This window comes from Micromonospora sp. NPDC051141 (assembly GCF_044455765.1).
Classification (GTDB): Bacteria; Actinomycetota; Actinomycetes; order Mycobacteriales; family Micromonosporaceae; genus Micromonospora.
Window position 1 is genome coordinate 230,687 of sequence record NZ_JBITFD010000010.1, and the last position, 55,710, is coordinate 286,396.

Sequence of the window (55,710 nt, forward strand, 5' to 3'; positions counted from 1 at the left end):
TCCGCCAGATCCGGGTACGCCTGGTGCGCGTCGACGAGCCGGTACGCCCCGGCCACCACCTGCCGGCGCAGCACCGCGTCACCGAGCCGGGCCCGCGCCGCCTCGAACGGCGCCTGGTCGATCGGCCGGGTGCTGAGCCGGAAGTAGTACGCCCCGTCCTCGGCCGGCGCGGCGGTGACGGCCGGCGCGGCGCCCCCGGCGATCTGCCCGAGCGCGTCGCAGAGCAGCCAGTCCAGGCTGCCGGCGTACGCGGGTTCCAGGAACGTCACCCCGGGCAGCTCCAGGCCCACCGACGCGGTGATGGTGGACTGGTGCGCGCCGCCCTCGGGCGCCAGCGTGATGCCGGACGGGGTGCCGGCCACCACGAACCGGGAACCGGAGTAGGTGCCGTACAGGAACGCGTCGAGCCCGCGCAGCACGAACGGGTCGTAGACCGTGCCGACCGGCAGTAGTGGCTGGCCGGACAGGTCCCACGACAGGCCGAGCTGGCCCAGCAGCAGGAACAGGTTCATCTCGGAGATACCCAGCTCGATGTGCTGCCCGGCGGGGCTCTCCGTCCAGCGCAGCATCCGGTCCTCGGTCCACGAACGCTGCTCGGTCGGGGCGAACACACTTGTCTTGTTGATGAACCCGGCCAGGTTGGTCGAGGTGGCCACGTCCGGGGCGGTGGTCACCAGGTAGGGCGCCACCTGCGGGTCACGGGCCAGGTCGACGAGCACCCGGCCGAACACCTCCTGGGTGGATACGGGCTTGTTCGCGCGTACCCGGGTCGACTCCGGCACGGTGACGCCCAGCGCCCGCTCGCGCGGCGCGCGGGACAGCGCCTCCCGGCGCTCGCCGGCCCAGATGCCGGCCGGGGACGCCGGGTCGAGGCGGTCCCACTCGGTCTCCGCGGTCAGGCCGTGCGCCGTCCGCAGCGCGGCCACCTGTTCGGTGCTCAGCAGCGCCGAGTGGTTGCGCGGGTTGCCGGCGATCGGCAGCCCCCAGCCCTTCACCGTGTACGCGAACACCACGCTCGGCCGGTCGGTGACCGCGTCGCACTGGGCGTACGCGTCGAGCAGCGCCTGCGCGTCGTGCCCGCCCAGGTCGGTGACGAGCGGGCCCAGCTCGTCGTCCGGGATGTCGGCGACGAACGCGGACACCTCGTCCGGCGCGCCGTCCAGGAACTGCTTGCGCAGGAGCGGCCCGGCCAACCCGAACAGCGACTGGTACTGCTCGTTCGGCATCCGGTCGATCCAGTCGCGCAGCGCCGCGCCACCCGGCCGGGCGTACGCCTCGGCGAGCTTGCGGCCGTACTTGACCTCGACGACGTGCCAGCCGGCGGCCTCGAACTGGCCGCGCCACTGGTTGATCCGGATGCCGGGGACGACCCGGTCCAGCGACTGGCGGTTGAAGTCGACCAGCCACATCACGTTGCCCAGGCCGGTGGTGGCCGGGTCGGCGACCGCCTCCCAGATGTTGCCCTCGTCCAGCTCCGCGTCGCCGATCAGCGCGATGAACCGTGAGTGCGGGCGCGCGCCGAAGTGCGCGTCCACGTAGCGGCGGGTGACGGCCGCGAACAGCGGCGCGGCGGCGCCCAGACCGACCGAGCCGGTGGAGAAGTCCACCCCGTCCGGGTCCTTGGTCCGCGACGGGTACGACTGGAGCCCGCCCCGGGCGCGCAGCTTCGGCAGGTAGGACCGGTCCAGGTTGCCGAGCAGGTACTGGATGGCGTGGAACACCGGGGAGGCGTGCGGCTTCACCGCGACCCGGTCCTCGGCGTCCAGGTGCTGGAACCAGAGCGCGGTCATCGCGGTCACCAGCGACGCGCTCGACGCCTGGTGGCCGCCGACCTTCACCCCGTCGCCGGTGTCCCGGTCGTGGTTGGCCGCGTCGACGATGCGGGTGGCGAGCCAGAGCACCCGGCGCTGGATCTCGTCGAGGACGTCGGTGTTCACGCTGTCTCCATCCGGGCGTCGCCGTTGACGCCCTCGGTGTGGGGTGAGGCGTTAAGAAGGGCCCCTTCCTATGCGCCAGGCGTTAAGAAGGGGCCCTTCCTTGCACGTCAGGCGGCGCCGAGGCGCTCCAGGATCAACTCGCGGACGGTCTTGGCGTCCGCCTGGCCGCGGGTGGTCTTCATGACGGCGCCGACCAGGGCGCCGGCCGCCGCGACCTTGCCGCTGCGGATCTTGTCGGCGATGGCCGGGTTGGCGGCGATCGCCTCGTCCACGGCGGCGGTGAGCGCGCCGGTGTCCGAGACGACCTCCAGGTTGCGGGCGGTCATGATCTCGGTCGGCGAGCCCTCGCCGGCCACCACGCCCTCCAGCACCGTACGGGCCAGCTTGTCGTTGAGCTTGCCGGCATCGACCAGGCCCTGAAGCTCGGCCACCTGCGCCGGGGTCGCCCCGATGTCGGCCAGCTCCACGCCGGTCTCGTTGGCGCGCCGGGACAGCTCACCGAGCCACCACTTGCGGGCCGCCGCCGGCGTGGCGCCGGCCGCCACGGTGGCCTCGATCAGCTCCACCGCGCCGGCGTTGACCACCGACTGCATGTCCAGGTCGGAAAGGCCCCAGTCCTGCTGGATCCGCTTGCGGCGCAGCCGCGGCAGCTCCGGCAGGGCGGCCTTCAGCTCGGCCACCCAGGCGGTGTCCGGCGCGAGCGGCACCAGGTCCGGCTCCGGGAAGTACCGGTAGTCGGTGGCGGTCTCCTTGGACCGGCCCGACGTGGTGTCGCCGGTGTCCTCGTGGAAGTGGCGCGTCTCCTGGACGATCCGGCCGCCCGCGTCCAGCACCGACGCCTGGCGCAGCATCTCCGAGCGGACCGCCCGCTCGACCGAGCGCAGCGAGTTGACGTTCTTGGTCTCGGTCCGCGTGCCCCACTCCGCGCCGGGCAGGTTCAGCGACGTGTTGACGTCGCAGCGCAGCGAGCCCTCCTCCATCCGGACGTCGGAGACGCCCAGCGAGCGGATCACGTCGCGCAGCTCGGCGACGTACGCGCGGGCGATCTCCGGGGCGAGCGCGCCGGTGCCGGGGATCGGCTTGGTGACGATCTCGACGAGCGGGATGCCGGCCCGGTTGTAGTCGACGAGCGACTCGGTGGCGCCGTGGATGCGGCCGGTGGCACCACCGACGTGCAGCGTCTTGCCGGTGTCCTCCTCCAGGTGCACCCGCTCGATGCCGATGCGCACCAGCTCGCCGTCGACCTCGACGTCCAGGTGGCCGTCGAAGCAGAGCGGCTCGTCGTACTGGCTGATCTGGAAGTTCTTCGGCATGTCCGGGTAGAAGTAGTTCTTCCGGGCGAACCGGCACCACTCGGCGATCGAGCAGTTCAGCGCCAGGCCGATCCGGATGGTCGCCTCGATGGCCGCCTTGTTGGCCACCGGCAGCGAGCCGGGCAGGCCCAGGCAGACCGGGCAGACCCGGGTGTTCGGCTCGCCACCGAAGTCGGTCGGGCAGCCGCACCACATCTTGGTGTTCGTGCCCAGCTCGACGTGGGTCTCCAGGCCGATCACCGGTTCGTAGCGCGCGACGACCTCGTCGTACGCGGGCAGTGTCGTCGTCATCTGAGCTCCTGCCTCACAGTGCCGGTGGGGTGAACGTGCCGACGCTGGACTCCAGCGCGGCGGCGACCCGGTACATCCGGTCGTCGGCCATGGTCGGGGCCATGATCTGCAGACCCACCGGGAGCCCGTCGGACAACCCGCACGGCACCGAGATGGCCGGGCCGCCGTAGAGGTTCGTCGGGATGGTGAACAGGTCCGCCAGGTACATCTGGTACGGGTCGGAGGTGCGCGCGCCGATCGGGAACGCCACGAACGGCGTGGTCGGCGAGATCAGCGCGTCCACCTGCTCGAACGCGCTGGTGAAGTCGCGCGTGATCAGCGTGCGGACCTTCTGCGCCTGGCCGTAGTAGGCGTCGTAGTAGCCCGACGAGAGAGCGTACGTGCCGATCATGATGCGCCGCTTCACCTCGGGACCGAAGCCGGCCTCGCGGGTCAGCGACATGACCTCCTCCAGCGACCGGTTGCCGTCGTCGCCGACCCGCAGGCCGAACCGGACGCCGTCGAAGCGGGCCAGGTTGGAGGAGCACTCGCTCGGCGCGATCAGGTAGTAGGCCGGCAGCGCGTACTTGAAGTGCGGGCAGGGGATCTCGACGATCTCGGCGCCCAGCTTGGCCAGCGCCTCGACCGACTCGCGGAACGCCGCCATCACGCCCGGCTCGGCGCCCTCGCCGGTGAACTCGGTGACCACGCCCAGCTTGACGCCGGTCAGGTCACCGCTCGCGCCGAGCTTCGCCGCGCCCACCACGTCCGGCACCGGGGCCGGGATCGAGGTGGAGTCGCGCGGGTCGTGGCCGCCGATCACCTGGTGCAGCAGCGCGGCGTCGAGCACGGTACGCGCGCACGGGCCGGGCGTGTCCAGCGACGAGGAGAACGCCACCAGGCCGTACCGGGAGGTGCCGCCGTACGTGGGCTTCGCGCCGACCGTGCCGGTGACCGCGCCGGGCTGGCGGATCGAGCCGCCGGTGTCCGAGCCGATCGCCAGCGGCGCCTCGTACGCGGCCAGCGCCGCCGCGCTGCCGCCGCCGGAGCCGCCCGGGATGCGCTCGGTGTCCCACGGGTTCCGGGTCGGCCCGTACGCGGAGTACTCCGTGGACGAGCCCATGGCGAACTCGTCCATGTTCGTCTTGCCGAGCATCACCGTGCCGGCGGCGCGCAGCCGCTCGACGATCGTCGAGTCGTACGGCGGACGCCAGCCCTCCAGGATCTTCGACCCGACGGTGGTCGGCACGCCCTTGGTGGTCAGCACGTCCTTGACCGCGACCGGGACGCCGGCCAGCGGGCCCAGCTCCTCGCCGGCGGCGCGGCGCTCGTCCACGGCCCGCGCGGCGGCCAACGCGCCGTCGCTGTCAACGTGCAGGAACGCGTGGACCCGGTCGTCGACGGCACCGATCCGGTCCAGGTGGGCGCGGGTGACCTCGACCGCCGAGGCGTCACCGTTGGCGACGAGGCCGGCGAGGTCGACGGCGTTAAGCCTGGTCAGGTCGGTCACGATGCCACATCCTCGTCCAGGATCCGCGGAACGCGGAACCGCTGCTCCTCGGCGTCGGGCGCACCCGACAGCACCTCCTGCGGGGTCAGGCTCGGCGTCACCACGTCCTCGCGGAGCACGTTGGTCAGCGGCACCGAGTGGGAGGTCGGCGGGATGTCCGCCGCGGCGACCTCGCCGACCTGCGCCACCGACTGGAGGATCACGTCCAGCTGGCCGGCGAACATGTCCAGCTCCTCCTCGGTGACGGCGAGCCGCGACAGTCGCGCGAGGTGCGCGACCTCCTCGCGGGAGATGGCGGCCATCGGGTGCCCCCTTCGTGGCTGTCCTTCAGACGTCTGCGTGTGCCGGCCGCGCGCCTGGCGGAGCACGATGACGCGCGGTGACCGGAGCGAGTCTATTGTCCCGCCGTCACGACGACGCCCTCGACTCCCCCTCCTCCGCCGCCGGCCCGCCCCGCCCGTCGCCGTCCACCGCGGTCGGGCGGACCGGGCGGTAACGCGACAGCCAGGCGATCAGCTCCTCGGCCGGCATCGGCCGGGCGTGGAACCAGCCCTGTGCCACGTCGCAGCCGGCGGCGTGCAGCAGCCGCCAGGTGCGCTCGTCCTCCACGCCCTCGGCGACCACCCGCAGGCCGAGCGCGCCGGCCAGCTCGATCATCGAGCGGACGATCGCCGCGTCGTCCGGGTCGTCGGCCATGCCCAGCACGAACGACCGGTCCACCTTCACCTCGGACAGAGGCAGCCGGCGCAGGTGCTGGAGGGAGGAGTATCCGGTGCCGAAGTCGTCGAGCGCGATTCCGACGCCGATCCGGTGCAGGTGGGTGATGCTGGCCAGCACCCGACGGGGGTCGGCCATCAGCGCGCCCTCGGTGATCTCCACCTGGAGTCGCTCGGGCGGGACGCCGTACCGGGTCAGCCGGTCGGCGATCTGGTCGGCGATCTCGCCGGTGTGCAGGTCCCGGACGCTGACGTTGAGCGCGGCCCGCAACGTGAGCCCGGCCGCGGACCACTTGGCGAGCTGCTCCACCACGTCGTCCACCACCCGGCGGGTGAGCAGCCGCATGACCGCGCTCTGCTCGGCGACCTGGATCAGCTCCCCCGGGTCGACCATGCCCCGGCGCGGGTGCCGCCAGCGCAGCAGCGCCTCGACGCCGACCACCTCGCCGGTGGCGATGGCGATCTGCGGTTGGTAGTACATGGTGATCTCGCCGGCCTCCGCGGCCGACGCGGCCGTGGTCTCCGCGAGCCGCGCGGCCGGGGCGACCTCCGCGGCGGATCCGCCGGCCGGGGCCGGCGCGATCGACACAGCCGGCGCCGCCTTCGCCGCCGGGGGTGAGGCCGCCGCGGTCGACGCCGAGGGGGCCGACGCCGCCGACGCCGGGTCACCGCCGGAACGAACCGGGTCGGAGACCCGGTCGGCCCGGCGGCGGGTCGGGTCGGCGCCGGTCAGGATCCGCTCGATCAGGTCGTCGTCGGAGCGCGCCTCGACACGCTCCCGACGCCACCGGAGCCGCCTGCGGACCGGGTCGACGCGGGGCCGTTCCGCGCCCCGGCCGTCCGCGTGGACCGGCCGGCCCTCCTGCCCCGGCCGGCCCTCACGAGCCGGCCGCGCGTCGTGGACCGGGTGCCCGCCGTCCGGCCGACCCGGGTGCGCCGGCCGGGCGGTGGGCAGACCCGGCGTCAGCGCCGCGCCGTCCCCGCCGCGCACGCCCACCGGCTCACCGGAGGACGACGGCGAGGACTCCAGCACCCGGCGCAGGTCCGCCAGGAGGCTCAACCGCTCGGCCGAGTTGTGGTCGGACTCCGGCGCGTAGATCGCGACCGTGTCGGTGCGGTGCTTGGCGTCGTACATGGCCACGTCGGCGTGCCGCATCAGGGTGGCGAAGTCCTCGCCGTGCTCGGGGAAGAGCGCGACGCCGATGGAGCCGCCCACGTCCAGCGGCAGCCCGTCCAACGGCACCGGCTCGGCCAGCGCGGCGACCACCCGGTCGGCCCGCTCCCGGGCCTCCTCGACGCCGGTCAGCCCCGGCACGACGATGGCGAACTCGTCGCCGCCGAGCCGCGCCACCATCTCGTGCTCGCCGACCACGTCGATCAGCCGGGCGCTCACCTCGACCAGCAGCCGGTCGCCCACCGCGTGGCCGAGCGCGTCGTTGACGTGCTTGAACCGGTCCAGGTCGAGCAGCAGCAGGGCCACGTGCGCGTCCGGCTCGCCCCGGGCGGCCCGCTCGGCGTGCAGGTGCACCTGCTCGACCACCTCACTGAGCAACGCCTTGCGGTTGGGCAGCCCGGTCAACGGGTCGACGTCGGCGAGCTGCTCCCGCTCGGCGGAGAGCCGGGCCATCCGGTAGACCGCGAAGAGTGGCACCAGCACCAGGGGGATCAGCGCCGCGCTGGCCCGGGCGGCGGCCACCAGCACCGGCGCGAGCAGCAGCAGCGAGCCGGTGGAGAGCAGCTCGTAGGCCAGCCCGAGCCGGACGTTGGGCCACCACCGGTCCCCGAAGCGCAGTCGGATGGCGTAGTTGACCAGCCCGTAGTTGACCGCGAACCAGGCCACCGTGGCGCCGCCCACCGCTGCCACGTCCGTCCAGTGCAGCCGGCCGCCGCCGAACAGCTCGCCCGGACCGAACCGGGTGACCGCGTACGCGGCGGCCAGCGCGCACGCGTACTGGGCCGCGTTGAAGCCGGTGCGCCAGGCGGCGTACCCGAGACGCCATCCGGAGACGGCCACCGCCACGGCCTGCACCGCCACCGCCGGGCCGAGACCCCAGCCGAGCAGGATGGCGAAGGTGAAGCAGGTGGACGGGAAGACCGCCGAGGTCTGCCGCCGGCCGGGCGGGACGAACGGGCGGGCGTCGCAGGCGACGGCGAGCGCCGCCATCGTCCAGAACGCGACCGGCAGCTCGGTCAGCCGGCCGGGCAGCGCGGCAAGCGGCCCGACCGAGACGAGCAGGGCGACGACACCCACCGCACCGACGAAGCCGAAGAACGGCCCGGTCCGCCCCGGCGGGACGGAGTTGCGCGGGTCGTCGGTCGCCATCGCACCTCCCGGGCACGGTCCTGGCGCGCGCCGTCACGCGCCGTACGCCAATGAAACGCCCTACGGACCGCTTTCCCCGACACGCAGTCACGAATCGGTGCTAGTCGTAATTAAGTTGGTATACGCCGCCGGGCGGTCACCCGGGCGCCGGTCACTCCTGGACCCGGGCCACCGCCCGGGCCGCCTCCGGACCGGACTCCAACAGCACCCGGAACCCGTCCTCGTCGAGGATCGGCAGCTTCAGCGTGGCCGCCTTGTCGGCCTTGGTGCCGGGGTTGTCGCCGACCACCACGAAGCCGGTCTTCTTGGAGACCGAGCCGGTCACCTTTCCGCCCCGGCTCTGGATCGCCTCGGCGGCCTCGTCACGGCTGAACCCGGCAAGCGTGCCGGTGACCACCACGGTGACCCCGTCGAGCGGGCGCGGCCCCTCGTCGGCGGACTCCTCGGCCATGCGGACGCCGGCCGCGGCCCACTTGCGCACCACGTCGCGGTGCCAGTCGACGGCGAACCACTCCTTGAGGCTCGCGGCGATGGTCGGCCCGACGCCGTCCACCGAGGACAGCTCCTCCTCGGACGCCTCCTCGATCGCGGTGACGGAGCGGAAGTGCCGGGCGAGCGCCTGCGCCGCGGTCGGGCCGACATGCCGGATGGAGAACGCCACCAGCACCCGCCACAGGTCCCGTTCCTTGGCCTCGGCCAGGTTCTCCAGCAGCTTGGTGGCGTTGCTGCCGAGGGTGCCGTCCTTGTTCACGAAGAACGGCGAGCGGGCGAGCTGCTCGGCGTCGAGCTGGAACAGGTCGCCCTCGTTGGTGATGATCTGCGCGTCCAGCAGCGCCGCCGCGCCCTTCTCGCCGAGCACCTCGATGTCGAGCACCTTGCGGCTGGCCAGGTAGAAGACCCGCTCGCGGATCTGCCCCGGACAGGTCCGCCCGTTGGGGCAGCGGATGTCGACGTCGCTCTCCTTGGCCGGCGCGAGCGGCGTGCCGCAGGCCGGGCAGGTGGTCGGCATGACGAACGGGCGGGCGTCGGCCGGCCGCAGGTCGACCACCGGGCCGAGGATCTCGGGAATGACGTCGCCGGCCTTGCGTAGCACCACCGTGTCACCGATGAGCACGCCCTTGCGCTCGACCTCGCGGGCGTTGTGCAGGGTGGCCAGCGCGACCGTGGAGCCGGCCACCAGGACCGGCTGGAGCACGGCGAACGGGGTGACCCGGCCGGTGCGCCCGACGTTGACGTCGATGTCGAGCAGCGTGGTGTTGACCTCCTCCGGCGGGTACTTGAAGGCGATCGCCCAGCGCGGCGCGCGACTGGTCGAGCCGAGGCGACCCTGGATGGAGACCGGGTCGACCTTGACCACCACGCCGTCGATCTCGTGCTCGACGTCGTGCCGGTGCTTGCCGTACCAGGCGATGTATTCCGCGACGCCGGCCAGGTCGGCCACCACCTTCCAGCGGTCGCTGGTGGGCAGCCCCCACGCCCTGAGCGCGGCGTACGACTCGGACTGCGCGGACGGCCGGTAGCCCTTGCGGGCGCCGATGCCGTGCACGACCAGCCGCAGCGGCCGACCGGCGGTGACCCGCGGGTCCTTCTGCCGGAGGCTGCCGGCGGCGGCGTTGCGTGGGTTGGCGAACGGCGCCTTGCCCTGCTCGACCAGGCTCGCGTTGAGGTCGGCGAACCCGGCCACCGGGAAGTAGATCTCGCCGCGCACCTCGATCAGCTCGGGCACGTCGGGGAAGTCGTCGGACGGGGTCAGCCGGGCCGGCACGCCCTTGATGCTGCGGACGTTGGCGGTGACGTCCTCACCGGTGCGGCCGTCGCCGCGGGTGGCCGCCCGGACCAACCGGCCCTTCTCGTAGGTCAGGTTGATGGCCAGACCGTCGACCTTCAGCTCGCAGAGGTAGGGCACCGGACCGCCGGCGTCGCGCTCGACCCGCTCGGCCCAGGCGGCCAACTCCTCGTCGGCGAACGCGTTGTCGAGCGAGAGCATCCGCTCGGCGTGCGTGACCGGGGTGAAGTCGGTGGAGAACGTGCCGCCGACCCGCTGGGTGGGCGAGTCGGGGGTGCGCAGCGCCGGGAACTCCGCCTCCAGCGCCTCCAGCTCGCGCAGTTGCCTGTCGAACTCGGCGTCGGTGATCGTCGGCGCGTCCAGCACGTAGTAGCGGTACTGGTGCTCGGTGAGCTCCTGGCTCAGCGTGGCGTGCCGCTCCCGGGCCTCGGGGGTCGGCTCGACGCCGGCCGCCGCCTCCTGGGCGGCGTCGACCGTCGGGGGAACCGCTTCTTCGGACACGCCGCCACCATCGGACACGCTGTCGACCTCCCGTGCTCGTGCTACCCCCGAACCGTAACGGTCGGCTGTGACAACCGTCCGCCCACCCGCGCTGAGCAGGGCGACCCGCCGCCCCGGCGACGCGTGCCGCGCCGCGGAGCGGACGGGCCGCAACCGTGCGACGATCGCTGGGCCGAAGCGGACGGAAGGCGGCACGGATGCGCGACGCGCTGATCTGGGCACTGGTGATCGTGGCCTGTGTGGCGGCGGGCTGGCTGTGGAGCGAGTGGCGCCGCCGCGCCGCCGACGGGCGGAACAGCCGGCCCGGTGGTGGGCGGGACAAGCGGCCCGGGCGCGGGCGGGGCAGCCGGCCCGGGCGCGGGCGGGACAACCGACCCGGTGGTGGGCGGGTGGCCGCTCCGCCGAAGCCGCGTGGCGCCGACCGGCCGACCGGGGACCGGCCGCGGCCCGGGGAGATCTGGTGGGCCGACGTGCCGTACGCCGACGGCACCGGTTCGAAGGTGCGCCCCTGCCTGGTGCTGCGCGTCGACGGCCGGGCGGCCGAGGTGCTGAAGATCACCAGCCAGGACAAGTCGGACCGGGACGACCACGTACGGATCCCGACCCGCACCTGGGATCCGGGCGCGGACCACGACAGCTTCCTCGACGTCAGCGAGCCGATCCGGGTGCCGCTCGACGCGTTCGCCGACCGCGCCGGCGACTGCGACCCCGAGGTGTGGCGCGGCGTACGCCGGCTGCCCCACCTCACCCCGTAGCGCGGGACGCCGCTCGGTCCAGCGGGTCGGCCAGGGCGGTGAGCTGGTCCGCGTACTCGATGCGGGCGGACCAGTCGGCCGGCCAGGCGGCCATCCCGTACGCGGCCCCGAGGAACGCCCCGGCCAACGCGGCGATGGAGTCCGAGTCGCCGGCGGTGGTGGCGCCCCGGGCCAGCGCGGCGACCGGTTCGTCCGGGTGCCGCAGCACGCAGAGCAGCGCGGTCGCGAGCGCCTCCTCCGCGATCCACCCCTCGCCGGTGAGCCGGCACGGGTCGCCGCCGTCGTCGGGGCGGGCCAGCGCGGCCTCCAGCCGGCCGAGCACCCGCAGGCAGTCGTCCCAGCCGCGGGCGATGAACTCCGCCGGGTCGGTGACGCCCGGACGCTGCCACAGGTCACCGAGCCACTCGCCCCGGTAGACCGTGCGCTGCTCGCGGGCCCGCTCGGTGAGCAGGCCGGGCAGCGCCGGCAGCGCCGCGCCGTCGCGCAGCAGCCGGACCGCGTACGCGGTCAGCTCGCTGGCCGCCAGCCCGGTCGGGTGCCCGTGGGTGAGGCCGGCCTGGAGCTGGGCCAACCCGGCCAGCGTGTCGAGGTCGACGTCGAACAACCCGACCGGGGTGACCCGCATGTTCGCGCCACAGCCCTTCGAACCGGCGACCGTGGCCTGTTGCCAGCGGGTGCCCCGACCCAGCTCGGCGCAGGCCCGCAGGCAGGTCATGCCCGGCGCGCGGTTGTTCTCCGGGCTGGCCGCCCAGTCGAGGAAGCGCTGCCGCAGCAGCGGCTCCACCGCCTCCGCCGTGTACGCGGGCGCGTCGTGCAACGCCCACGCCACGGCCAGCGCCATCTGGGTGTCGTCGGTGACCAGTGCCGGGTCACCTGCCAGCTCGCGGGGACCGGCCGGGCCGTAGCGCCGGACGATCTCGGTGACGGTGAGGAACTCGGTCGGCTTGCCGAGGGCGTCGCCGTAGGCCAGGCCGAAGAGCGAGCCGGCGGCGCGTCGGTCGGTGGAGGCGGTCACGGTGGTGATCATGCACCGGCCGCGCAAGCCCCGCGCGGTCAGTCCCAGCAGAGGCAGAACGGGTGGCCGGCCGGGTCGGCGTAGACCCGGAAGCCCTCCCCCTCGCCGGGCAGCCGCCGGGCGCCGAGGGCCAGCGCCGCCTTCTCGGCCGCCTCGATGTCGTCCACCGTCACGTCCAGGTGGAACTGCTGCGGACGCTCCGGGTCGGGCCAGTCGGGTGCCCGCAGGTCGAGCGCCTTCTGGAAGGCGAGCCGCGGCAGGTGCCCGGGCGGGCCGCCGAGGATCACCCAGTCGTCGCCGTCGGAATTGTCCTCGATCAGCGGGAGGCCGAGCAGCTCCGCGTAGAAGCCGGCCAGCGCACGCGGGTCGGGACAGTCGATCACGGTGGAGCGCAGTCGTCCGATCATGCCGACCATCCTGCCCCCGGCATACGACAGGAAAACGTCACTCCTCGGCGAGCCGCCGGCCGGCGTCGCGACAGGCGGCCAGCACGGCCCGGGCGTACGCCGGGGTGGCGCCGGCCAGCCCGCACGCGGGCGTGACCACCACCTGTTCGGCCAGCCGCCGGCGGGGGAAGCCGAGCTGGTCCCAGAGCCGGCGGACCCGGTCGGCGACCTCGGCGGAGGTGAGCGCCCGGCCGGACGACGGCGGCAGCGCCGGCGCGGCGCCGGCCAACAGCCCGAACCCGGCGTCGATCGCCTCACCGAGCGGGTCCAGGTCGGTGACCAAGGCCAGGTCGAGGGCGACGCCGACCGCGCCGGCGGAGCGGATCAGCTCCAGCGGCACGTCCGGCGCGCAGCAGTGCACCAGCGTGGGGACGCCGGCCGCGTCGAGCACGCCGCGCAGCAGCGCGCGGGCCACCTCGGCCTCCATCGGCCGGTGGCTGCCGAGGCCGCTCTCGGTGGGCACCCGCCCGGCCAGCACCGCCGGCAGGGACGGCTCGTCGAGCTGGAGCAGCACCGTGGCGCGGGGCAGTCGTCGGCTCACCGCCGCCAGGTGGCCGCGCAGCCCCTCGCCCAGCGAGCCGGCGAGGTCCCGCACCGCGCCGGGGTCGCGCAGCACCCGGCCGCCGAGCGGCAGCTCCAGCGTGGCGGCCAGGGTGAACGGGCCGGCGGCCTGGACCTTGACCGGGCCGGCGTACTCCTCGGCCTCCTCGGCGAGCTGGTCGAGGTCGCGTTCCATCAGGTCACGGGCGCGGCGCAGGTCCCGGCCGGGGCGCAGGGCGATCCGCCAGCGGGCTGCGTACAGCTCGACCGGAAGCTCGACGAGCAGCCCGGCGGTGCGGCCCACGAGATCCGCGCCCGGGCCGCGGGCGGGCAGCTCCGGCAGATGCGGCAGCGCGGGCAGCTCGCCGAGCACGATCCGCTGCGCCTCGGCGATGTCGGTGCCGGGCAGCGAACCGATTCCGGTCGCCGCCCCGGCGGGCCAGGGCCACTGCTGATCAGTCACCGCCGAAGCCTATCGACTGGGCCGCCCCCGGCGGACATCGCGGGCCGGGGCCGGCCACGGCAGCGGCCGGACGGCCGGAGCGCACCGCCGGAGGCGCACGGCCGGACGGCCGAAGGCGCAGGGCCGAAGGCGCACGCCCGAAGGCGCACAGCCGAAGGCGCACAGCCGAAGTCGCACAGCCGAAGGCGCACGGCGGGACGGCCGAAGGCGCACAGCCGGGGCGCACGGCGGGACGGCCGAAGGCGCACAGCCGGGGCGAGTCGGGGCGCCGGGTGGGCGCGGATGGCCGCAGATGCGTCCGGCGGTCCTGAGCGACGAAGTGACTACAAACTTGATGGCACAGATGGGTCACCGCGTCGGACAGCGACCGAAGCGCGTCCTCGAAGAGTCGGGCCGAGGGCGGGTCGAGGGCGACTCATCTGTGCCATCAAGTTTGCAGGGGTGGCGGCGGGTTCCGCGCCGGCTTCGTCGGTGCCGGGTGATCCGCCGGATCAACTGGTGATCCGCCTGATCAACGGCATCGCGTCGCCGGAGGTTCCGGACCGCGGAACACCTGCTCCGACCTGACGTGCCGCGCGGGACACCGGGTTGAATAGGTCGGGCCGGTCAGGCGCCGCGCCGGACACGTCCGGTCCGAGACGGCCCAGCCCGGAAACGATCCGCCCGCGACGGCAGCCCAACGGGTGGACAGCCCCGCCAGCAGGGCAACCCGTCACAAGGACAAGCCCGCCAGCAGGGCAACCCGTCGCAGGGACAAGCCCGTCACGAGGACAGCCCGTCACGAGGACAGCCGGCCGCGACGGGCAGCCGGGCGGCGATCTGTCAGGCGGCGATGGTGGCGGAGCCGAGGACCACGTCACCGGCCGGGTCCGGCCGGTAGGCCACGATCGCCTGGCCGGCGGCGACCCCGCGCAGCGGTCGGCGCAGCGCGGCGTGCAGGCCGTCGGCGTCGACCGAGACGGCGGCCGGGACCACGTCGCCGTGCGCCCGGAGCTGTACCTCGCACTCGACCGGCCCGTCCGGGCGCGGGCCGCCGGTCCAGACCGGGCGGACCGCGCGCACCGCGGAGACCTCCAGCGCCTCGGCCGGGCCGACCGTCACGGTGTTGGTCTTCGGGGTGATGGAGAGCACGTAGCGGGGCCGGCCGTCCGGCGCGGGGCGGTCCAGGTGCAGCCCACGTCGCTGCCCGACGGTGTACTGGTAGGCGCCGCTGTGGTTGCCGACGACCGCGCCGGTGAGCGCGTCCACCACCTGGCCGGGGGCCTCGCCGAGCCGCTCGGCCAGAAAGCCGCGGGTGTCGCCGTCGGCGATGAAGCAGATGTCGTGCGAGTCCGGCTTGTCGGCCACGGCGAGGCCGCGCCGGGCGGCCTCCGCGCGCACCTCGGCCTTGGTCGAGTCACCGAGCGGGAAGACCGACCGGTCGAGCTGCGCCCGGGTCAGCACCGCGAGGACGTACGACTGGTCCTTGGCCGCGTCGACGCTGCGCCGCAGCAGGCCGTCCGGGCCGAGCCGGGCGTGGTGGCCGGTCACCACGGCGTCGAAGCCCAGGGCCACGGCCCGGTCCAGCACCGCGGCGAACTTGATCTTCTCGTTGCAGCGCAGGCACGGGTTCGGGGTACGGCCCGCAGCGTACTCGGCGACGAAGTCGTCGACCACGTCGTCGTGGAACCGGTCCGCCATGTCCCACACGTAGAACGGAATGCCCAGCACGTCGGCGGCCCGCCGGGCGTCCCGGGAGTCCTCCAGGGTGCAGCACCCCCGGGCGCCGGTGCGGTAGGTCTGCGGGTTGCGGGCCAGCGCCAGGTGCACGCCGGTCACGTCGTGCCCCGCCTCCACCGCCCGCGCCGCCGCCACGGCGGAGTCCACCCCGCCCGACATCGCCGCCAGAACCCTCACCGGCCCACTCCCCTCGTCCGTACCGAGGGTATCCGGGTCAGCGGGGGGTACGGAGGGCGGCCGCGCGCCGGGCCCGCTCGACGGCGGCCGGCAACGCGGCGATGAGCGTGTCCACGTCCGCGCCGCTGCTGGTGTGACCGAGCGTGAAACGCAACGAGGAGCGGGCCCGGTCGTCGTCGGCGCCCATGGCCAGCAGCACGTGCGAGGGCTGGGCCACACCGGCCGAGCAGGCCGACCCGGTCGAGCAGGCGATGCCCTGGGCGTCGAGGAGCAGCAGCAGCGCGTCCCCCTCGCAGCCGGGGAAGGAGAAGTGCGCGTTGCCGGGGAGGCGGTCCACCGGGTCGCCGTTGAAGACCACCTCGGGCACCGCCCGACGGACCCGCTCGACCAGCTCGTCGCGGAGCGCGGCGACCCGGGCCGCGTACTCCTGCTGGCCCTTCACCGCGGCCTCGACGGCGACCGCGAATGCGACGATGCCGGCCGTGTCCAGCGTCCCGGAGCGGACGTCGCGCTCCTGGCCACCACCGTGCAGCAGCGGGACGGCCGCGACGTCGCGGGCCAGCAGCAGCGCGCCGACACCGGTCGGGCCGCCGAGCTTGTGCCCGGTCACGGTGAGCGCGGACACCCCGGTCGCGGCGAAGTCGACGGGCACCTGACCGACCGCCTGGATCGCGTCGGTGTGGAACGGCACCCCGTACTCGGCGGCGACCGCGGCCAGCCCGGCCACCGGCTGGACGGTGCCGACCTCGTTGATGGCCCACATCGCGGTGACCACCGCCACCCGGTCGCCGTGCTCGGCCAGCTCGGCGCGGAGCCGCTCCGGGTCGAGCCGGCCGGTCGCGTCGACCGGCAGCCAGCCGGCCTCCGCGCCCTCGTGCCCGACGAGCCAGTCCACCGCGTCCAGCACGGCGTGGTGCTCGACCGCGCTGGAGACGACCCGCACCCGCTCGGGCCGGGCGTCACGGCGGGCCCAGAAGATGCCCTTCACGGCGAGGTTGTCACTCTCCGTGCCTCCGCCGGTGAAGATCACCTCGGAGGGGCGTGCGCCGAGCGCGGCGGCCACCCGCTCGCGGGACTCCTCCACCCGTCGCCGGGCACGGCGGCCGGCCGCGTGCAGCGACGACGCGTTGCCCACCTCGCGGGCGGTGGCGACGTACGCCTCGAGTGCCTCGTCGAGCATCGGGGTCGTCGCCGCGTGATCCAGGTATGCCATCACCGTTCAGCCTAACGGCCGGTGGGCGGGCCACCGCTGGCCGGACCGCCCGTCCCGTGCGGAGGCGGGACGGGCGGTCCGGACGCTCATGCGGGGCCGCTCTTCGTTCGCGACTGCGGGGCTCGCAAGACCGGCTCACTCCTCGCGCTCACGCGGGAACCGCGGTGACGACGATGTTGTCGCGGTAGTGCCGGGTCTTCGGGTCGAACGGGCCGCCGCAGGTGATCAACGTGAGTCGCGGGCTGCCGTCGCGGGCGAAGTACCGCTCCAGCGGGATCTTCGTCTTGGTGTACTCCTCCCGGGCCACCACCCGGTAGCGACGGTCCTTCCCATCCGCGCCGGTGGCGGTGACGGTGTCCCCCCGGTCCAGCTCCCGGAGCCGGAAGAACGCGCCCTTGCCCTGCTCGGCGCTGTCCACGTGCCCGGCGATGACCACCGAGCCGGCGTCGGCCTCCAGCCCTGGCCCGTAGCGGTACCAGCCGACCTGGTCCACGCTGGGCGGCACCTCGAACTCGTTGGTGCGCTCGTTGATGCCGACCGGGTTGACCGAGGCGGTGACCTTGATCGGCGGGATGCTCAGTCGTACCGGTGGCACGGCCTTGCCGTCCGCCGGCAGCGTGCCGGCGTTCACCGGCACCGACGCGTCCCCGGTCGGGGTCGCCGCCGGCGTCGCGCCGGGGGTGGCGCTGGCGAGGGCCGCCGCCTCGTCGGCGCCGACGTCCTCGGCGGGCTGCGACCCGCACGCCACAAGCGTCGCCACGGTGAGCGCGGCGACGCCGGCGGCCATCGCCGCCAGCGCCCCGCGGTTGCGCACCGTCACCGGCGACCGGCCCGGGCGGTGGCCACCCGCGCGCCGCCGCCGACCAGGAGCAGCACGCCGGCGCCGGCCAGGACGTACCACCAGGTGTCCACGCCGGTGCCGGCCTGGCCGCCGGTGCCGCTGGGCACGCCGCCCGGCGCGGAGTGCAGGCCGCTGATGGTCTGCGCGACCAGGTCGAGGTTCTTGGCCTCGGCGGAGCCGATCGCGTAGACGATGGTGGCGGTGCCCTCCTTCAGGTTCAGGTCGGCCGGGCCGATGGCGACGGTGTCGGTGCCGGCGAGCACCACGTCGGCCTTGACGGTGCCGGCGGCCACGTCGGCCTTGGCCTCCTTCGGGTTGGTCAGCCCCTCGAAGACCGGCTTGCCGCCGGCCCGCACGTCCACCGCCGGCGCGGCGGCGGTGTGCCGGACGATCAGCCGGGCCTTGCCGGCGCCCACCTTGGACACGTCGTTGACGAACGGGGTGATCTGCGGCTTGCCGTCGGCGCTCAGGTGAGCGGCGAGGCTGATGTTCGCCCCGCCCGGCACCTCGGCGTCGTCGACCTTCAGGATGGCCTTGTCGACCGCCTCACCGGGCTTGGTCAGGGCGATGTCGTACTCGCCCTCGGGCAGGGTGAGCGGGCCGGCCACGTCGCCGGGCTTGAAGTTGTCGAGCGTCTTCTTGCCGTTGACGTAGACGTCGACCGGGGTGTCCGGGATGCCGTGGACCACGGAAACCTTCGACGAGGCGGCGTAGGCCGGGCTCATGGTGGCGGCGCCGACGCCGGCGAAGGTGAGGGCGGCCACCGCGCCGCCCGCGGCGACCCGACGGAACATGGCGTGCTGCATGTGAGTGCCTCCTGGTGATTGGTGCTGATTCGTCAGGCCTGGCTTGCAGAACGGGTTACGCCGGCCCCGCCGCCCCCGGATGCGCGCCGGATCCGTTTTCTTTTTCCGGCCGCGGGCGCATCCGTCGGGGCCCTCGCCGACGAAGGAGGAGGTGATGAGCATCGTGTCGGACACACCGGGAGAGTGGGGCGGGGGCGGTGGGAGTTACAGTTCGGCATGCCCCACGGATGGCGAGCCGCCCGGTGACGGCGGCTAGGCAGGGCCCCGAGCCGCCGGTCGAGGACGATCTCGCGACGCGGTTCCGCGACGGCGACGAGGCTGCCCTGCGCGAGGCGTACGACAGATACGGCCGAGCGGTGCTGCACCTGGCCACCACGACGCTGGTCAACCGCAGTGACGCCGAGGACGTGACGCAGGCGACGTTCGTCGCCGCCTGGCTCGGCCGGGAGACGTTCGACCCGGCGAAGGGATCGCTGATCGGCTGGCTGCTCGGCATCGGGCGACGCAAGGTGGTCGACCGGATCCGCGCCGCGGCCCGGGAGACCCGGGTGGTCGAGACGGTGAAGCAACTGCCCGAGCCGGTGGACACCGGCCCCGACCCGGACACGGTGGTCGACCGGCTGGTGGTCGCCGACGAGCTGGCCCGGCTCCCCGACGAGCAACGGCGGATGCTGGAGCTGGCGTTCTACGACGACCTGACACACCAGCAGATCTCGACCGTGACAGGAGTGCCGCTCGGCACGGTCAAGAGCCACATCCGGCGCGGCATGCAGAGCCTGAAACGCAGATGGGAGGTGGACGGTGCAGCACCTGGACCACGACCGGCTGGTCTTTCTGGCGCTCGGTGAGAGCGAGGCGGCCGACGGAGAATCCACCCATCTCGTCGCCTGCGGGCACTGCCGGGGCGAGCTGGAGACGCTCCGGCACGTCGCCGGGCTCGGCGCCGGCACCCAGGGCCTGACCGAGCTGCCCGACCCGCCGGAGCACGTCTGGCAGGGCATCGTCACCGAGATCCGGGCCGCCGAGGAACTGCCCACGTTGAACGGTCGCCGGCCGCCGCGTACCGGCGATCCGGCCGACCTCGGCGACCGGTCGACGACCGTCGCCCGCCCACGCCGTGGCCGCCGCTGGCAGAGGTGGGCGAGCACCGCGGTCACCGCCACTGCCGCCGCGGTGATCGGCGTGGCGGGCACCGTCGCGGTGCTCGGCACCGGCGGTGACGATCCGGCGCCGCAGCCGACGGTGTTGGCCAGCGCGCCGCTGGCCGCGTTCGGCGCGACGCCGAAGGACGCCTCGGGCGACGCCCGGGTGCTCGGGGACAACCAATTGCATCTGCACGTGGCGAATCTCCCGAGCGTTCCGGGGTACTACGAGGTCTGGCTGATCGATCCGAAGACGATGGAGATGTTCTCGGTGGGCACGTTGAGCAACGGATCGGGAGACGCGTTGCTGCCGATCCCCCGCAACGTCGACCTGAGCACCTTCACCGTCGTCGACATCAGCGCCGAGCAGTACGACAACAACACCCGCCACTCCGGCGACAGCCTGTTGAGGGGCACCCTGACGGGCTGATCGGCGGGCCGGCTCAGCTCCCCGGCCCGCCGATCAGCTCCCTACGGCGCGACGCACGCTCCGCCCGAGCGGACGGATGACGCGCAGATACACGGAAAGAGTGGCCATTCCGCGAAGGATGGCCACTCTTTCCGTGTATCTGCGCCCTGCGAGCCCGGGGGTGCCACGAGGCGCCCCCGGGGAACGCCGGGTCACTTGCGCTTGCGGATCTCCTCGGCGGCCTGCGGGACGATCTTGAACAGGTCGCCGACCACGCCGTAGTCGGCCAGCTCGAAGATCGGCGCCTCGCCGTCCTTGTTCACCGCGACGATGGTCTTCGACGTCTGCATGCCGGCCCGGTGCTGGATCGCGCCGGAGATGCCGAGCGCGACGTAGAGCTGCGGGGAGACCGTCTTGCCGGTCTGGCCGACCTGGAACTGGTGCGGGTAGAAGCCGGAGTCGACCGCCGCGCGGGACGCGCCGACCGCGCCGCCGAGCAGGTCGGCCAGCTCCTCCACCAGCTTGAAGTTGTCGGCGTTGCCGACGCCGCGACCGCCGGAGACGACGATCGACGCCTCGGTCAGCTCGGGGCGGGAGCCCTTCTGCTCGGCGACCCGCTCGACGACCTTCGCCAGCTTGTCCGCGTCGGTGACCGACACGGTGAGCTGCTCGACGGCCGGGGTGGCCGCGGCCGGGGTCGGGTTGAGCGAGTTCGGCCGGACGGTGACCAGCGGCAGGCCCTTGGTGACCTTGGACTTGACGATGGTGGAGCCGGCGAACGCGACCTGGGTGGCGGTGCCGTCGGCATCCAGGGCGACCACGTCGGTCAGGATGCCGTTGTCCAGCTTGACCGCCAGGCGGGCGGCGATCTCCTTGCCCTCCTGCGACGAGGCGAGCAGCACGGCGGCCGGCTGCACCCGCTTGACCAGCTCGGCGACCACGGTGGCCTTCGGGGCCACCAGGAAGCCGTCGATCTCCTCGCCCTCGGCGGCGTAGATCTTCTCCGCGCCGTACTCGCCCAGCTTGGCGCTCAGCGCCTCGGCGGCGCCGGCGCCGCCGAGCACGACCGCGCTCGGGGTGCCCAGCTCGCGGGCGAGGGTGAGCATCTCCAGGGTGACCTTCTTGACGCCGAATTCCTTCGTGGCTTCGACGACGACGAGAACCTCAGACATGTCCAGACCTCTCACACGAACTTCTCGGTGGCGAGGAACTCGACCAGCTTGACGCCGCCCTCGCCCTCGTCGGTGATCTTCTCGCCGCCGGAGCGCGGCGGGCGCTTGGTGTGCTCCAGCACGGCGCTGGTGGCGCCGTCGAGGCCCACCTCGGCCGGGGCCACGCCCAGGTCGCCCAGGGAGAGCGTCTGCACCGGCTTCTTCTTCGCGGCCATGATGCCCTTGAAGGACGGGTAGCGCGGCTCGTTGATGGTGTCCCAGACAGAGACCACGGCCGGCGTCGAGGCGGTGACCACCTCGTACCCCTCCTCGGTCTGCCGCTCGGCGGTCAGCGTCGAGCCGTCGACGGTGAGCTTGCGCGCGCCGGTCAGGGCGGCCACGCCCAGCCGCTCGGCGATCATGTGCGGCATGACCTGGACCCGACCGTCGGTGGACTCGGCGCCGCAGATGACCAGGTCGGCGTTGAGCTGCCCGAGGGCGGCGGCGAGCACCTTCGAGGTGGCCACCGCGCAGGAGCCGTGCAGCGCGTCGTCGACGACGTGGACGGCCTTGTCCGGCCCCATGGAGAGCGCCTTGCGGATCGACTCGGTCGCCCGGTCCGGACCCATGGTCAGGATGGTGACCTCACCGCCGTGCGCTTCCTTGATCTTCAACGCCTCTTCGATGGCGTACTCGTCCATCTCGTTGATGACGTTGTTCGCCGAGCCGCGGTCGACGGTGTTGTCGTCAGGACGCAGGTTGCGGTCCGCGCCCGAATCGGGCACCTGCTTGACGAGTACGACGATGTTCATCGCGCTTCGACGACCCTCCTGTTTGGTGTAGCGATCACTCGCCCGGTCACGGGCGCAGCCTGCCGCGTGACTTAACGCTCGGTCAACCGCAGGCCGCTGTGCACTTGCCCACGGGGCAATGTTACCCGCAAGTAGCATCGACTCCCCGGGAGCCCGGAGTGACGCAACTCACCGTAACCCGTGGTGGTCACGCCGCCTCGGTCAGCGCCACCCGGATCTTGTCGATGGCCGCCGCCTCGGCCGGCGCCACGCCCCGGTGCGCCGCCGCCACCCGGTCCGCCGCCGCCAGCACCACCGACCGGTACGCCTCGACGTCGCCCGGTGACTTGGCGCGCAGGATCTCCACCGCCCGGCCCAGCGCGGGCAGCACCACCGACTCGATCTCCAGCGCGGAGTCGCGGGGCAACTGCGGCAGCGGGCCGGTGGTGAGCGCCTCCTTGACCACGCCGCCGACGTCGGCCAGCGCACCGGAGGCGGCGATGCTCTCGCGCACCATGCCCAGCACCCCGGGCACCGCGTTGGAGACCAGGAACACCGCCCCGAACGCGCCGGTCTTCAGGGTGAGCTGCTCGTCCTCCGTCAACCGGTCCATGATCACGGAGTGTAGACGTACGGCGTGGTGGTGGTGACCGCAACGAGCCCCAGCCGCTCCAGGATGGGCCGACTGTCCGGCGAGCAGTCCACCTGCACCAACGTCCGGCCGCGCTGTTGCGCCAGCCGCGCCCGGTACGCCACCAGCGCCCGGTACACGCCCTTCCGACGCCACTGCGGCAGCGTCGAGCCGCCCCAGAGACTGGCGAACCCGGTGCCGGCCTGGTAGCGGATCCAGCCGGCGCTGATCACCGTCTCCCCCGCCTCCGCCACCACGATCGTGATCGACTGCGGGTCCGCCTCGATCTCCCGGGCCAGCCCGGTCACCAGGTGCCCCCGGTCGTCGTGCCAGACCTCCTCCTCCATGGCGGCGATCCGCTCCAGGTCGGCGCGGCCGGTGACCTCGCGCAGGCGTACCCCCTCGGGGAGGACCGGGACGGCGGCGGCCAGCGGCGCCACCGGGCCGACCACGACGGTCTCCTCGTCCTCCGGGACGAAGCCGGCGGCGCGCAACCGGTCGCCCAGGTCGGCCGGCTCGTCGTGGCCGGCGAGCTTCCACTCGACCGCCTCGCCGCGGGCCCGGAACAGCTCGACCTGCCGGGCGATCAACGCGTCCAGTCCGGCGCCGGCCAGGCCGTCGAGCGTCCGGTAGGTGAGGAAGCCACGCTGGTCCAGCCCGAGCACGCGGAACAGCGGGCCGTCCCGCTCGATGGTCACCCCGGCGGGCACCGGGTCCGGCAGCTCCGGACGGACCTGCGTGTCGTAGGCGTCGCGCAGGGCGCGGGCGTCAAGATCGGTCATCCCCTCAGGCTAGGCCGGTGGCAAAGCGGATAATCGGTGCCGTGTGGGAGTCGATCAAGCGCTGGTTCGACCCGCGGGAACTGCGTTCGGTCGGCAGCACGCCGGACTACCGCTTCTCGCTGGCCAACGAACGGACGTTCCTGGCCTGGCTGCGGACCGGGCTGGCGCTGGTCGCGGGCGGGCTGGCCGCCGCGCAGTTCCTCCCGCCGCTCCCGCTGGCCCACCTGCGCGAGGTGCTCGCCGTCGGGCTGCTGCTGCTCGGCGCCACCGTGTCGATCCGGGCGGTGGACCACTGGGCCCGCACCGAACGCGCCATCCGGCTGGGCGAGGAACTGCCGGCGTCCCGCTTCCCCGCCGTGCTGGCGCTGATCGTCGCGGTCGGCGCGCTGCTGCTGGTCGCCGCCGTCCTCCTCCGGGGCACCGCGTGAACGAACGCACCGAGCGAAGCGAGGGCCGTGAGGGCACGCCCAGCCGGCATCGCGTGAACGAACGCACCGAGCGAAGCGAGGGCCGTGAGGGCACGCCCAGCCAGCACCGCGTGAACGAACGCACCGAGCGAAGCGAGGGCCGTGAGGGCACGCCCAGCCGGCACCGCCCGGTGAAGGCCGACGCCGGTCTCCCGGTCGAACGCACCCGGCTGGCCTGGCGGCGGACGCTGCTCACGCTGACCGTCGTGCTGCTGCTCCAGCTCCGGCCGGCGTTCACCGGCCGGGTCCGGGACGCGGTGCCGGCCGGGGCGGCGGTCGCGGTCTGGCTGGCCGTGCTGGTGGTCGACTGGCGGCGCGCCACCGGCGCCGGCCCGCGCCGGCTCGGCCGCCTGTCCGTGCCGCTGACCGCGCTCGGCGCCGCCGCGTTGGCCCTGCTCGGCGTGGCGCACGTGCTCGGCCGGGTGCACTGACCCCGCCGGGTGGGCCATCATGGGGCATGGCCCGCCTCTACGTACTGCTCTTCCTGATCCAGGTCGTGCTCGCCGTCTGCGCGCTGATCAGCTGCCTCTCCGCCGAGGAGGGTCAGGTCAGGGCGCTGCCCCGGATGATCTGGGTGCTGGTCATCCTGTTCTTCCCGGTGGTCGGCTCGATCGCCTGGTTCGTGGCCGGTCGCGAGCGCCCGACCGGCCCGGCCGGCGGCACCGGGTTCGGGGGGCCCGCCGCGCCGGCCCGTCGACCGGTCGCGCCGGACGACGACCCCGACTTCCTCGCGTCGCTCGACAAGCGCTCCCGCGACGAGGACCAGGACCGCCTCCGCCGCTGGGAGGAGGACCTGCGTCGCCGGGAGGCGGAGCTGCGGGACCGCCCCGACGACCGGGACCGCCCGGAGGTCTGACCCGCCGCGCGCCGCCGCCGGTCACCCGGCGGCGGCGGTCAGGGTCGTGGTCAGGCCAGGTTCGACGAGCGGGGGTACGCGTCCGCCGGGTCGGTCAGCACGTTGACCAGGTACGGCACGCCGGCGTCGAACGCGCGACCCAGCGCCGGGCCGAGGTCGGCGGCCTTCTCCACCGTCTCGCCCGCGCCGCCGAGCGCCTCGACCACCTTGTCGTAGCGCAGGCCGGGCTGGAGGTCGGCAGCCACGTCGTAGCCGTACATGGCGCGCATCGGGTGCTTCTCCAGCCCCCAGATGCCGTTGTTGCCGACCACGATCACCACCGGCAGCTTCTGCCGGGCCAGCGACTCCACGTCCATCAGCGAGAAGCCGGCCGCGCCGTCGCCCATCAGCACGCAGATCTGGCGGTCCGGGTGGCTGACCCGGGCGCCCATCGCGTAGCCCAGGCCGGTGCCGAGGCAGCCGTACGGGCCGGGGTCGAGCCAGGTGCCGGGCTGCGCGGGTTCCAGGTACTTCCCGGCGTACGAGACGAAGTCGCCGCCGTCGCCGATGGTGATGGCGTCCGGGGCGAGCACCCTGCGCAGCTCGCCGTAGACCCGGGCCGGCCGGATCGGGTCGGTCTCGGCGCCCATCTCCTCGGCGTCGCGCGCCTTCGCCGCGTCCTCGGCGGTGCGCAGCTCGGCGATCCAGTCGGCGTGCTCAGCCCGGTCGCCGCGGTGCTCGGCGAACCCGCCGAGGATCAGTCGCAGGTCACCGGCGGGCGCGGCGGCCGGCTGCACGTGCCCGGCGCGCTGGCTGGGCGCGTCCACCACGTGCACCACCTTCGCGTCGCCGAAGTCGCCGAAGGAGAGCCGGAAGTCCAGCGGCGTGCCGATGACCACGACCACGTCGGCGCCCTTCAGCGCGACCCGGCGGGCCTTGGCGAACGCCAGCGGGTGGGTCGGCGGCAGCGCGCCCCGACCCATGCCGTTGGTGAAGACCGGCACCTGCAACGCCTCGGCGGCGGCGCGCAGCGTGTCGACCGCGTCGCCGGCGTACACGTCGGAGCCGGCGATGATCACTGGCCGGGACGCGCCGGCGATCAGGCCGGCCGCCTTCGCCACCTCGTCCGGGTCGGGCTCGATCGGTGCGGGCGGGGTGACCGCCGGCAGGTCGGCGTCGCCGACCGAGAAGACCGCCTCCAGCGGGAAGTCCAGGAAGACCGGGCCCCGGTGCGGGGTGAGCGCGGTGGTCAGCGCCGCCGACACCGCGCGCGGGATGTCGTCGGCGCTGAACACCGTCTCGGCGTGCTTGGTCACCGGCGCGACCAGCGGGAGGTGGTCCATCTCCTGGAGGCTGCCGGAGCCCCAGCGGAACTGCGGGGCCCGCCCACCCAGCACCAGCACCGGCGAGGCGTTGAAGAACGCGCTGGTCAGGCCGGAGACGCCGTTGGTGACGCCGGGGCCGGCGGTGAGCACGGCCAGGCCGGGGCGACGCTGGAGCTTGGCCACCGCCTCGGCGGCGAACACGGCGGACTGCTCGTGCCGCACGTCGTAGAGCGGAAAGCCGGACTTGTGCGCGGCGTCGTAGAGCGGGAAGACGTGGCCGCCGGAGAGCGTGAACATCTCCCGTACGCCGTGCGCCCGCAGCGCCGCCAGCGCCAGCTCGCCGCCGTGCCCCTCGACGTGTTCCGTCATGCCACTCCCCTTCGTCGCGCGACCCGGAGTCACACGCTACTGGCCGGTAGACCGGATGTGAACAACCCTCGCGTCAGCGGCCGGTGAAGCCCGGCTTGCGCTTCTCCACGAACGCGGCCATGCCCTCGCGCCGGTCGTCGGTGGCGAACAGCGCCGCGAAGAGCTGGCTCTCCCAGGCCAGACCGGAGGTGAGGTCCATGTCCAGACCGCCGTCGACCGCCACCTTCGCCGCCCGCAGCGCCTGCACCGGCCCGGTCAGGAACGGCTTCACGTACGCCACCGCGGCGTCGTACACCTCGGCGGCCGGCACCACCCGGTCGGCCAGGCCGATGCGCAGCGCCTCGTCGGCGTCGACCATCCGGCCCGTCATGATCAGATCCTTGGCGCGGGCCGGGCCGACCAACCGGGCCAGCCGCTGGGTGCCACCGGCGCCCGGGATGACGCCGAGCTTGATCTCCGGCTGGCCGAGCTTGGCGTCGGTGGCCACGATCCGCCAGTCGCAGGCCAGCGCCAGCTCGCACCCGCCGCCGAGCGCGTACCCGGTGATCGCGGCGACCACCGGCTTCGGGATGCGCGCGATCGCGCCCAACGCGCTGGACAGGTCGGCCGCCCGCTCCGCCATGTCCACGTAGGACATGTCGGCCATCTCCTTGATGTCCGCGCCGGCCGCGAAGACCTTCTCGCCGCCGTACACGATGACGGCGCGGACCTCGGCGGCGGCGGTGGCCGCCGTGGCGGCGGCGCGCAACTCCTCCTGCACCTGGGTGTTGAGCGCGTTCATCGGTGGCCGCTCCAGCCGGATGGTCCCGATGCCGTCCTTCACTTCCAGCCTGACGAACTCGCCCACGCCGCCCTCACTTCCTCGTCGAAGTAGCGTGCCAACCTTACGACCCACGTCGTTGGGGTAGACAGTGCGGTAGCCGCCGGACACCGGGAGTGAGGTCATGACCACCTACTACGACGACCGGTCGGTCCGGGTCACGTCCACCGCGCTGCGGGTGGACGAGCACAGCTACCCGCTGGCCGAGCTGACCATGGTGTGGCACCGCCGGGGCGACCGCTCCTGGCGGGTGCTGGCCGGGCGCGGCGCGATCGGCGCGGCGCTCGCCGGGCCGCTGGTGGCCGCGCTGCTGGGCATCGCGCTGGCGGTCTGGCTGCACCGCTCGCTCACCGTCACCATCGCCATCGTCGGGGCCTCCGTGCTGGTCGGCCTCGCGGTCGGGCCGCTCGCCGACGTGCTCTTCGAACACCTGGACCGCTCGTACGTGCGGGGCAGCCGCGAGCTGGAGATGTGGGCCACCTGGCGGGGCCGGCCGGTGCGGCTGCTGCACACCCGCGACGCGCTGCGCTTCGGCCAGATCTACCGGGCGGTGCAGCGGGCCATGGAGCGCGCGCCCGCGGGCCCCGGCACCGGCCCCGGCACCGCTCAGAACGTGATCGGGTCGTCCGGCACCAGGCCCAGCCCGCGCAGCAGGCCGTAGGTGTCCTGCTCGCCCCAGAACTCGACGATCCGGCCGCCGGCCAACCGGTACATCTTGCAGGCGCTCTGCACCGCGGTCGCCCCGGTCGCGTCCCGCCGGTAGGTCTGCGCCATCGACACCACCACCCGGTCACCGGCCGCGAAGATCTCCACGATCTCCTGGTCGAGCACGGTCAGGCCGGGCGAGGAGACGGCGGCCTCGGGCCAGCGCCGGCCGCGTACCGCCGTGCCGGAGCCGTAGACCGCCACGTCCTCGTCGACCACCTCGGCCAGCTCGGCCAGGTCCTTGGTGACGAACGTCCGCAGGTAACGCCGGACCACCTCCACGTTGCGCGCCCGCTCGTCCCGATCCGTCATGCCCGGCACGCTAGCCTCACCGGGCCACCCTCCCTCTTGATCCACTCCACTTCGCCGAGGTGGCGTGAACGGACCCGCTCCGATACCGCCACTTCGCCGAGATGGAGTCGATCTAGCGGAACACGCAGCAGCACGGGTGGCGCACGGATGGTTAGGCTTATTTATGACCCTCTATTACCGGGACGACGCGGTACAGGTCACCTCGCAGACCATCCACGCCGGCGGGCAGGTCGTCGCGCTCGCCGACATCACGTACGTCTGGCACGCCCGCGGCACCACCACGATGGCGGTCCGGGGCCGGGTCCTGGGCCGGGGCGTGCTGGTCCTGCTGCTGTCGCTGCCGCCGCTGGTGGCGCTGGTCTGCGTGCTGTCGCTGGCCTGGGCCGCGCAGGACCGGGGCGACTGGAAGCTCGCCCTGATCATCCTGGCCGCGTTCGTGGTGGTGGGGCTCGTGCTCACCCCGTTCCTGGAGGTGCCGCTGGGCTGGCTGGACCGCTCCTACGAGCGGGGCAACCGGGTGCACGAGCTGTGGGTGCAGGTCCACGGTCGGGAGACGATGCTGGTCCGCACGCCCGACGCGCTACGGTTCGGGCAGATCTACCGGGCCGTGCAGCGCGCCGTCGAGCAGCAGGGAGACCGACGATGACCCACCGTCGCGGCGAGGCCGTCGCGCTCGCCGGGCTGCTCGCCGCCGCGGGCGTCACCCACTTCGCCCGCCCCGGCTTCTACGACCCGATCGTGCCGCGCGTCCTGCCCGGGCCGGCCCGCTTCTGGACGTACGCCTCGGGGGTCGCGGAGCTGGCCGTGGCGGCGGCGGTGGCGCATCCGGCCACCCGACGACGGGGTGGGCTGGCCGCGGCGGCGCTGTTCGTCGCGGTGCTGCCGGCCAACGCGCAGATGGCCTGGGACTGGCGCCGGCGCCGGCCGGTGAGGCGGGCGGTCGCCTACGGCCGGGTGCCGATGCAGGCGCCGCTGATCTGGTGGGCGCTACGGGTGGCCCGGCCGAATCGCTGATCCCTGCCCCGGCTCAGGTCAGCGGCAGCGTGGTGGCGATCGGCCAGGCGAGCACCACCGCACCGACCGTCGCCGGCAGCCACCACGGCGCGTCGCGCCGGCGCAGCACCCCGGCCCACGCCGCCTGCCAGGCGACCAGCGCCGCGAAGAGCGGCACCACCAGCAGCACGAACCCGGGCGCGAGGCCGGTCACCGCCGCTGCGGCCAGGACCACCACCGCGAGCCCGCCGACCGCCGCGTAGGCCATGCCCCGGCCCTCGGTGACCAACTCGGCGCCGAGCAGAAAGGCCAGGCAGCAGAGCGTCACCAGGGGCAGCAGCCACCAACGGGCGCCGACCGGTGCCGTCGACGTGAACCCCAGGTGCAGCGGCAACGCGACGGCGAGCACCGCGTACCCGAGAAGCACCGCCGCCACTCCGGCGGCGCGCGTCGGCCGGCGGGCGTGGCCGGCCGGCGGCCGACGGGGCCGGAACCTCCGGTGCGCCGCAACCAGCAACACCCCGGTGAACAGCAGGAACACGGCCACGTGCCCGCCGACCGCGAGCGGCAGCCGGTCGGTCGGCAACGGCGCGGCGAGGACCGCGCCGAGCCCGGCAGCCGGCACCGCCACCGCGAGCCACCGACCCGGCCGGGAGCGTGGTCCGCCGGCCGACGCGGCGGGCGGCGGGCCGCGCAGCAGCAGCGAGGCCAGCGGTACGAAGCCGAGCCCAAGGCCGAGCAGAAGCAGCCCACCACCGGCCAGGCGGGTCAGCGGGGCCGGCGGCGGGCCGCCGGGGCGACCCGGGATCGCGGCCAGCGTCGCGGCGTGGGTACGCGGCGCGAAGAGCACCGAGATGTGCTCGGTGCCGGGTGCCACCACCCGCTCCCGCGCTCCCGGTGGCCCGCCGGCCGCCGCCGCTTCGGCCGCCCGGCGGAAGTCGGGAAACTCCAGCCCGCCCACCACCACGGTGAGGCGGCCCGCCCAGCCGGGCGGCACCTCGCCCGCGTCGGGCAGCGAGATCGCCACGGTCCGGGTGATCTCCGGGTGGTCGACCGCGTATCGGGTGACCGCCCCGGCGCCCATCGAGTGGCCGACCAGGACGATCCGGTCCGGGTCGACGTCCGGCCGACTTCGCAGCCAGGCCAGCGCGACGTCCAGGTCGTGCCGCAGGGCCGCCCGGGCCCGCGCGTCGTCCCGGCCCGCACCGGGCAGCCCGGCGGGGTTGGCGCCGTGCCCGGCGAAGTCGAGCAGCACCGCGACCGCGCCGTGCCGGGCCACCGAGTCGGCCAGTGGTCGCATCAGCCGGGCGGAGCCGGCGAACCCGTGCGCGATCACCACCCCCGGTCGACGGTCGCCGCCCGTCCCGGACTGGCGAACCTCGGTGAGCGGCACCCCGGCGACGGTGGCCCGCCGTGTGTTCAGGCCGGCGTCCGCACGGACCAGCAACAGCGTGCCGAGCACGGCGGCGAGCAGGGCGAACGCGCCGAGCACGAGGAGTCGCCGGGGGGCCGAGCCGGGGGCGGGCATGCCGGCACCCTACGCGGCACGCCCGCGCCGCGGGAGAGCCAGCGTTACGCACCGGATGCCTCGTCGCCTGCGTGCCACCTGACACGTGCACCGCCCGTCGGCCGCCGAGCGTCGCTGGCCGGCGCGACGCACACTGGTCATCATGGCGATCCCACTTCCCCGGCCCGGCGCCGTCGTCGGCCTCACCCGCTCCGCCCTGGACCAGGCGCTCGGCTCGGCCGCCGCGTTCGCCGGCGTGCCCGCCCGCGCCTTCGCCGTGCTCGACGAGGTGGAGGCGCTGGTGCGGCGGATCAACGGGGTGGTCGACCGGATCGAGGGCACGCTCGACCGCACCGACCGGGTGCTCACCGACGCCGAGGGGGCGGTGCGTGAGGTGGCCGTGATCAGCGCCGCCGCCACCACCGCGATCGAGACCGCGACCGAGGTGGCCGCCGCGGCGGCGGTGGTGGTCGGTGAGGCGGAGCGCGTCTCGGCCGCCGCCGCCACGGTGGTCGGCGAGGCGGACCGGGTGGCGCGGGCCGCCGCCGGGGTGGTGGCCGAGGCGGACACGGTGGCGACCCGGGCCGCCGGCACGGTGGCCACCGCCGAGCAGGCCGCCGGCACCGCGACCGAGCTGCTGGCCGCGTACGAGGCGACGCTGCGCCGGGCCGCGCCGATGGCGGCCCGCTTCGTCGAGCAGCTCAGCCCGGAGGAGGTGACCGCCGCGATCCGGCTCGTCGACGAGCTGCCGAAGCTGAAAGAGCACCTCACCTCGGACGTGCTGCCGATCCTGGCCACGCTGGACCGGGTCGGCCCGGACCTGCACGACCTGCTGGACGTCACCCGGGACCTGAAACTCGCGGTGGCCGGCATTCCCGGCCTCGCCATGCTCCGCCGCCGCGGCGAGCGCGCCGAGGGTTGAGGCGGGGGCCCCGCCTAACGTTTCCGGTAGAGGCGGGGGCCCCGCCTAACACCGCCGGTTGAGCGGGGCCCCCGCCTGACAACGCCTTCGCGGGCGGCGGGGGCCCACGCTCAACGGCGGGCGTACAGCGCGTCGATCTCGTCTCGGTGCGGCAGCGCCACCGAGGCGCCGAGCCTGCGGACGCAGGCCGCCCCGGCCGCCGCCGCCCAGCGCACCGCCTCGGCCAGGTCACGCCCCTCGCCCCAGGCCACCGCCAGCGCGGCGGTGAAGGCGTCCCCGGCAGCGGTGGAGTCGACCACGTCCACCGGTAGCGCCGGCACGTGCAGCGCCGGACGGTCCCGGTCGACGTACCAGGCGCCGTCGCCGCCGAGCGTGAGCACCGCGCGGGGCACCAGGTCGAGCAGCGCCGCCGGCTCGTCCCGACCGCGGCCGGTCAACGCCTGCGCCTCGGGCTCGTTCACCACCAGCAGGTCGGTCGCGGCCAGCAGCTCGGCCGGCAGGGAGCGGGCCGGCGCCGCGTTGAGCACCACCCGGGTGCCGGCGGACCGGGCCGCCAGCGCCGCCTCGGTCACCGTCTCGACCGGCACCTCAAGCTGCGCGACAAGCACGTCCGCCTCGCGTACGGCGGTCAGCTCGTCCTCGGTCGGCCCGGTGAACGCCTCGTTCGCGCCCGGGGTGACCAGGATCGCGTTCTCCCCCGCGCCGCCGACCATCACCAGGGCGACACCGGACGGGCCGTACGTCACCCGGAGGTGGTTGGTGTCGACGCCGGCCGCGGTGATCCGGGCCCGGAGGGTGACGCCGAACGCGTCCGAGCCGATCGCGCCGAGGAAGACGCAGGACGCGCCGGCGCGGACCGCGGCGACCGCCTGGTTGGCGCCCTTGCCACCGGGCAGCATCACGAAGTCGCTGCCGAGCACCGTCTCCCCCGGCCGGGGCAGCGCGGCGGCGGTGCCGACCAGGTCCATGTTGGCGCTGCCGACGACGGCGATCCGGGTCTGCGGCATGACAGGCTCAGGCAGCCCGGGCGGTCCAGCGGTCGCCGGTCCGCGAGACGACCAGCGGCAGGCCGAAGGTCTTGGACAGGTTGTCGGCGGTGAGCACGTCGGCGAGCAGGCCCTGCGCCACCACGCCGCCCTCGCGCAGCAGCAGCGCGTGGGTGAAGCCGGGCGGGATCTCCTCGACGTGGTGGGTGACCAGCACCATGGCCGGCGCGTCCGGGTCGTACGCCAGCTCGGCGAGCCGGGCCACCAGGTCCTCCCGACCGCCCAGGTCGAGCCCGGCGGCGGGCTCGTCGAGCAGCAGCAGCTCCGGGTCGGTCATCAGGGCGCGGGCGATCTGCACGCGCTTGCGCTCGCCCTCGGAGAGCGTGCCGTAGCCGCGCTCGGCGAGGTGGCCGACGCCGAGCTGGCTCAGCAGCGCGGCGGCCCGCGCCTCGTCGGTGCGGTCGTAGCTCTCCCGCCAGCGGCCGACCACGGACCAGGCCGCGGTCACCACCACGTCGACGACCCGCTCGTCGGCGGGGATCCGCTCGGCGAGGGTGGCGGTGGAGAGGCCGATCCGGGTACGCAGCTCGTTGACGTCGGTGCGGCCGATGCGCTCGCCGAGCACGTGCGCGACACCGCTGCTCGGGTGCAGCCGGCCGGCGGCCAGGTTGAGCAGGGTGGTCTTACCGGCCCCGTTCGGGCCGAGCAGCACCCACCGTTCGTCCAGCTCGACCCGCCAGTCGACGTCGCGCACCAGCGCGGTGCCGGAGCGCGTGACGCCGACCCCGTCGAGGCTGACCACCAGATCCGCGTCCACGGTCGAGGGGGCGGGGGCGCCCACGGCGCCGGGGATCAGGTCACCAGTCACCGCCCCATCCAACCACGCACCCGGCCCGGCGCCCCCCACGGGCGGCGCCGCCGCCATAGGGTGGGGCGCCGTGTCGTTGGTCACCGCCTGAGGAAGGACGACTCATGCCCGACCATTGCCGGGAGGCGGGCGGATGAGCGCGGTCATCGAGATCGCCGGTCTCCGCAAGACGTTCCGCACGCTGCGTCATGGGCGCCGGGTCGCCGTCGACGACTTCCACATGTTGGTCGAGGCGGGCCAGGTGCACGGCTTCCTCGGGCCGAACGGCTCGGGCAAGACGACCACGCTGCGGGCCCTGCTCGGGTTGGTCCGGCCGGATGCCGGCCAGATGCACGTGTTGGGCGCCCGCTCCCCGGAACGGCTGCCGGACGTGGCCGGGCGGGTCGGCGCCATCGTGGAGAGTCCGCAGTTCTTCGGCAACTTCACCGCGCACCGCACGCTGCGGCTGTTGGCGCTCGCCGGCGGCGTGCCCACCGCCCGGGTGGACGAGGTGCTGGAGCAGGTCGGCCTGCGGGACCGGGGCGAGGAGCGGGTCAAGGGCTACTCGCTCGGCATGAAGCAGCGGCTGGCCGTGGCCTCGGCCCTGCTCAAGCGCCCGGAGCTGCTGATCCTCGACGAGCCGGCGAACGGGCTCGACCCGGCCGGCATCCGGGAGATGCGCGACCTGACCCGGTCGCTCGCCGCGTCGGGGGTGACCGTGCTGCTGTCCAGCCACATCCTCGCCGAGATCCAGTTGATCTGTGACCACGTGACGATCGTCAGCCGGGGGCGGCGGGTCGCGTACGGCCGGGTCGACGAGGTGCTCGCCGGTTTCGACCAGCACCAGTGGCGGGTCCGGGTGGCCGAGCCCGAGCCGGCCGCGCTGCTGCTGGGCCGGGCCGGCCTGTCGGTGACCGGGCACGCCGACCAACTGGTGGTGACCGGCGTGGAGGACCCCGAGGTGATCAGCCGCACGCTGGGCGAGCAGGGGATGTGGGTGCGGGAACTGGTCCCGCTCCGCCCCGACCTGGAGAGCGTCTTCCTGGAGCTGACCCGCGGCGACGAGCACGTGACGGTGCCGCGCCAGGTGGACGGCGCGCCGGCGTACGACGGTGTGATCGATCTGGACGTCCGGGGCAGCCGGGAGGTGGACGCGTGAACCTGGTCCGTGCCGAGCTGGAGCGGCTCGCCGCCCGGCGCTTCGTGCAGCTCATGGTGGTGTTGCTGGCGGTCGCGTTCGCGGTGACGGTGGTGACCACGCTGGGCGGCTCGCACCGGCCGACCGAGGTGGAGCTGAGCCGGGCCCAGTCGCAGGCCGCGGACGAGGTGCGCCGGCTGGAGCTGGCGCACGACCGGTGCCTGCGGATCAAGGCGGGCACGCTCACCCCGGACGAGAACGACTACCTGCCGCGCGACTGCGCCCAGATCGACCCGGCGCGGTCCGAGCAGTTGCCGACCGCGTCCGACTACCTCAGTGGCGTGTTCGTCTTCGCCAAGGAGGCGAAGCCGCTGCTCTATTTTCTGATCGCGTTCCTGGCGCTGTTCGGGTTCCTGGTCGGCGCCTCCTACATCGGGGCGGACCTGAACTCCGGCGGCGTGGTCAACCTGCTGCTGTGGCGGCCCCGCCGGCCGACCGTGTTCGCCGCGAAGCTCGGCACGCTGCTGGGTGGCCTGCTCGGGCTCTCCGTGCTGGCGTCGGTGGCGTACCTCGGGGCGTTCTGGCTGACCGGCCAGGCGTCGGGGCTGACCGGCCGGATGAGCGGCGAGTTCTGGGCCGGGCTCGGCGCGGTCTGGGCGCGCGGCATGGTGCTGGTGCTGCTCGCCGCGGCGCTCGGGTTCGCCGTCGCCACGCTGGGCCGGCACACCTCGGCGGCGCTCGGCACGGTGGCCGCGTACGTGGTGGTGTGGGAACTGGGCGCGCGGCTGGTGTTCCAGATCCTCCAGGTCGGCCGCCCGGACCGGTTCATGCTCTCCAGTTACCTGGGCGCGTGGCTCGCCGGCCAGGTGCGGTTCTGGGACGACAACGCGTGCAGCACCGGGATCTCCGGCTTCTGCGACGGCTCCTACACGGTGGGTTGGCCGGCGGGCCTGGTGGTGCTGCTCGGGCTCACCGCCGCGCTGGTGGCCGCCGCGTTCGCGGTGTTCCGCCGCCGTGACCTGATCTGAGCACGTCGGCGCGGCCCGGTCCGGCCGGGCCGCACCGGCAACTCCTTGCAGAGTTCACGAAAAGCGTGAAGGATTCCTTCACATGGCGGCCGGTGCGGTGACGGGTCGGCGGTCAGCCGACCGTCGAGCCGAACACCTCGTCCCGGACCGCGTCGAGCGCGGTCCGCAACGCGCCGCGCAGGATCGGCTCCTCGGTCAGCCCGGTGCTCACCACCCGGGGGCGGACCAGCGTGATCGCCGCGACCTCCTGCTGCACCCGCTCGGCCAGCGCGGCCCCGCCCGCCCGACCGACCGCGCCGGCGAGCACCACCAACGGCGGGTCGAGCACCACGCAGGTGCTCGCCACGCCGAGCGCCAGCCGGCGGGCCAGCTCGTCGAGCACCGGGCCACCGGCCTCGCCGGCGGCGATGGCGGCCTGCACCGCCTCGGCCGCCCGCGCCGCCGCGACACCCTGCTCGGCCGCGTCCGGCGTGGCGAAGCCGCGCTCGGCCGCCACGGCGCGCACCGCGTCGGCACCCGCGAGCTGCTGGAACGCCGGCTTGGCCCGCCGCGACACGTCGCGCGGGATGGGCACCCCGGGCACCGGCAGGTAGCCGATCTCACCGGCCGCGCCACTGCTGCCGTGGTGCAGCCGGCCACCCAGCATGATCGCCAGGCCGACGCCCGCGTCCACCCAGACCAGCACGAAGTCGGCGGTGCCCCGGGCGGCGCCGGACTGCGCCTCGGCCACCGCGGCGAGGTTCACGTCGTTCTCGAACACGACCGGGGTGTCCAGATCCTCCCGGAGCGCGGCGAGCAGGCCGCTGTGCCAGCGCGGCAGGTTGAACGCGAACGTGATGTCGCCGGTCTGCGGATCGACCAGGCCGGGGGTGCCCAGCACGACGCGCCGGACCGCGGACAGCTCCGCGCCGGCGCTGCTGGCGGCCTGCACCACGGCGTTGTGCACCACCCCGACCGGGTCGTCGGTGTCCTTGGTGGACTGCTCGACCCGGCCGGCGACGGTGCCGGTGATGTCGGCGCAGGCCGCCACCACCCGCTCCGCGCCGACGTCCACGCCGACCACGTACGCGCTGCCCGGACGCACCGCGTAGAGCTGGGCGTTCGGGCCCCGCCCGCCGGCCTGCTCGCCGACCCGGGCGACCAGGCCGCGCTCCTCCAGCCGCTCGACCAGCTGGGAGGCGGTCACCTTGGACAGCCCGGTCAGCTCGCCGATCCGGGCCCGGGTCAGCGGACCGCGTTCGAGCAGCAGCTCCAGCGCCGCACGGTCGTTGAGCGCCCGCAACAGTCGGGGGGTGCCGGGCAGCCGGGTCGCACTCATGCCAACGTCCTCAATTTTTTCGTAAGGTTGCTAACCATAAAACGCCTGCCGAAGGGTGCCCGTTAGCGTATCGGCCACCCTGTCCGACGGAGGTCGGACGACCCGGCAGGGAAAGGGGAACGACAGTGGGGCTGGATCCAGGACTCCGTCGGCTCGCGCTGGGCACGTTGCTGGCCGCGTATCCCGGCCCGGTGCCGCCGGACTGGGCGGTCGACCTGCTCGCCGACGGGCTCGCCGGGCACACCCTGTTCGGCACGAACGTGCACGACCCGGCCCAGGTGGCGGCGTCCACGGCGGCGCTGCGCGCCGGCCGCCCGGACGTGATCGTCGCGATCGACGAGGAGGGCGGCGACGTCACCCGGCTGGCCCACGCCACCGGCAGCCCGTACCCGGGCAACGCCGCGCTCGGCGCGGTCGACGACCCGGACCTCACCCGGGCGGTGTACGCGGCCATCGGCGCGGAGCTGGCCGCGCTCGGCCTCACCCTCGACCTGGCGCCCACGGTCGACGTGAACACCGCCGACGAGAACCCGGTGATCGGCACCCGCTCGTTCGGCGCGGACCCGAAGCGGGTGGCGGTGCACTCGGCCGCCGCGGTCGCCGGCCTCCAGTCGGTGGGTGTGGCGGCCTGCGCCAAGCACTTCCCCGGGCACGGCGCGACGGTCGCCGACTCCCACCACGAGCTGCCCACCGTCGACGTGCCGCCGGCCGTGCTCCGGGAGCGGGACCTGCCGCCGTTCGCCGCGGTGGTCGACGCCGGTGTCCGCGCGGTGATGACCGCGCACATCCGGGTGCCGGCGCTGACCGGCGACGGCCCGGCCACGTTCAGCCGGGCGGTCCTGCACGACCTGCTGCGCGGCGAGTACGGCTTCACCGGCACGGTGATCACCGACGCGCTGGAGATGAAGGGCGCGGCGCTGGCCGCCGGTGGGGTGGGTCCGGCCGCGGTACGCGCGCTGGCCGCCGGCGCCGACCTGCTCTGCATCGGCGCGCAGGTCGACGCCGCCCTGGTGGAACACGTCGCCGCCGAGATCGTCGCCGCGCTCGGGGACGGCCGGCTGGACCGCGCCCGGGTGGAGGAGGCCGCCGGCCGGACCGCCGCGCTCGCCGGCTGGGCCGGGCCGGCCGACACCCCGGCCCCGCCCGCCGACGGCCTCGGCTACGCCGCCGCGCTGCGGGCGGTGCACGTCGAGGGCGACCTGCCCGGTCCGGGCGCCCCGCTGGTGGTGCAGGTGCACGCCGCCGCCACGATCGCCGAGGGGCGGGTGCCGTGGGGGCTGGGTCCGCACCTGGCCGCCGGCGTCGAGCAGGTCCGCGCGGTGGCCGGCGAGACCGACCCGGGCGAGCTGGGCCGGCTCGCCGGCGAGCGGACGGTGGTGCTGGTCGGGCGGCACCTGCACCGGCTGCCCGGGGCGCGGGAGCTGGTCGAGGCGCTGGCCGCCACGCATCCGGTGACCGTGGTGGAGATGGGCTGGCCGGGGGCCTGGCGGCCGACCGGCGCGCGCGCGTTCGTCGCCACCTACGGCGCGAGCCACGCCAACGGCCACGCGGCTGCCCGGGTGCTCGGTCTGACCGGCTGATCCGGTCAGTGCCCGCCGGCCCGCCGTCCACCTGACGGCGGGCCGGCGCGCGTTTCGGGCACCGTCGACTTGAACGCGTTCAAAAGACGTCGTACGCTCAGCGCGACACAAATTTGAACGCGTTCAAGAAAGGCGACGGGGATGGACGTGAAGGTCTGGATGTACCTGGCGTATCTCGCGGTCAGCGTCGGGCTGACCGTCTGGGTGGCGCGGACGCTCTCCCGCAACGGGCTGGTGTTCCTGCGGGACGTGTTCCCCGACGAGCGGTTGGCCGAGGCGGTCAACAGCCTGCTGGTCGTCGGCTTCTACCTGCTCAACCTCGGCTACGTCACGGTGGCCATGAAGGAGTCCGACCCGATCGGCGACGCCAGCCAGGCGCTGGAGCAGCTCTCGCTGAAGGTGGGGCTGGTGCTCCTGGTCCTGGGCGCGCTGCACTTCTTCAACGTGTTCGCGCTCGGCCGCTACCGCCGTGGCCGGATGCGCCACCGGGCGACCCACCCGCCGATCCCGCCGGCCGGCATGCTCCCCCCGCCCGGCGTGGCACTCCCGCCGCCCGGCGTGGCACTCCCGCCACAGGGCGCCGCGCACCCGCCGCACGGCGGCCCGCGGCCGGTCCAGCCCGCCGGCCCGAACCCGCCGGCACGGTGACGTCCGCCCCCGGCGGGCACCCGTCGGATCCCAGCGGGCACGGGGCCGGTGGGATCCGCGGGTTCACCGTCCTCTTCGACGCCGGCTGCCCGCTGTGCCGCTCCGCCCGGCGGTGGCTCGCCTCGCGGGACCACCTCGTACCGCTGGAGTTCGTGGCGGCCGGGTCGGCGCAGGCCCGGCGACGCTTTCCCGGCCTCGACCACGACGCCACGCTGCGGGACCTGACCGTGGTCGCCGACACCGGCGCGATCTACACCGGCGACGGCGCCTGGTTCGCCTGTCTCTGGGCGCTCGCCGGGCACCGCGCCACCGCCGAACGGCTGGCCCGCCCGCACCTGCTGCCACTGGCCCGGCGGGTGGTGGCGGTCGCCGCCGCGGTCCGCGAACGCGTCCGGGAACCGGGATACGGTGACCACGATGACCGAGCACAGTGCGCCGACGACCGGTGCGGGTGACCCGAGCGGCGGGGCGACCGCCCGGGGTGAGCAGACCCGCCAGCTGATCCTGGACACCGCGATGCGCCTGTTCCGCGAGCGGGGGTACGCGCGCACCACCATGCGAGCCGTCGCCCAGGAGGCCGGCGTGGCGGTGGGCAACGCCTACTACTACTTCGGCTCGAAGGACCACCTCATCCAGGAGTTCTACGCGGACACCCAGCGCGAGCACCGGACCGCCGCCGCGCCGGTGCTCGCCCGGGAGCGGGACTTCGCGCCGCGGCTGGCCGGCGTGCTGCACGCCGGCATCGACGTGCTGAGCCCGTACCACTCGTTCGCCGGCACGTTCTTCAAGACGGCGGCGGAGCCGACCTCGCCGCTCAGCCCGTTCTCCGCCGAGTCGTCGGCGCCCCGCGAGGCGTCGGTGGCGCTCTTCCACGAGGTGCTCTCGGGCTCCACCGCGAAACTGGACGAGGAGCTGCGGGCGGCCCTGCCGGAGCTGCTCTGGCTCGGCTACCTGGGCGTGGTGCTCTACTGGGTGCACGACCGTTCGCCCGGCCAGGCCAAGACCCGGCAGCTCATCGACGGCGTGGTCCCGCTTGTCGACCGGCTCGTGGGGTTGTCCCGGCTGCGGGTGCTCCGCCCGGTCACCCGCCAGGCGGTCACCCTGATCCACACGCTGCGTCACTGACCCACCGTTCGGCTGCGGTGACGATTCCACAGGTCAAGTCCGCAACCGGACAAGGTCAGCGTCTTGCTCGGCCGCATGGGCTCACCTAGCGTTACCAACATCGGGGCCTGGGGGGAGAGGCAGCGGACCGTGGATCCGGCCCGGGATCCACGGTCCGCGCCGCCGCTCAGTGCGGGAAGACGCCGAACGAGCTGAAGCCCCGATCCGGGAACCCGGCCGCCTCGGCCACCCGGGCGGACGCCAGGTTGCCCGGACTGTGGACGTAGGTGGGAATCGCGCCCTCGGCCAGCACGCGCCGGGCCGCCTGCGCGACCAGCCGCCGGGCCAACCCGCGCCCCCGGGCCGCCGGCACCGTGCCCACCGCCAACTCGTGCCCGAACGCGTCGTGCCGCTTGATCCCGACGCCGGCCAGGTACGCGCCGGCGGCGTCCCGGACCACCAGCACGTCGGTGTCGAACAGACCCAGCCACGGTGGGGCGCCGGGCATCTCCGGCGGCAGCCACTCCCCCACGTCGGGCAGCGACGCCGGGTCGGTGCACCAACGGAACACGCCCCGGTTCGTGGTGAGTTCCGGGGTGCCGACCGCCGCCGGCAGCTCGGGCAGCCACTCCTCGATCGACCGCCCCGCGACCAGCGCGCGCACCGCCTCGACCCGGGCCGGCGGCACCGAGAGGACGGTGCTGTCGCCGACCGTGACGCCGACCGCCGGGCGCGGTCGCCCGTCCCACGCCGGGCGGGCGCGGCGCGAGGACCGGACCACGTGCAACCCGGGCCCCGCCGGCCACTGCCCCAACCAGGTCGCCAGGTGCAGGAAGAGCCGTCGGTCGAGCACATGATCACGGTACGCCCACCGGGCCCGCCCGGTCGCCGCCGACCGTAAGAACCTGGCAATGGATCACGCGCCCGCCCGTGGCTACGCTGACCTCCCGGCCGGCAGGAGGTGCACCGTGGGGCAGCGGGTGCTGGTGGTCGACGACGACCGGACGGTCGCCGACGTGGTCTGCCGCTACCTGGAGCACGCCGGCTACGAGGTCGAGCACGCCGGGGACGGGGCGGCAGCCCTGGACGCCGTGTCCCGCCGCCCGCCGCACCTGGTGGTGCTGGACCTGATGCTCCCCGTGCTGGACGGGCTGGAGGTGTGCCGGCGGCTGCGGGAGCGGCCGGACGGCGTACCCATCGTCATGCTGACCGCACGCGGCGACGAGGCGGACCGGATCCTCGGCCTGCAACTGGGCGCGGACGACTACCTGGGCAAGCCGTTCTCCCCGCGCGAGCTGGTGCTGCGGGTCCGCTCGGTGCTGCGCCGGGCCGGCGGCGAGCCGGCCGGCGTGCTGCCGGAACTGCTCACCGACGGCGGCCTGGAGGTGGAGACCGGGCCCCGGGTGGCTCGCCTGCACGGCCGGGAGCTGGCCCTCACGCTGCGCGAGTTCGACCTGCTGGCGCACCTGATGCGGCATCCGGCGCGGGCGTTCCGCCGGGCCGAACTGCTGGAGCGGGTCTGGGGCTGGAGCTTCGGCGACCAGTCGACGGTGACCGTGCACGTGCGGCGGCTGCGGGAGAAGATCGAGGCCGATCCGGCCAGTCCCCGACGCATCGTCACCGTCTGGGGTGTCGGCTACCGGTACGAGCCGGCCGATGGGTGACCTCGCGCTGATCTTCGGTGCGTCGCTGGCCGCGGCGCTCGCGGTCGGGCTGGCCGGCGCGGTGGCGCTGCGGGTGCTGCGCGGCCGGTCGATCACCGTGCACATCTCGGTGCTGCTGGCCACGACCGTCGGCGCGGTGGCCGCCGGGGTGGCGGTGGTCGCCCAGGCCATGTTCCTCTCCCCGCACGACCTCCAGGTGGTGCTGACCACGCTCGCCGCCGCCGCGGTGGTGAGCCTGGCGGTGGGCTGGCTGTTCGGCCGCCGGCTGGCCGCCGCCGCGGTCTGGGCGGACCAGGCCCGGGCCCGGGAACGCCGCATCGAGAAGGGACGCCGCGATCTGGTCGCCTGGGTCTCGCACGACCTGCGGACCCCGCTGGCCGGGTTGCGGGCGATGGCCGAGGCGCTGGAGGACGGGGTGGTCGACGAGCCGGTGACGGTGGCCGAGTACCACCGCCGGATCCGGATCGAGACCGACCGGATGACCCGGCTGGTGGACGACCTGTTCGAGCTGTCCCGGATCAACGCCGGCGCGCTCCGGTTGTCGCTGTCCACGGTGGCGCTCGGCGACGTGGTCTCCGACGCGCTGGCCGGCGCGGCGCCGCTGGCCGCCGCCCGCCGGATCCGACTGGTCGCCCCCGAGTCGGGCTGGCCGGCGGTGACGGCCAGCGAGCGGGAGCTGGCGCGGGTGGTGGGCAACCTGCTGCTCAACGCGATCCGCTACACGCCGGCCGACGGCACGGTGACGGTGGACGCGGGGCGGGACGTCGACACCGCCTGGCTGGCGGTCGCGGACACCTGCGGCGGCATTCCGGCGGACGATCTGCCCCGCGTCTTCGACGTGGCGTTCCGGGGCGAGCCGGCCCGTACGCCGGCGGCGGTGGAGCCGGGCGGGTCCGGCGGCCTCGGGCTGGCGATCGTGCGCGGGTTGGTTGAGGCGCACGGCGGGCGGGTAGAGGTCCAGAACGTCAGCGACGGATGCCGATTCGTGGTCCGCCTGCCGGCCGCCGGAACATGACGCGTCGGCGGAACCGAACGCCTCGCCCCCGCGTCATATTCACTTTCATACATGGACAAGTTTCTCTGGGACGGTAGTGGTCATGCCTCAGAAGCCGAATGACCGATTCCAGCAGGACCCGGCACGGAGGTGGCGGGCCGCCGACGCGGCCGACCGCTTCCCGGCGCAGCCGGCCTACCGCGAGGCCCGACACCGGGGCCCCTGCTGGGCGGAGCTGAACGCGCAGCCGGCCGGCACCCCCGCCTGGCGCGGCCTCACGACGGGGTAGGGCGGGCGGCGACACACCGGGCGGCGGTCGTACCGGCCTTCGTACGCCTGTGCGGTAGCGTCTTGTGGTCCGATTTCCGGCCTACGACAGGAGAAGCTCCGCGCATGGGCAAGAAGACGATCCACGTCTCCGACTTCACCGGCCAGGTGTTGTCCCCCGACGACGAGGTGGTCCGGGTCGTCGTGCTGGAGCACCCGGACCTGGTCGCCGGGCCCGTGCAACTGGACGCCACCCCGGTCGACGTGGAGAGCATCGACGACGCGGCGCTGGACGTGGCCGTGGTCGAGATCCACGACCGGCACGGCGGCGGTGAGCCGCGCCGGGTGGTGCTGACCGCCAGCGAGTTCGACGCGATGGCGACCGACGTGCCGATGGCGCAGTTGCTGCGGACCGCCGAGCGGGTCAGGCCGCCGAAGGCGCGGCGTACCGCCGAGAAGATCGACTACGGCACCATCGAGCACGCCGGCCGGCCGCACCGCGGCCGGGTCACCGAGGAGGAGGCCCGGCTGGTCCGGGACCGGCTCGACGAGGTGAACAAGCTTCTCGCCGACGCCGGCATCCGCCAGGTCGACCCGGCCGACCCGGAGCACGCCGCCCGCTACGGATTCCCCGCCGCCGACTGACCCGTACGTCGGGCACGCGCCCCCGTGGCGCGTGCCCGACGCGGTTCAGGCCCGCTTACGGGTCAGCTCCGCCAGCGCGCCCTCCACCGCGGACTCCATCGCCTCCTTCGTCAGGCCGAGGCCACCGAGCACGCCGTCGGGCCCCTCCTCCTCCAGCAGAGCGAGCAGGATGTGCTCGGTCCCGATGTAGTTGTGCCCCATCCGCAGCGCCTCCCGGAACGTCAGCTCCAGAACCTTCTTGGCGCGTGCGTCGTAGGGGATCAGGTCCGGGACCTGGCCGGCCTTCGCCGGCAGGGTCGCGGCCACGGCCTCCCGGAACATCTCCAGGGGTACGCCCTTCGCCTTGACCAACGCGGCGGCCAGCCCGTCCGGTTCGGCGAGCAGCCCCAGCGCCACGTGCTCCGGGGTGATCTCGGCGTGGCCGGCGGCCCGTGCCTCCTCCTGCGAGGCCAGCACCACGTTGCGGGCGCGCGGCGTGAACCGGCCGAACCCGGCGTTCGGGTCGAGCGCGGCGGCGGTCTCGGCCTTGGCGGCGGAGCGCTTCTGGGCGGCCTGCTTGCTCACCCCCATGCTGCGGCCGATCTCCGTCCACGAGGCGCCCGAGCGGCGCGCCTGGTCGACGAAGTGCCCGATCAGGTGGTCGGCGACGTCGCCGAGGTGGTCGGCGAGGAGGACCGCGTCGGCCAGTTGGTCGAGGGCGTCAGGGCGGGCTTTCTTGATGCCCTCGATCAGGTCGTCGAGGCGCACCGGGTGGCTCATCTTGAGCGGTTCGGTCTCATCCATGCGTCAACCATAGGTTGACGACTGCCCCCCGTCAACCCTCGGTTGACGCCCCTTCCCCTCCGCTCAGGTTTCCGGCTCGTCGGCCGGTCGAGGCGCCCGACCCACGTCCGCCGGGTAGTGGTCGAACCGGCGCAGGCCCAGCTTGCGCACCGCGACCGGCCACGGCGTCTCGGTCGCCAGCACCGCGAGATGCTCGAAGTTGGACAGGTACGACTCCCCGCGCACCGCCCGCTCGGCGAGGATGTACGGCTCCAGCACGGCCCACGCCTCCCGGGCGCGGTAGCCACCGGTGCCGAGCAGCAACGCCGGCTCGACCACCTTGAAGGCCAGCATCTGGCCCAGCCCGTTGTAGTAGAGCGCGATCCGGTTCACGTGCTTGCGGGCGTCGGCGGGCAGTTCGCTGACCGGCACGCCGCGCGGGCAGGCGGTCCGCAGCTCGGTGAGCACGAACTGCTGGCTGTCCAGGAACGCGTCGCTCATCCGGTCCCGGGTGAGCAGCTCGATCGCGACCAGGGTGTGGTTCGCGCCCTGCGCCAGCCGGAGCTGCCGGAGCGCGAAGAACGCCGAGACGACGACGGTGAGCACCGAGATCGCGGCCACGACCACGTTGGTCACCGCGCCGACATCCATGACCGTCATCGTAGGCGGACGCGCCAACCCGGCCGCCCCGTGACGGGACGGCCGGGTCGGCGACGGGTGGCGGGGTCAGCCGCGTACCCACTGCTGGTTGCTGCCGCCGTTGCAGGTCCAGATCTGGACCGCGGTGCCGTTGGCGGTGCCCGCGCCGTTGACGTCCAGGCAGAGCCCCGAGCCGACGCCGACGATGGTGCCGTCGGCGTTGAGCCGCCACTGCTGGTTGCTGCCGCCGGTGCAGGTCATGATCCGCGCCCGGCTGCCGGAGGCGGTGCCCGCCACGTCGAGGCACTTGTTGCCGTACACGGTGAGCTGGTTGTTCGTGCCGACCGTCCACTGCTGGTTGGCGCCGCCGTTGCAGTCCCAGATCTGCACCACCGTGCCGTCGGCCTGGCTGGCGCCGTTGACGTCCAGGCAGCGGTTGGCGCTGGCGCTGCGGATCTCTCCGGTCGGGCTGCTGGAACCGTCGCCCGGCGTGATGGAGAGGTTGTCGAACTGGGCGGTGACGCCCTGGCCGGTGCCGTACCCGATCTGGCCGGCGACCCAGGTGGCGTCCGACACGGTGCCGACCGTGGTGCCGTCGACCGCCGCGGTGAGCGTGCTGCCGTTGAGCTTCAGCGACAGGTTGTGCCAGCGTCCGGTGCCCAGCGCCGAGGTGTTGCCGCTGGCCAGGGTGCGCCAGTTACCGCTGGTGTTGTTGCTCCGGATGGACCAGGCGCCGCCGTCGGTGACCCGGAAGTAGTAGCCGTTCAGGTTCTGCGGCCCCTGGTGGTTGTAGGTGTTGCCGCGCCCGATGAGCTGGACGTAGCCGGGCTTCTCCAGCAGCACGTCCGAGGAGACGGTGTAGTTGCGCCAGGTCAGGTCGCCGAGCAGGGTGTACGGTTCGGCCTGGCCGGACGTCCAGTAGATCGGCGCCTGCTCCGACATCTGGCGGACGCACTGGCCGGCGCGGCCGGCGGCGCAACCCGCGATCTCGAACGAGCCCTGCTGGTCCATCAGGTACTTGGCCTCGCGGCCGGTGGCGTAGCTGTCGAAGTTGTCGCTGTACGGCAGCTTCAGGTTGCCCTGCGCCGGGCTGACCGCGGTGCCCTTGCCCTGCCCGGTGGTGGTGGTGATGCTGTAGACGTAGCCGGGCTGGACGGTGAGCGAGAAGCGCCCGCCGTTCGGGGTGATGTCGCTGCCCCGGACGAAGTGGTCGGCGCTGTTGTTGGACCGCAGGTTGGTCGCCCAGACCCGCACGGTGCCGCTGGAGAGCCCGCCGGTGACGGTGAAGTCGAGCTGCTGGGCCGCGCCGGCGTCCTGCGTCTCGATGATGGTGCTGTAGTCGCTGTTGTTCGTGGACTTCAGCGAGACGTAGCTGCCGTTGTTGCGGTTGCCGCCGAGGTAGCCGCTCGACGCGTCGAGGTAGCGCCAGCCCGGGGCGGTGAACTGCGTGGTGTGTGCCATCACCCAGGTGCTCTTGCCGATGGAGTACGCGCCGGACCACGGTTGCTGGGCCACCGCCACGCCGGTGGTCGCCCAGGGGATGTTCGGGGTGATGGCGGCGATCGCCGGCCAGTTGATGTAGCCGGTCATCTTGCCGTCGATGTAGCCCCGGTTGATGCCCCGGGCGAGCGCCGGCGCGCCGGCGTTGTAGTCGTCGGAGCCGTTCTCGCTGGCCCAGAGCTGCTTGCCGGTGGAGATGGCGTTGGCGGAGCTGGGGCAGCTGGTCTGGGCGCTGCGGTAGCCGCAGACGTAGTGGCTGCCGAAGACCTGCACCGCGCTGGCGAACGACGGGTCGCGGAGCGAGTCGTCGGCGGCGCCCCACCCGAAGTCGTCCGAGGCGACGATCTTCACGTTGCCGTACCCGCGGGCGTTGAGCGTGGACCGCAGGTTCTTGTACCAGGTGATGTTGTAGCCCTTCTCGTTCCACCCGCCCAGGTAGTTGATGGTCAGCCCGTGCGTCGCCGCGCAGTCCAGCCATCCCACCAGGTAGTTGATCGAGTCGGTGGACCAGAAGTTGCCGTTGCCGATCCAGCCCGGCGCTCCCCACGCCAAGCCGACCAGCGCGATGTTGGGATTACGCTGCCTGGCCTGCTCCATCAGCCACCACTCGTAGCCCCGGTTGCAGTTCACGCTGCCCCGGGTGTGCTCGTGGCTGGGCTCGGCGCCGGAGGTGGAGTTGGTGTCGCCCCCGATCTCCGCCTTGAGCAGTTGCATCGCGGCGCCGTAGCCCGGCTTGAACAGGTAGTCGAGGATGTCGCTGCGCTGCGGTTCGGGGTAGTCGATCAGAAGTCTGCTGTTTCCGCCGCCGCCGCTGACCGCGCCGACGCCGTCGAGCGCCCGCCCGCCGGACGACCCGTTGATGGTGATGGCGGTGGCCGCCTGGGCCGGGGAGGCGGACGCGGTCAGAACGGCCGCCGCCGCGAGGACCGATGCCGCCGCAGCCGACATCACCGCCCGCCACGATCTCCGTTGACGACTCACTGTGCTGAACATCCGATCCGCCTCCCGGTCCCAATTAATCGATCAATGTCAATCTATAAGACATCATATGTTAGCGTTCACACAAGGAACAGTCAACGGCTCAGGCGCGGCTCCACCGCTGGCTGGCCGCGCCGGTGCAGTCCCGGATCTCGGTCCGCGTGCCGTTGGCCGTGCCGGCGCCGACCAGGTCCAGGCACCTACCCGAACCGACCCCGGTGATGGTGCCGTCCGCGTTGAGCCGCCACTTCTGGTTGGACTGGCCGTTGCAGTCCCAGATGATCACGGAGCTGCCGTTGGCCGTGCCGGCACCGTTGACGTCGAGGCACTTGCCGCCGAAGACCCGCAGCTCCTGGGCCGCCGTCGAGGTCCAGGACTGGTTGCTCTGGCCGTGACAGTCCCAGATGATCGCCGCCGCGCCGTTGGCCTGCGAGCCGCCGTTGACGTCCAGGCACCGACCGGAGGCGGCGTTGCGGACGATCGACGTGCCGCCCGGCGGCGGCGTGGTCGGGCTGACCGTCGGGGTCGGGGTCGGGTTCGGATCGGTGCCGCCGAACTGGGTGAAGAACCGCCACACCTCGGTCTTCGTCCAGGTCCGGGCGCCGCTGTCCCCGCCGCCGTCCACCGGGCCGGGGGTGTGGCCGCCGTCGAACGCGGCCCACACCACCGGATAGCCGGACCGGCAGCCGGCGTAGGTGGTGGTGATGTGCGTCAGGCTGCCCGACCTCGGCTCCGGCGGGCTCTGCGGGGTGCAGCCGTTGTTGCGCACGAACGTGTCCCGCAGCGAGCGTCCGGCGGAGATGTTGAGCACCGGGTCACCGATGCCGTGGATCCCCATGTACGCGATCGGCTGCGTGCCGCCGGCGCACCCGCTGAGTTGGCCGCCGGAGTAGACCGCGACCGCGCGGAACACGCCCGCCCGGGAACAGGCCAGCGAATAGCTCATGCCGCCGCCGTAGCTGAAGCCGAGCGCGAAGAGTTGCGTCGTGTCGACGCACAGGTCCCCCTCGATCAGCCTGATCATGTCGTCGACGAAGGTGACGTCCTGACCACCGGGGTTGGCCCAGCCGTTGCCGTTGCCCTGGGGCGCGACGAAGATGGTGCTGTTGTTCGCCTGCTGACGCAGACCGTAGTAGGACCAGGCCTCCCGGTCCGCCCCACCGGAGTCGACGTCGTTCGCGGTGCCGCCGTTCCAGTGGAATCCGAAGATCAGCCGGTAGGCGTGGTTCCGGTCGTAGTTGTCGGGGATCCGCAGGATGAAGCTCCGGTTCTGGCCACTGCTCTGGATGGTCCGGGGACCACTCGTCAGCGTGGGCGCCCGGCCACAGCCGGCGGTCCCGGCGAGCGTGCCGGACTCCGCGGCCGAGGCGGACCCGCCCGGGCCGCCCGCCACTGCCGTCGCGGCCACCACGACCAGGACCGCCATGGCCGCGAGGGGCCCGAGGACGGTGCTGCGTAATCTCATGACGCGGCTCCTTCGCCACTTGGTGGGAACCTGTCCGGTACGGGGATCGACGGCGACCCCCGTACCGCCACTCCGCCGCCGGCACGGGGAGAACGCGCACGACGGGGTCCGCCGTGCGCGGCGTAGCTGTCCCGGACTTCGCCCCTGGTCCGCATGCCCGGTGCGTGACCAGCCGGCCGTCGCGTCGGCGGCGGCACCCGCACCGCACGCGCCCGATCGCGACCCGAACCGCCCGCCGTCGCCGCTGGAACGCCACAGCACGACTCGAATCGATTCGACCAGACCCTAGGCCGAGCAGTGAAGTATGTCAATGCTGTTGCCGGCGGGTGAGGGGCCCGTGACGTCGGACCGAGCCGGTACGGTGAGCCCCGACCGAGTCCCGTCGGCCGGACCGGTCCAGACCGGCGTGAGGGAGGGCCGCGTGGCGTCCAGGGAAGCCGACATCGCCGCCGAGCAGAAATACTTCGACACCGCCGCCGAGCGCCGCGACCAGCGTCGCGACCAGCTCACCCGACTGCCGTCCGCCGCCGCCCACGCCACCGCCGCGGCCCACCTGCGCCGCTACGCCGACGCCGCCGGGCGGGCGCTCGGCGCGGCCGACGAGGCGGTGGCGTTCGGCCGGATCGACGACGAGGGCGGCGGGACCCGGTACGTCGGGCGACACCTGATCCGGGACGCCGACGGCGAGGTGCTGGTGGTCAACTGGCAGGCCCCGGCCGCCGCCGGCTGGTTCGAGGCCACCCCGGAGAACCCCGCCGGGATCCGCCGCAAGCGCGCCTTCACCTGCACCGGCAACACCATCGACGACCTGACCGACACCATCCTCGCCGAGATCGCCGAGGCGGTGGACGCGCACCTGCTGGCCGAGCTGAGCCGGGGCCGCACCGGCACCATGCGGGACATCGTGGCCACCATCCAGGCCACCCAGTTCGCGCTGATCCGCGCCCCACGTGACCAGGTGCTGGTGATCGAGGGGGGTCCCGGCACCGGCAAGAGCGCCGTGGCGCTGCACCGGGTGTCCTGGCTGCTGTTCCAGCACCGCACCGAGTTCTCCGCCGCCGACGTGCTGGTGGTCGGGCCGCACCCGACCTTCGTGCGCTACATCGGCCAGCTCCTGCCCGCCCTCGGCGACGACGGGGTGGAGCTGCGCGACGTCGGCCGGCTCGCCCCGGACGTGCCACGCGGGCGGACCGAGTCCGACGCGGTGGCCCGGATCAAGGGCGAGGCCCGGATGGCCGAGCTGCTGGCCCGCGCGCTGGACGCCCGGGTCGGCGTCCCCGACCCGGCCGAACGGCTGCTGGTCGGCGGTCGGTTCGTCACGCTGCCCGGCGCCGAGGTGGCCGAGGCGCTCGCCGTGGCCCGGGCCGCCGCCCTGCCGTACGCCGGCCGGCGCCGGCTGCTCGGTGACCGGCTCGCCGCCCTGGTGGCGGCCCGCACCGGCGTCGACCCGGCCCGGTCCGAGGCGGTCGGCAACCTCGTCGAGCGGCTCTGGCCACAGCAGACGCCGACCGGGCTGCTGCGCGACCTGCTCGGCTCCACCGCCCGGCTGCGGGCCGCCGCCGGGGACGCGTTCGCCCCGGCCGAGGTGGCGGCGCTGCACCGGCGCGGCGCCGACCGGCTGTCCCGGGAGACCTGGTCGCCGGCCGACCTGCCGCTCCTGGACGAGCTGGCGTTCCTCATCGACGGGCCGGGCCGACGGTACGCGCACGTGGTGGTCGACGAGGCACAGGACCTGTCCCCGATGCAGTTGCGCGCGGTGGCCCGGCGCAGCGGCACCGGGTCGCTGACGGTGGTCGGCGACCTCGCCCAGTCCACCGGCAGGTGGGCGCGCGACTCGTGGGACGAGGTGCTCGCGCACCTGCCGGCCGTGCATCCGGCCCGGGTCGCCCCACTGCGGTACGGCTACCGCGTGCCCCGGCAGGCGTACGCGACGGCGGCGGCGCTGCTGCCGGTGGCCGCGCCGGGCGTGCTGCCGGTGGAGGTGGTCCGGGACGGCCCGGCCGACACCGGCGTGCACCGGGTCGGCCTGGCCGAGCTGGCCGCCCGCGCGGTCGCGGTGGCGCGGGAGCACGCCGAGGCCGGCCGGTTCGTCGGCATCGTCTGCCCGCCGCGGCAGCGACGCCCGGTCGAGGCGGCGCTGGCGGCGAACGACATGGCCTGGAGCAGCGCCGACCGGGGCGAGCTGGGCGGCGCGGTCAACCTGGTCAGTCCGCAGGAGGCCAAGGGCCTGGAGTTCGACGCGGTGGTGGTGGTCGAGCCGGAGGAGATCGTGGCCGGCGACGAACGCGGTCACCGGCTGCTCTACGTGGCGCTGACGCGCACCACCGGGCACCTCGACATCGTCTGCACCGGCGATCCGGTGCCGCTGGACGCGCCGGCCCGGCCCCGGCAGCGGGTGGGCGGCCCGACGGACGCGCCGTTCAGCAGGCGGGAGGCGCGGCGGCTCGCCGAGCACCTGGCCGGGCAGGTGCGCAGCGCCGCCCCGGCCGCGTTCTGGGCCGAGGTGCTCGCCGAGGTACGGGCGCTGCTGCCGGAGACCGCAGGCAGCCCGGGACGGCCGGCGGACGGAGGCAGCCCCGAACGACCGGAGGGCGCAGTCAGCCCCGAACGACCGGAGGGCGCGGTCAGCCCCGGGCGGCCGGCGGACGGCTGACGGCGGCCGAGTCCAGCCGTCGCCCCACCGTCCACTGCACGATGTCGCGCTCGATGTCGGCCTTGCGGGCCTTGCCGGGCACCGCGATGCCCAGCTCGCCGGCGAGCGCCCGCAGCTTCGCCACGGTGAGCTTCAGGTCGGCGAGGTAGCGGACGCCGGCCGCGCGGTCGCCGATCGCCGCGAGGTCGGCCCGGACCCGGTCGGCGTCCACGCCGGCCGACGCGGTGGTGGCCGGCCGGGCGGCGGCCCGCGTCCGGTCGACCACGGCCAGCTTCGCGGTGCCGTCGGCCAGCGCGTTGAGCTGGTCGGCGGGGAGCGCGCGGACGAACTCCGCCACCCGCAGCAGGACGGCGTGGGCGAGGTCGGCGGGGTTGGACACCGGGAGTCTCCTTCTCACAGGCGGGTGCGGGCCAGGAACTCGCTGGCCAGCTGCCGCAGCTCGTGCTGCACCGTCTCGTTGGCGTTCGGCACCAGCACGGCGGGCAGCCGCCGTTCACCGGCGGTGCCGAACAGGGTCTTGTTCTCCCGGATGGTCTGGCGGAACACCGGGACCTCCAGGCTGTCGGTGTGCCGCATGTAGTTGCGGGACGCGTTGATCGGCCCGCCCGCGGCGTACTGGATCATAGTGAACACCACGCCCAGGTACTGCGGGTCGATTGTCGGTCCGGGCGCGGCCACCCGGTTGAAGTCCCGGACCAGCTCGGAGACCTTGCTGCGCAGGTAGTCGATGCCGAGCGTGGACAGGTAGTCGGGCCGGGCCGGGGTGAGGATGTGCTCGCTGGCCACGATGCCGGTCCGGGTGACCATGGTGAAGTTCGGCGCGCAGTCGATGAGGATGTCGTCGTACCCGGCGAACTCCTCGGCGGCGAGCGCGTCGGCCAGCGCCCGGTGCAGCGGCAGGAAGTGCGGGCTGCCGTGCTGGAAGCGCGACCCGCCGAGCGCCGCGGCGAGGTCCAGGTCGACGTCGACCAGACCCAGGTGGGAGGCGACGAGGTCGAGGCGGCCCTCGTCGGGCAGCAGCGCGTTGGCCGGTTCCGGCGTGATCACGTACGGGTGCAGCGGGCCGGTGGGCTCCTCGGCCAGCACCGAGCCGAACCACTGGAGGATCGTCTTCTCGTACGCGAGGTCCTTCTCCCACTCGTCCGCCGGATAGAACGAGAAGGTGAGGCTGGCCTGCGGATCGAGGTCGATCAGCAGGACCCGGCGGCCACGGGCGGCCAGCTCGGCGCCGAGGTTCGCGGTGATGGTGGTCTTGCCGACGCCGCCCTTGTAGTTGATCACCGACGTGATGCTCATGCCGCTCCCCGCATCGCATGATGATCGCAGGCGTGGGTAGGGTCGGTCGAGGTGAGCATCCACTCGACGTTGTTGTTCGTGCTCGCCGCCGTCGCGGTCATCATCGCCGTACGGTGGGTGGCGGCCCGCACCGGCCTGCCGGCGGCGGCGCTCCTGCCGCTCATCGGCATCGCGTACGCGCTGCTTCCCGGCCCGAACGTCGGCCTCGACCCGGACCTCGTCCTGATGGTCGTGCTGCCGCCGTTGCTCTACAGCGCGGCGCTGGACTCCTCCCTGCTCGACCTGCGCCGCAACCTGCGCATCGTGGTCAGCCTCTCGGTGGTGCTGGTGCTCCTCACCGGGCTGCTCGTCGGCATCGGGTTCCACCTGTTCGTCGCCGGCGCGACGCTGGCCGCCGGGATCGCGGTCGGCGCCGCCGTCGCGCCGCCCGACCCGGTGGCGGCGCTGGCGGTCGGCCGCCGGGTCAACCTGCCGCCCAAGATGGTCACGATCATCCAGGGTGAGGGGCTGCTGAACGACGCCACCGCGCTGACCATGCTCAGCGTCGCGGTGGCCGCCGCCGTCGGCGGGACGTTCTCCTTCCCGGGCGCCGTCGCCCAGTTCGTCGTCGCGGCGGTCGGCGGCGTCGCCGTGGGCGCCGCCGTCGCCTGGGCGAAGCGGCTGGCCCGACCGCTCACCGCGGACCCGTTGCTGTCCAACGCGATCTCGCTCGCGACCCCGTTCGTCGCCTACCTGATCGGCGAGGAGTTGCATGTCTCCGGCGTGCTCGCGGTGGTGGTCGCCGGGCTGATCGTCGGCCACCAGACGCCCCAGTTCGGGTCCGGCGCGGCCCGGCTCCAGACCAACGCGGTGTGGCGGCTGGTCGACTTCCTCCTGGAGGGGTTCGTCTTCCTGCTGATCGGCCAGCAACTCCCCGAGGTCGTCAAGAACCTGCGTCAGTACGACACCTCGACCATCGTCACCGCCGTCGCGGTGTCCGTCGGCGTGGTGTTGCTGCTGCGTCCCGCCTGGCTGGTCCTGACCCAGTCGCTCCCCCGGTCGCTGCACACCCGGCTCGGTGGCATCGCCGAGCCGGACGACGCCGACGAGCCGGTGAGCGCCCGGCAGGTCGCCCGCGCCGACCGCAACGCCGACCGGCTGACCGCACGGGAGGTGGCGGCACTGAGCTGGTCCGGCACACGCGGCGTGATCAGCCTGGCCGCGATCTTCACGCTGCCGCTCACCACCGACGGCGGCGCTCCCTTCCCGGACCGTGACCTGTTGCTGTTCTGCACGTTCGTGGTCGTCCTGGTGACGCTGGTCGGGCAGGGCCTGACGTTCGCGCCGCTGGTGCGGCGGCTCGGCCTGCGCGCCAACGAGGTCGACCAGGCCCGGGTACGCAACGAGGCCCGCTCCGCCGCGGTGGAGGCCGCCCTGGCCCGCCTCGACGCGGTCGCCGCCGAGGAGCCGGAGAGCGGGATCGCCGTCAACACCATCCGGGCCCAGTTGCTGACCCGCCTGGCCCGCTACCGGGGCCGGCTCGACCTGATCGAGCAGAGCGGCTCGTCCGAGATGCCCACCTCACCGGCGTACGAGACGGCGCTGCGGGTCCGCCGGGCGACCATCGACGCGCAGCGCGAGGAACTGGTCCGCTGGCGGGACTCCGGCCGGCTGCCCGACGAGGAACTCCGGGTGCTGGAGCGCGAACTCGACCACGAGGAGCTGCTGCTCCCGAAGCGGTCCACCTGACCCGCCCGCAGCCGTCACGGCCGGCCGGTGATGCCGTCCAGCACGGTGACCAGGTTGTGGTGGAACGTTTCCGCGGCGTCGAGGTGGGCGCCCTCGACGACGAGCCGGGCGACCGTCGGATAACGACCGGTGTCGAGCATGCGGGTCAGGTAGGGCCCGAGGGCGGTCTGCCAGGCGGCCACGTCGGTGCCGGTCGACCGGGCGGTGCGTCGCTCGGTGATCTCCCGGCGGAGCGCCCCGACGACGAACGCGTTGAGCGCGCCGAGGGCCCGTTGCAGATCGTCGATGCCGCGTACGGCGGGGGCCCGGCTGAGCGCCGCCGCGGTCGTCTCGCCCACGGCGAGCGCGTGCGGGCCCAGGTGGGGACGCGCGCCGAGCAGGTCGACCAGCCACTCGTGCGCGAGCGCGGCCTCGCGGGTCCGGTGCATGACGGCCAGCACCGTGTCGCGCCACCCGTCGTGCCGGTCGGCCTCGGCGATGTCGGCGTACACCGCGTCGACCATCAGGTCGAGCAGTTCGGACCGGTTGAGCACGTAGTCGTAGAGCCGCATCGGGCCGACGTCGAGCGCCTTGGCGAGCTTGCGGATCGACACCCCGTCGAGGCCGTCGGCGTCGGCGAGCCGGATCGCGACGGCGGCGATCTTCGCTCGGCTCAACGACACGGGCGCCGCCCGCGGCTGCGGCTCGGGGCGTTCCCAGACCGGCAACGGTACGCTACCGTACGGTGTATCCATGAAATACATCGTACGTTAAGGGGGGTGGCGATGCGAATCGCGATCGCCGGCGGCGGCCTGGGCGGCCTCACGCTGGCCCGGATCCTGCACCGGCACGGCGTCGACGCGGTGGTCCACGAGCGCGAGGCCGACCGCACGACGCGCTCCCCGGGCGGGATGCTGGACCTGCACCCCGAGTCCGGCCAGCGGGCACTGGACGAGGCGGGCCTCACCGGCCGGTTCCGGTCCGAGGCGCGGCCGGAGG

Annotated in this window: 54 protein-coding genes (2 of these 54 only partly in view); 22 read left to right on the plus strand and 32 right to left on the minus strand. The window is 74.0% G+C overall.

The window, feature by feature from the left end; genetic code table 11:
• The 6 genes from ACIA6B_RS20435 to ligA form a co-directional block, all read right to left on the minus strand.
• Positions 1-1,937, minus strand: the 5' portion of a protein-coding gene (locus ACIA6B_RS20435; protein ID WP_396775368.1) for a transketolase-like TK C-terminal-containing protein. Its footprint begins 412 nt before the window's first position; only the first 1,937 of its 2,349 coding nucleotides appear in the window; its start codon is at positions 1,935-1,937; its stop codon lies beyond the left edge, outside the window.
• Positions 1,938-2,044: 107 nt separating this feature from the next.
• The gene (gatB, locus tag ACIA6B_RS20440; RefSeq protein ID WP_281935876.1) at positions 2,045-3,541 is read right to left on the minus strand and encodes an Asp-tRNA(Asn)/Glu-tRNA(Gln) amidotransferase subunit GatB; all 1,497 of its coding nucleotides are present in this window, start codon (positions 3,539-3,541) and stop codon (positions 2,045-2,047) included.
• A 13-nt stretch (positions 3,542-3,554) separates the two neighbouring features.
• Positions 3,555-5,030: an Asp-tRNA(Asn)/Glu-tRNA(Gln) amidotransferase subunit GatA gene (gene gatA, locus ACIA6B_RS20445; RefSeq protein ID WP_396775371.1), complete on the minus strand. Its 1,476-nt coding sequence runs from the start codon at positions 5,028-5,030 to the stop codon at positions 3,555-3,557.
• A complete protein-coding gene (gatC, locus tag ACIA6B_RS20450) occupies positions 5,027-5,332 on the minus strand; it encodes an Asp-tRNA(Asn)/Glu-tRNA(Gln) amidotransferase subunit GatC (protein WP_281935881.1) in 306 nt (101 codons plus the stop codon). The genes gatA and gatC overlap by 4 nt, the downstream gene beginning before the upstream one ends.
• 106 nt (positions 5,333-5,438) lie before the next feature.
• A complete protein-coding gene (locus ACIA6B_RS20455) occupies positions 5,439-8,069 on the minus strand; it encodes a putative bifunctional diguanylate cyclase/phosphodiesterase (RefSeq protein WP_396775375.1) in 2,631 nt (876 codons plus the stop codon).
• Positions 8,070-8,220: 151 nt separating this feature from the next.
• The gene (gene ligA / locus ACIA6B_RS20460) at positions 8,221-10,374 is read right to left on the minus strand and encodes an NAD-dependent DNA ligase LigA (RefSeq protein ID WP_396775377.1); all 2,154 of its coding nucleotides are present in this window, start codon (positions 10,372-10,374) and stop codon (positions 8,221-8,223) included.
• Between the two features lie 179 nt (positions 10,375-10,553).
• On the opposite strand from ligA, the gene ACIA6B_RS20465 reads away from it, so the two are divergent.
• The gene (locus ACIA6B_RS20465) at positions 10,554-11,111 is read left to right on the plus strand and encodes a type II toxin-antitoxin system PemK/MazF family toxin (RefSeq protein WP_396775379.1); all 558 of its coding nucleotides are present in this window, start codon (positions 10,554-10,556) and stop codon (positions 11,109-11,111) included.
• On the opposite strand, the gene ACIA6B_RS20470 is transcribed toward ACIA6B_RS20465, so the two are convergent.
• The 7 genes from ACIA6B_RS20470 to ACIA6B_RS20500 all read right to left on the minus strand — a co-directional run bounded on the left by ACIA6B_RS20470 (position 11,101) and on the right by ACIA6B_RS20500 (position 18,331).
• Positions 11,101-12,138, minus strand: coding sequence for an ADP-ribosylglycohydrolase family protein (locus ACIA6B_RS20470; protein ID WP_396775381.1), 1,038 nt, complete (start codon positions 12,136-12,138; stop codon positions 11,101-11,103). The genes ACIA6B_RS20465 and ACIA6B_RS20470 overlap by 11 nt on opposite strands.
• Before the next feature lie 26 nt (positions 12,139-12,164).
• Entirely contained in the window at positions 12,165-12,533 is a 369-nt protein-coding gene (locus ACIA6B_RS20475) for a VOC family protein (RefSeq protein ID WP_396775383.1), read from the minus strand.
• Between the two features lie 37 nt (positions 12,534-12,570).
• Positions 12,571-13,575 carry a methionine synthase gene (locus ACIA6B_RS20480; protein ID WP_396775385.1) on the minus strand — a complete coding sequence of 335 codons (1,005 nt, stop codon included), beginning with the start codon at positions 13,573-13,575 and terminating at the stop codon, positions 12,571-12,573.
• Positions 13,576-14,397: 822 nt separating this feature from the next.
• Positions 14,398-15,471 carry a tRNA 2-thiouridine(34) synthase MnmA gene (gene mnmA, locus ACIA6B_RS20485; RefSeq protein WP_396775387.1) on the minus strand — a complete coding sequence of 358 codons (1,074 nt, stop codon included), beginning with the start codon at positions 15,469-15,471 and terminating at the stop codon, positions 14,398-14,400.
• Positions 15,472-15,508: 37 nt separating this feature from the next.
• Positions 15,509-16,684: a cysteine desulfurase family protein gene (locus tag ACIA6B_RS20490; protein ID WP_396775389.1), complete on the minus strand. Its 1,176-nt coding sequence runs from the start codon at positions 16,682-16,684 to the stop codon at positions 15,509-15,511.
• Positions 16,685-16,832: 148 nt separating this feature from the next.
• Entirely contained in the window at positions 16,833-17,504 is a 672-nt protein-coding gene (locus ACIA6B_RS20495) for a class F sortase (protein ID WP_396775391.1), read from the minus strand.
• A complete protein-coding gene (locus ACIA6B_RS20500; RefSeq protein WP_107156195.1) occupies positions 17,501-18,331 on the minus strand; it encodes a DUF4397 domain-containing protein in 831 nt (276 codons plus the stop codon). The genes ACIA6B_RS20495 and ACIA6B_RS20500 overlap by 4 nt, the downstream gene beginning before the upstream one ends.
• Before the next feature lie 242 nt (positions 18,332-18,573).
• Here ACIA6B_RS20500 and ACIA6B_RS20505 point away from each other — a divergent pair, with 242 nt between their 5' ends.
• Together ACIA6B_RS20505 and ACIA6B_RS20510 are read left to right on the plus strand one after the other, a co-directional pair.
• Positions 18,574-19,179, plus strand: a complete 606-nt coding sequence (locus tag ACIA6B_RS20505) for an RNA polymerase sigma factor (RefSeq protein WP_281935901.1) — start codon at positions 18,574-18,576, stop codon at positions 19,177-19,179.
• Positions 19,133-19,903, plus strand: coding sequence for an anti-sigma factor (locus ACIA6B_RS20510; RefSeq protein WP_396775394.1), 771 nt, complete (start codon positions 19,133-19,135; stop codon positions 19,901-19,903). Before ACIA6B_RS20505 ends, ACIA6B_RS20510 begins: the two co-directional genes overlap by 47 nt.
• 191 nt (positions 19,904-20,094) lie before the next feature.
• On the opposite strand, the gene ACIA6B_RS20515 is transcribed toward ACIA6B_RS20510, so the two are convergent.
• The 4 genes from ACIA6B_RS20515 to ACIA6B_RS20530 form a co-directional block, all read right to left on the minus strand.
• Complete coding sequence (locus ACIA6B_RS20515) at positions 20,095-21,054, minus strand: electron transfer flavoprotein subunit alpha/FixB family protein (protein ID WP_396775396.1); 960 nt, start codon at positions 21,052-21,054, stop codon at positions 20,095-20,097.
• Positions 21,055-21,065: 11 nt separating this feature from the next.
• Positions 21,066-21,845, minus strand: coding sequence for an electron transfer flavoprotein subunit beta/FixA family protein (locus tag ACIA6B_RS20520; RefSeq protein ID WP_107156198.1), 780 nt, complete (start codon positions 21,843-21,845; stop codon positions 21,066-21,068).
• A 187-nt stretch (positions 21,846-22,032) separates the two neighbouring features.
• Positions 22,033-22,437, minus strand: coding sequence for a hypothetical protein (locus tag ACIA6B_RS20525; protein WP_281935906.1), 405 nt, complete (start codon positions 22,435-22,437; stop codon positions 22,033-22,035).
• Between the two features lie 2 nt (positions 22,438-22,439).
• The gene (locus ACIA6B_RS20530) at positions 22,440-23,237 is read right to left on the minus strand and encodes a GNAT family N-acetyltransferase (protein WP_396775399.1); all 798 of its coding nucleotides are present in this window, start codon (positions 23,235-23,237) and stop codon (positions 22,440-22,442) included.
• Between the two features lie 41 nt (positions 23,238-23,278).
• On the opposite strand from ACIA6B_RS20530, the gene ACIA6B_RS20535 reads away from it, so the two are divergent.
• The 3 genes from ACIA6B_RS20535 (at position 23,279) to ACIA6B_RS20545 (ending at position 24,560) form a co-directional block, all read left to right on the plus strand.
• Positions 23,279-23,665 (plus strand): YidH family protein, encoded by a 387-nt coding sequence (locus tag ACIA6B_RS20535; protein WP_396775489.1) that lies wholly within the window; start codon positions 23,279-23,281, stop codon positions 23,663-23,665.
• A 110-nt stretch (positions 23,666-23,775) separates the two neighbouring features.
• Positions 23,776-24,135, plus strand: coding sequence for a DUF202 domain-containing protein (locus ACIA6B_RS20540; protein WP_396775401.1), 360 nt, complete (start codon positions 23,776-23,778; stop codon positions 24,133-24,135).
• Positions 24,136-24,161: 26 nt separating this feature from the next.
• Positions 24,162-24,560 (plus strand): PLD nuclease N-terminal domain-containing protein, encoded by a 399-nt coding sequence (locus tag ACIA6B_RS20545; protein ID WP_396775403.1) that lies wholly within the window; start codon positions 24,162-24,164, stop codon positions 24,558-24,560.
• A 50-nt stretch (positions 24,561-24,610) separates the two neighbouring features.
• On the opposite strand, the gene ACIA6B_RS20550 is transcribed toward ACIA6B_RS20545, so the two are convergent.
• A complete protein-coding gene (locus ACIA6B_RS20550; RefSeq protein WP_396775405.1) occupies positions 24,611-26,233 on the minus strand; it encodes an acetolactate synthase in 1,623 nt (540 codons plus the stop codon).
• 73 nt (positions 26,234-26,306) lie between these two features.
• A complete protein-coding gene (locus tag ACIA6B_RS20555) occupies positions 26,307-27,080 on the minus strand; it encodes an enoyl-CoA hydratase/isomerase family protein (protein ID WP_396775407.1) in 774 nt (257 codons plus the stop codon).
• Between the two features lie 97 nt (positions 27,081-27,177).
• On the opposite strand from ACIA6B_RS20555, the gene ACIA6B_RS20560 reads away from it, so the two are divergent.
• Complete coding sequence (locus ACIA6B_RS20560; RefSeq protein ID WP_396775409.1) at positions 27,178-27,714, plus strand: DUF6232 family protein; 537 nt, start codon at positions 27,178-27,180, stop codon at positions 27,712-27,714.
• On the opposite strand, the gene ACIA6B_RS20565 is transcribed toward ACIA6B_RS20560, so the two are convergent.
• Complete coding sequence (locus ACIA6B_RS20565; RefSeq protein WP_396775410.1) at positions 27,660-28,070, minus strand: nuclear transport factor 2 family protein; 411 nt, start codon at positions 28,068-28,070, stop codon at positions 27,660-27,662. The two genes, ACIA6B_RS20560 and ACIA6B_RS20565, sit on opposite strands and share 55 nt — an antisense overlap.
• A gap of 163 nt (positions 28,071-28,233) precedes the next feature.
• Here ACIA6B_RS20565 and ACIA6B_RS20570 point away from each other — a divergent pair, with 163 nt between their 5' ends.
• A complete protein-coding gene (locus ACIA6B_RS20570) occupies positions 28,234-28,716 on the plus strand; it encodes a DUF6232 family protein (RefSeq protein WP_281935921.1) in 483 nt (160 codons plus the stop codon).
• A complete protein-coding gene (locus ACIA6B_RS20575) occupies positions 28,713-29,084 on the plus strand; it encodes a hypothetical protein (RefSeq protein ID WP_396775412.1) in 372 nt (123 codons plus the stop codon). The genes ACIA6B_RS20570 and ACIA6B_RS20575 overlap by 4 nt, the downstream gene beginning before the upstream one ends.
• A gap of 13 nt (positions 29,085-29,097) precedes the next feature.
• Here ACIA6B_RS20575 and ACIA6B_RS20580 read toward each other — a convergent pair whose 3' ends face one another.
• A complete protein-coding gene (locus tag ACIA6B_RS20580) occupies positions 29,098-30,591 on the minus strand; it encodes a dienelactone hydrolase family protein (protein ID WP_396775414.1) in 1,494 nt (497 codons plus the stop codon).
• A gap of 142 nt (positions 30,592-30,733) precedes the next feature.
• Here ACIA6B_RS20580 and ACIA6B_RS20585 point away from each other — a divergent pair, with 142 nt between their 5' ends.
• Positions 30,734-31,492 (plus strand): hypothetical protein, encoded by a 759-nt coding sequence (locus ACIA6B_RS20585; protein WP_396775416.1) that lies wholly within the window; start codon positions 30,734-30,736, stop codon positions 31,490-31,492.
• A 110-nt stretch (positions 31,493-31,602) separates the two neighbouring features.
• Here ACIA6B_RS20585 and ACIA6B_RS20590 read toward each other — a convergent pair whose 3' ends face one another.
• Entirely contained in the window at positions 31,603-32,499 is an 897-nt protein-coding gene (locus tag ACIA6B_RS20590) for a ribokinase (RefSeq protein WP_396775418.1), read from the minus strand.
• Positions 32,500-32,506: 7 nt separating this feature from the next.
• Positions 32,507-33,403: an ABC transporter ATP-binding protein gene (locus ACIA6B_RS20595; protein WP_357301531.1), complete on the minus strand. Its 897-nt coding sequence runs from the start codon at positions 33,401-33,403 to the stop codon at positions 32,507-32,509.
• A gap of 76 nt (positions 33,404-33,479) precedes the next feature.
• On the opposite strand from ACIA6B_RS20595, the gene ACIA6B_RS20600 reads away from it, so the two are divergent.
• Together ACIA6B_RS20600 and ACIA6B_RS20605 are read left to right on the plus strand one after the other, a co-directional pair.
• The gene (locus ACIA6B_RS20600) at positions 33,480-34,484 is read left to right on the plus strand and encodes an ATP-binding cassette domain-containing protein (protein ID WP_396775420.1); all 1,005 of its coding nucleotides are present in this window, start codon (positions 33,480-33,482) and stop codon (positions 34,482-34,484) included.
• On the plus strand, positions 34,481-35,491 hold the full coding sequence (locus ACIA6B_RS20605) for an ABC transporter permease subunit (protein ID WP_396775422.1): 1,011 nt from the start codon (positions 34,481-34,483) through the stop codon (positions 35,489-35,491). The genes ACIA6B_RS20600 and ACIA6B_RS20605 overlap by 4 nt, the downstream gene beginning before the upstream one ends.
• A 112-nt stretch (positions 35,492-35,603) precedes the next feature.
• On the opposite strand, the gene ACIA6B_RS20610 is transcribed toward ACIA6B_RS20605, so the two are convergent.
• Positions 35,604-36,809, minus strand: a complete 1,206-nt coding sequence (locus tag ACIA6B_RS20610; RefSeq protein ID WP_396775424.1) for an ROK family protein — start codon at positions 36,807-36,809, stop codon at positions 35,604-35,606.
• Positions 36,810-36,934: 125 nt separating this feature from the next.
• On the opposite strand from ACIA6B_RS20610, the gene ACIA6B_RS20615 reads away from it, so the two are divergent.
• From ACIA6B_RS20615 to ACIA6B_RS20630, 4 genes are all read left to right on the plus strand, one after another.
• Positions 36,935-38,389 carry a glycoside hydrolase family 3 protein gene (locus tag ACIA6B_RS20615; protein ID WP_396775426.1) on the plus strand — a complete coding sequence of 485 codons (1,455 nt, stop codon included), beginning with the start codon at positions 36,935-36,937 and terminating at the stop codon, positions 38,387-38,389.
• Between the two features lie 141 nt (positions 38,390-38,530).
• Positions 38,531-39,037, plus strand: coding sequence for a hypothetical protein (locus tag ACIA6B_RS20620; RefSeq protein ID WP_396775428.1), 507 nt, complete (start codon positions 38,531-38,533; stop codon positions 39,035-39,037).
• Complete coding sequence (locus tag ACIA6B_RS20625) at positions 39,034-39,492, plus strand: thiol-disulfide oxidoreductase DCC family protein (protein WP_396775430.1); 459 nt, start codon at positions 39,034-39,036, stop codon at positions 39,490-39,492. Before ACIA6B_RS20620 ends, ACIA6B_RS20625 begins: the two co-directional genes overlap by 4 nt.
• Complete coding sequence (locus ACIA6B_RS20630) at positions 39,455-40,162, plus strand: TetR family transcriptional regulator (RefSeq protein WP_396775432.1); 708 nt, start codon at positions 39,455-39,457, stop codon at positions 40,160-40,162. Before ACIA6B_RS20625 ends, ACIA6B_RS20630 begins: the two co-directional genes overlap by 38 nt.
• 166 nt (positions 40,163-40,328) lie before the next feature.
• Here the strand turns inward: ACIA6B_RS20630 and ACIA6B_RS20635 are convergent, their stop codons facing one another.
• Positions 40,329-40,994 (minus strand): GNAT family N-acetyltransferase, encoded by a 666-nt coding sequence (locus ACIA6B_RS20635; RefSeq protein ID WP_396775433.1) that lies wholly within the window; start codon positions 40,992-40,994, stop codon positions 40,329-40,331.
• 115 nt (positions 40,995-41,109) lie between these two features.
• On the opposite strand from ACIA6B_RS20635, the gene ACIA6B_RS20640 reads away from it, so the two are divergent.
• The 3 genes from ACIA6B_RS20640 (at position 41,110) to ACIA6B_RS20650 (ending at position 43,711) form a co-directional block, all read left to right on the plus strand.
• A complete protein-coding gene (locus ACIA6B_RS20640; protein ID WP_357301409.1) occupies positions 41,110-41,805 on the plus strand; it encodes a response regulator transcription factor in 696 nt (231 codons plus the stop codon).
• Entirely contained in the window at positions 41,798-42,820 is a 1,023-nt protein-coding gene (locus ACIA6B_RS20645) for a sensor histidine kinase (RefSeq protein ID WP_396775435.1), read from the plus strand. Before ACIA6B_RS20640 ends, ACIA6B_RS20645 begins: the two co-directional genes overlap by 8 nt.
• Positions 42,821-43,192: 372 nt before the next feature.
• Positions 43,193-43,711 carry a hypothetical protein gene (locus ACIA6B_RS20650; RefSeq protein WP_107156220.1) on the plus strand — a complete coding sequence of 173 codons (519 nt, stop codon included), beginning with the start codon at positions 43,193-43,195 and terminating at the stop codon, positions 43,709-43,711.
• A gap of 45 nt (positions 43,712-43,756) precedes the next feature.
• Here ACIA6B_RS20650 and ACIA6B_RS20655 read toward each other — a convergent pair whose 3' ends face one another.
• From ACIA6B_RS20655 to ACIA6B_RS20670, 4 genes are all read right to left on the minus strand, one after another.
• Positions 43,757-44,494, minus strand: coding sequence for a Clp protease N-terminal domain-containing protein (locus ACIA6B_RS20655; RefSeq protein WP_396775438.1), 738 nt, complete (start codon positions 44,492-44,494; stop codon positions 43,757-43,759).
• Between the two features lie 63 nt (positions 44,495-44,557).
• Positions 44,558-45,124, minus strand: a complete 567-nt coding sequence (locus tag ACIA6B_RS20660; protein WP_396775439.1) for a hypothetical protein — start codon at positions 45,122-45,124, stop codon at positions 44,558-44,560.
• Positions 45,125-45,199: 75 nt separating this feature from the next.
• Complete coding sequence (locus tag ACIA6B_RS20665; protein WP_396775440.1) at positions 45,200-47,605, minus strand: ricin-type beta-trefoil lectin domain protein; 2,406 nt, start codon at positions 47,603-47,605, stop codon at positions 45,200-45,202.
• An 88-nt stretch (positions 47,606-47,693) separates the two neighbouring features.
• A complete protein-coding gene (locus ACIA6B_RS20670) occupies positions 47,694-49,055 on the minus strand; it encodes a ricin-type beta-trefoil lectin domain protein (RefSeq protein ID WP_396775441.1) in 1,362 nt (453 codons plus the stop codon).
• A 421-nt stretch (positions 49,056-49,476) separates the two neighbouring features.
• On the opposite strand from ACIA6B_RS20670, the gene ACIA6B_RS20675 reads away from it, so the two are divergent.
• Positions 49,477-51,708 (plus strand): HelD family protein, encoded by a 2,232-nt coding sequence (locus ACIA6B_RS20675; RefSeq protein ID WP_396775442.1) that lies wholly within the window; start codon positions 49,477-49,479, stop codon positions 51,706-51,708.
• Here the strand turns inward: ACIA6B_RS20675 and ACIA6B_RS20680 are convergent.
• Both ACIA6B_RS20680 and ACIA6B_RS20685 read right to left on the minus strand, forming a co-directional pair.
• Positions 51,680-52,087: a hypothetical protein gene (locus ACIA6B_RS20680; protein WP_396775443.1), complete on the minus strand. Its 408-nt coding sequence runs from the start codon at positions 52,085-52,087 to the stop codon at positions 51,680-51,682. The genes ACIA6B_RS20675 and ACIA6B_RS20680 overlap by 29 nt on opposite strands.
• Positions 52,088-52,101: 14 nt before the next feature.
• Entirely contained in the window at positions 52,102-53,004 is a 903-nt protein-coding gene (locus tag ACIA6B_RS20685; protein WP_396775445.1) for a ParA family protein, read from the minus strand.
• A 51-nt stretch (positions 53,005-53,055) separates the two neighbouring features.
• Between ACIA6B_RS20685 and ACIA6B_RS20690 the strand changes: the two genes are divergently transcribed.
• Positions 53,056-54,732, plus strand: a complete 1,677-nt coding sequence (locus ACIA6B_RS20690; protein ID WP_396775447.1) for a Na+/H+ antiporter — start codon at positions 53,056-53,058, stop codon at positions 54,730-54,732.
• A 14-nt stretch (positions 54,733-54,746) separates the two neighbouring features.
• Here ACIA6B_RS20690 and ACIA6B_RS20695 read toward each other — a convergent pair whose 3' ends face one another.
• Complete coding sequence (locus tag ACIA6B_RS20695; protein ID WP_396775448.1) at positions 54,747-55,466, minus strand: TetR/AcrR family transcriptional regulator; 720 nt, start codon at positions 55,464-55,466, stop codon at positions 54,747-54,749.
• A 30-nt stretch (positions 55,467-55,496) separates the two neighbouring features.
• On the opposite strand from ACIA6B_RS20695, the gene ACIA6B_RS20700 reads away from it, so the two are divergent.
• Positions 55,497-55,710, plus strand: partial view of an FAD-dependent oxidoreductase gene (locus ACIA6B_RS20700; protein ID WP_396775450.1) — the start only. The gene runs 893 nt beyond the window's last position; the window shows 214 of its 1,107 coding nt (coding positions 1-214); the start codon lies at positions 55,497-55,499; its stop codon lies off the right edge, out of view.

Bases quoted from the DNA above. Each gene is read 5' to 3' on its own strand.
- ACIA6B_RS20620 (WP_396775428.1), top strand. From the start codon at position 38,531: ATGGACGTGAAGGTCTGGATGTACCTGGCGTATCTCGCGGTCAGCGTC.
- ACIA6B_RS20685 (WP_396775445.1), bottom strand. From the start codon at position 53,004: ATGAGCATCACGTCGGTGATCAACTACAAGGGCGGCGTCGGCAAGACC.
- ACIA6B_RS20470 (WP_396775381.1), bottom strand. From the start codon at position 12,138: ATGATCACCACCGTGACCGCCTCCACCGACCGACGCGCCGCCGGCTCG.
- ACIA6B_RS20650 (WP_107156220.1), top strand. From the start codon at position 43,193: ATGGGCAAGAAGACGATCCACGTCTCCGACTTCACCGGCCAGGTGTTG.
- ACIA6B_RS20655 (WP_396775438.1), bottom strand. From the start codon at position 44,494: ATGGATGAGACCGAACCGCTCAAGATGAGCCACCCGGTGCGCCTCGAC.
- ACIA6B_RS20465 (WP_396775379.1), top strand. From the start codon at position 10,554: ATGCGCGACGCGCTGATCTGGGCACTGGTGATCGTGGCCTGTGTGGCG.
- ACIA6B_RS20500 (WP_107156195.1), bottom strand. From the start codon at position 18,331: ATGCAGCACGCCATGTTCCGTCGGGTCGCCGCGGGCGGCGCGGTGGCC.
- ACIA6B_RS20670 (WP_396775441.1), bottom strand. From the start codon at position 49,055: ATGAGATTACGCAGCACCGTCCTCGGGCCCCTCGCGGCCATGGCGGTC.
- ACIA6B_RS20520 (WP_107156198.1), bottom strand. From the start codon at position 21,845: ATGAACATCGTCGTACTCGTCAAGCAGGTGCCCGATTCGGGCGCGGAC.
- ACIA6B_RS20530 (WP_396775399.1), bottom strand. From the start codon at position 23,237: ATGACCGATCTTGACGCCCGCGCCCTGCGCGACGCCTACGACACGCAG.
- ACIA6B_RS20545 (WP_396775403.1), top strand. From the start codon at position 24,162: ATGGCCCGCCTCTACGTACTGCTCTTCCTGATCCAGGTCGTGCTCGCC.
- ACIA6B_RS20665 (WP_396775440.1), bottom strand. From the start codon at position 47,605: ATGTTCAGCACAGTGAGTCGTCAACGGAGATCGTGGCGGGCGGTGATG.
- ACIA6B_RS20695 (WP_396775448.1), bottom strand. From the start codon at position 55,466: ATGGATACACCGTACGGTAGCGTACCGTTGCCGGTCTGGGAACGCCCC.
- ACIA6B_RS20610 (WP_396775424.1), bottom strand. From the start codon at position 36,809: ATGAGTGCGACCCGGCTGCCCGGCACCCCCCGACTGTTGCGGGCGCTC.
- ACIA6B_RS20475 (WP_396775383.1), bottom strand. From the start codon at position 12,533: ATGATCGGACGACTGCGCTCCACCGTGATCGACTGTCCCGACCCGCGT.
- ACIA6B_RS20515 (WP_396775396.1), bottom strand. From the start codon at position 21,054: ATGTCTGAGGTTCTCGTCGTCGTCGAAGCCACGAAGGAATTCGGCGTC.
- gatC (WP_281935881.1), bottom strand. From the start codon at position 5,332: ATGGCCGCCATCTCCCGCGAGGAGGTCGCGCACCTCGCGCGACTGTCG.
- ACIA6B_RS20590 (WP_396775418.1), bottom strand. From the start codon at position 32,499: ATGCCGCAGACCCGGATCGCCGTCGTCGGCAGCGCCAACATGGACCTG.
- ACIA6B_RS20630 (WP_396775432.1), top strand. From the start codon at position 39,455: ATGACCGAGCACAGTGCGCCGACGACCGGTGCGGGTGACCCGAGCGGC.
- ACIA6B_RS20570 (WP_281935921.1), top strand. From the start codon at position 28,234: ATGACCCTCTATTACCGGGACGACGCGGTACAGGTCACCTCGCAGACC.
- gatB (WP_281935876.1), bottom strand. From the start codon at position 3,541: ATGACGACGACACTGCCCGCGTACGACGAGGTCGTCGCGCGCTACGAA.
- ACIA6B_RS20600 (WP_396775420.1), top strand. From the start codon at position 33,480: ATGAGCGCGGTCATCGAGATCGCCGGTCTCCGCAAGACGTTCCGCACG.
- ACIA6B_RS20560 (WP_396775409.1), top strand. From the start codon at position 27,178: ATGACCACCTACTACGACGACCGGTCGGTCCGGGTCACGTCCACCGCG.
- ACIA6B_RS20525 (WP_281935906.1), bottom strand. From the start codon at position 22,437: ATGGACCGGTTGACGGAGGACGAGCAGCTCACCCTGAAGACCGGCGCG.
- ACIA6B_RS20580 (WP_396775414.1), bottom strand. From the start codon at position 30,591: ATGCCCGCCCCCGGCTCGGCCCCCCGGCGACTCCTCGTGCTCGGCGCG.
- ACIA6B_RS20585 (WP_396775416.1), top strand. From the start codon at position 30,734: ATGGCGATCCCACTTCCCCGGCCCGGCGCCGTCGTCGGCCTCACCCGC.
- ACIA6B_RS20660 (WP_396775439.1), bottom strand. From the start codon at position 45,124: ATGGATGTCGGCGCGGTGACCAACGTGGTCGTGGCCGCGATCTCGGTG.
- ACIA6B_RS20550 (WP_396775405.1), bottom strand. From the start codon at position 26,233: ATGACGGAACACGTCGAGGGGCACGGCGGCGAGCTGGCGCTGGCGGCG.
- ACIA6B_RS20565 (WP_396775410.1), bottom strand. From the start codon at position 28,070: ATGACGGATCGGGACGAGCGGGCGCGCAACGTGGAGGTGGTCCGGCGT.
- ACIA6B_RS20645 (WP_396775435.1), top strand. From the start codon at position 41,798: ATGGGTGACCTCGCGCTGATCTTCGGTGCGTCGCTGGCCGCGGCGCTC.
- ACIA6B_RS20575 (WP_396775412.1), top strand. From the start codon at position 28,713: ATGACCCACCGTCGCGGCGAGGCCGTCGCGCTCGCCGGGCTGCTCGCC.
- ACIA6B_RS20455 (WP_396775375.1), bottom strand. From the start codon at position 8,069: ATGGCGACCGACGACCCGCGCAACTCCGTCCCGCCGGGGCGGACCGGG.
- ACIA6B_RS20490 (WP_396775389.1), bottom strand. From the start codon at position 16,684: ATGGCATACCTGGATCACGCGGCGACGACCCCGATGCTCGACGAGGCA.
- ACIA6B_RS20595 (WP_357301531.1), bottom strand. From the start codon at position 33,403: ATGGCGGCGGCGCCGCCCGTGGGGGGCGCCGGGCCGGGTGCGTGGTTG.